The sequence below is a fragment of the Candidatus Clostridium eludens genome, assembly GCF_045310515.1.
Lineage (GTDB): Bacteria > Bacillota > Clostridia > Clostridiales > Clostridiaceae > Clostridium_B > Clostridium_B eludens.
Genome location: NZ_JBJHZX010000024.1, coordinates 1 through 57,671 on the forward strand (window position 1 = coordinate 1; position 57,671 = coordinate 57,671).

The window sequence follows — 57,671 nt, forward strand, 5'->3', positions numbered from 1 at the left end:
TTATATTGGAGTTTTTCTTTTTCCTACTCATAGCTATAAGCTTTCCGGAACCACAGGTAAAACCTGTGGTATTCTAAGATAAATAATAAAGAAAATATAAAAATTTTTTTTTATATTTGATTATATGTAATATTTATATTAAAATAATGTTATATGTTTTTAATCCCACAGTTCAGCTAATTTATAAATGCAATAAATATAATCATAAGCCTTTTTAAAGTAAATAATATAAAATTTAAAATTATTTTTTACATGCTGGAATAGCTCAGTTGGTAGAGCGACGCACTCGTAATGCGTAGGCCATGGGTTCGATCCCCTTTTTCAGCACCACTGAAAGCCTGTAATATCAACGTGTTACAGGCTTTTGATTTTTCTCGTGATATTACTTAATTTAAAAATGGGGACATATTGGGGACAAAAAAGACTAAAACTATCCCTTTGATACATTATTTAGCTTTATTATTTTCGGTATTAGGTTCATTTTTAAAAATTATATTTTCTAATTTAACTGCAGCAATTTCATCTGCAGACTTCAATGCATGAGTATATATATTAAGTGTAGTTGATGCATTACTGTGTCCTAATCTTTTAGATATTGCTCTTATATTCATATTTTCATTTATTAAGAGTGATGCTGAGGTGTGTCTTAGTTGATGAAATGTAATAACTCTTAGGTTATGTTTTTCTAAAAATTTTTTAAACCATTTGGAAGGTGTACTTGGATACATTGGATTCCCATTCCATTGAGTAAATACAAATCCTGTATCATTCCATAAAGTTCCACATTCCAATCTTTTTTCATCTTCATGGATCTTATGCTTTTTTAATAAATTCATAGCTGGCTCAGGTAAAGTTATAGTACGTATAGAAGTATTATTTTTAGGTTCTTTTATGAAAGTACCCTTATCAGGAAGATATTGGCTAGATTGAACTATATATACAGTATTTTTATCAAAGTCTATGTTGCCCCATTTTAAGCCTGTAAGCTCTCCTAAACGCATCCCAGATGTTAATGTAAGTATTATGGCTACCTTATATTTAAATTCATTTTCTGAGGTCTTATCAAGTTCATAAATTAATTGTTGAACTTCATCTTCATTATAGAAATCAGCTTCATTTTTTTTGACTTTCGGAGGGTCTACTTTATCAGCCGGATTGTTATTTAGTAGTTGCCATTTAACAGCAGTACCGAAGATTACATGCAAAATTCTATGATGATATTTTATTGTTTCAGCTGACAACCCACCGGGCTTTCCATCCTTTCGTATACCATCCTCCTGTAGATTGTTATAAAACTCTAATAAATGCAGAGGTTTTATTTTATCCAATTTCAAGTGTCCAAGTGCTGGAATAATCCTGCTATTTATTATTTCCTTGTATCTAAATAAGGTTTTTGGTGCAAGGTTCTTTTCGGCATAGTCTTTAAGCCACTTTTCCGCAAAACCTTTTAGTGTTAATTTAGAAGGCTCAATAAAAGAATTGTTTTCTACCTCTGCTATAAATTTGGCAAGTTCTTTTTCGGCTTTACGCTTCTTTTCAGCCTCTGTTTTGCCATCTATTTTAATTGTTTTAGTATATTTTTTGCGTTTACCGTCCCCACTCCTGCCACCAGATACTATAAGTCTGTAAGAGTTTTCCCCACGTTTTTCAATTGATCCTGCCATAGCTTATATAATCCTCCTTTCGATATTATATAAATTATATCACTTTTAAATAAAATTGGACAAACTATTAGTATCACATTTTCCCTCGTATGTACCATGCTTGTACACTTATTCTTAATACCCTATCTTACTTTTAAAATAGAAAATTCACAATTCTATCTTAAATGATTGCCAATTTATTTAAATTTATACAAGTAGTGATTTATAAGTTTATTTTAAATTGTATCAAAAATGAAAGCTTAGGATAACTTTTTGCTACTCTAAACTCAGAATTGATATTATTTTTGTTTAATATTGGTAAAATAAAAAGTACCTTTAAAAGATACTTTTATGACTATAGTATTAGTCTAATATTTATTAAGGTGACAAAGTAGTTAGCTCATTATTGTTTGAATTTATGTTATAATTAATCAGTACATTTTTCAGTAATTCTTTTCTTTTGAAGATATTAAGAATAAAGTCGTATACCCATTTATCTCCATTTACAAATGGAGAGATCATTTAACAACTTCTAACTTTGGTTTTATGCTCAACTTTTCTTCCTTAAAAAAACTAGGATCCAAACAGCATATATTTATAAGCTCATCATCACTAAATAAAATTGAATTTTGAATCTCTGATTTTGTCATAATGCCATTATCAACAAGTAATTTAAAAGCTTCGCTAAATAACTGTGGTTCTTCACATTTAATTATATCATCTAAAGGCTCAAAGGTTCTCCATTTTCTTTTACTAATCTGCTTTTGTAATGTTGTATATCTTTCCTCGGTAATTAACTCTAAATCAAGGCATCTACGTATTATTGCCCCAATTGATATACCCCATTTGTTTTTTATTGGTACTAACGCATCTAATGATACAAATGAAATTTCATTAACAACGGCCTCACTTGGAAACAAAAATTCACCAGCAAAATAGTTAGCTTCTTTCTCTCTTCTTCTTATATCCTCGCCATCCCTGAGGTTATGATGTAATATTATATGACCCAACTCATGGGCTAAAGTAAATCTTGTCCTTACTGCTGCATTTTTCTCTGTATTAAGAAATGTATACGGTCTCTCAGATAACCACTTCGAATATCCATCTGTCTTTTTTGAATTTAAATTTAATCTAGCTATTATGCATCCGTTTTCTTGCATTACATACATTAGATTCTTTACTGATTTATCATTTAGTCCCCAATATTCTCTTAATCTTTTAGCAATATTAATAATGTCATTTATAGTATATTCCTCTTTATACTCAACTTCAATTAAATTCAATTTTGGTAGATTTATGTATTTTTCAATAAAATATACTATTTCTGTTGAAAGATATTTGAGTTTTAGTTCTAACATATCCTTTGCTTTACATGGAATAGCTCTACTTCTGAAATAAACTTCCCCCTGATTTTCACAAACTACTCTCTCTTTATAGAAAAAATTAATAGGAAAATCTAATATTTTAGATATTTCTAACAATACATTTAATGGTGGTACATTAGTACCTGCTTCATAACTATTTATAGCTTGCCTTGTAAGTCCGATTTTTTCACCTAACTCCCTTTGTGTTAATCCTCTATAAATTCTTGTTTCTTTTATTCTTTCAGGGATTACTGCTTTGGATTTATCTTTTACTTTATAATTTAATATTTTGTTATTCCCTGAATTCATATTATTAACCCTCCGATTGCTTTTTGAAATCCTTTATTAGATTATTAGCATTTAATAATTTCTTTTGTTTTTCTTCATTACTCATACTTGACTGATAAACATGTAATCTACCAATCAAATTTATAGAATAATTAATATTTTTTAATTCATCATCAAAAAATATTATATCAGCAAATTCAATACCTTCCCAGTCTTTTTTTGAACCATATAATAATACTCCATGATAATTATCTTTTATGTCTATTAAATTCAAAAATGTTTCTTGACAGGGAATGTCATTGTTTTTTCTGCATTTCTTTTTAAGGTATTTTTTATCTGTTCCATTTAATTCCTTTCTATTTGCACCTCGCATCACAGAAATGGTAATATCTGATTTTCTTAAAATTGGTATACTGTATTTATTCCTATGATTTATTTCCTCTTTATATATTAGAAATGGGCAAGATGAAAGTTTCCCTTGAATTGCCAATTGCTTGTTGATGCTATAACTCAATAAGTGACCAGGAACCATATTTAAATATTCCTCGCATCCGAAGAAATCGTTATTTGTATTCATAAATGCTTTACAGGCAGATTGCCCAGTTTCTAAAACAGGTAGTAACCATCCCAAACACTTATTATCTAATATAGAATTAATGTATCCTTCCTTTTCCGTTGTCAAATTCATATATTTTTCACCTTTCCGTTGCTTTGATATTTTAATTGTAATTGTTGCCAATTGCTTTGTCAATACTCATTTATAATTAGTTTGTAATATTTTTCTATCATATAATAGAAGAAAATATATGCATAAATATTATAAAATATATTAGGAGATAAAAAAATTCCAGCTTTATTCCAGCTGAAATTTTTTATTCATCTTCTTCAATTCTAATATTTCCTGGTAAGTATTTTAGTTATATTTTATATCTAAAATCTTACTTTAATATCTGAAAAAGTTATATCTACTTTTTCCAGCTCATTGTAATCTAAAAAAGTTCTAAGACCTACTTTTGCAAAATTTGTTGAATTCTTAGGAGAAATTTTTATTTCTTCGATTAGTTTTTCCCATTTATTTAATGCGATTTTGAGTTTTGGAGCAAAACATCCGTTAATAACAGGAAATTCAATTTGTATATTTTTAAATGATGAAATGCTTTTAGGTAATGCGATAATTGTGCGATATTCATCTTCAACACTAAAATCTTGTGATTTTTGATAGTAAGCATATAACCTAATTAAATGATTTAAAAATTGAAGAGCATCCTGATTAAAAGTGCTTTCAGGAATTTTTGTGCTTATTTTATAAAAGCTATCTAAGATTTTAAGTGCAGTATTTCTTTGTGTGCTAATATCATAGTTTACTTTACCATAATTAATTATTTCCATACCAGTAACACTTGCATTAGATTTCGTAATTTTTGATATGTAGCTATTAATAAGATCTTTAGTACTAAATTTAATCTGGTCTAGTAAATTAGATAAATCGAATTTTAAGTTATAACCCTCGTTACTTGGTACTTTGGAATAATAATTCCACATAGATAAAGAATCTGGTTTAAGTGATGTAGAAAATATATAGTAGCTACATTTGTCTATGTTATGTACTCTTGTTTTTTTTAAGTCATTATTATAATATATAATGGGCATTTTAAATTGATCAATAAAATTATTATTAAGATGTGATTTTATTATCGTATAAAAGTAAGTATTTTTATATGTAGGACTTTTTTCTAATTCATCCAAAACTATATTTATAAAATATTGAATTTCTGTTATGTCATTTAAAAAACGATAGTCTGATATGAAAATAGATTTACTTTCTATAATAGATTTAAGCCCATTTGGTGAAGTATAATGGTAAACATGTTCAGGAATTGAGCTTTTTAGTTTAGTAAAATCACTTAAATGGTTAGTATATATGGTATATATTTCATTAAAAATACTCATAGGCTACCCTCTCCTAATATTTTTATTTATTAAATTTATATTCAATCAACTGCTTAGGAACTCCACAGTAGCAAGCTAGTTGATCTGTACTCATGTTTTCTAAGTAGCATTTGTCAATGCCGGTTTCATCAATCAAAAGTTCTGCTGCAAATTTATTGGCATCATTTTCAAATCTCCCTCTTTGATAAAAGGTGTGGTCATGTAAGAAAAATGTATTATTTGAAGAATGGAATATAGCATGTCCTAATTCGTGTGCTATAGTGAATTTTTTTTCATACTCATTTTCAATTCTTGTTAGATTGATTACTATGAATTTCTTTCCTAGAATTTTTTTAAATAATCCTTTGGGAGCATCTACTGATAAGTACTCTTCTATAATGTGAAAACCTAATTCTTTTGCTAAGTTGTATGGATTGCGTGTATCATATTTTCTTACAAGATTCCTCACCCTAACTCTAAAATTAATCATAGCAACACCTACTTTTTAGGTTTTCTTTTATTAAGAGCTTTAGCTTTCCAGAATAACTCAGACATTAAATCTAGCATTTCTTTTTTAGCATCTTCATTTAATTCATCATTTAAAAAAAATGCTTCATTAGCTTTTTTCATTTCTTCTTGGTATTGTTTCTTGTCACGAGAAGTTACTTTATATTTATCTGTATATTCCTTTGGAATATTAATCTCAATATCGACCTCCTTTTTATTTGAGTTGTCCAGAAGATAATCTATTGAAACATTAAATATAGATGATAATAATTTCAATGTTTCTGCATCAGGCTCACGGCTACCATTTTCATATTTACTTACAGTTTGCTGAGTTACTCCAAGCTTTTCAGCTAAATCAGATTGACTCATGCCATGACTTTTTCTTAGTGATGATAAACGTTTCATTTTCGTACCTCCCATAATTTATATATTACTACTGTATGGCGTGGAAATAAATATACAAAATGGCGTAAAAGTGTATTGACTTACACCTTAAAGGTGTATATAATAATAGTTAATGAAACACCATAAAGGCGTATGACATGAAAGGGGGCTTAACTTTATGAAAAGACAAAATTTAATAAAGGCAAGAGGAAACAAAAGTCAATCAGATGTTTCAAAGGTATTAGGTATTTCACAAAAGTATTTAAGTAAGATAGAGCTGGGGCAAAGAACTCCAAGTGCAGCTTTACTGGCGAAAATTTCCCATTATTATCAGCAATCACTAGAACTATTATTCCCAGATATTTTTTTAAATAAAAATACGCCAAAATGTTGTGAAATCAATCAAAAAGAAGTAGTGTAACCAACTCATGCAACAACTTAAATATATCAAAATTTAAAGTAGATATAAATATGTCAAAATCTACATTTATGAAAATATCTATCCCAAAATTCTACAGCGAAGGGGGGTGACGGAATGATAGGAACTGTAATGAAAGAAGCTAGAGAGGAAAAGGGGATAACCCAGCAGGAGTTAGGGCAATTAAGCTTTCTCTCTCATAAAACAATAAGTGCAATAGAAACAGGCAAAAGGAGGCTAACAAAAGAAAATTTAAAAAATATTTGCAAGGAACTTGATGACCCAAAGCTTTATTTTGAAGCAGCTAGTGAAATAATGGGGGATGTTTTTAGTCTTGACTGGTTGGATGGAGATGCAGCAGATTTACATAGGGCTGCAGTAAGAGAAAAAGTTATAGAGGAACTCCATGAAGCAGTACAGGCTATAACTTTAACTAAGACTTCAAAAAATCCCAAAGCATGTGATGAGAAAGATATTGAAAATATAGTAAAAAGCATTCAGGAAACGATAGATGTATATAAAGCAAGTGCAATTTATATAGTAGTTATGTGTAAGGAATATTCACAAGACATTAAGAAAATGTTTAGGATACAAAAAGAAAAAATGATAGAAAGAAGATATTTGAGGGGGAAAGTAAAGTGTTCAATGAAAAAGTAAATGAACTTCAAATAACAATGAAAGCTAAAGATGCTGCTAAATATATAGGTATAAGTTATTGGCTGATTTTAGAGATGGCTAAAAGACATGAAATACCTTATATATCTTGCGGTAGAAAGAAGTTATTCAGAAAAGAATCTTTAGATAAATGGATGGAAGAAAAAGAAAAGGCAAGTACTGCAGTTGAGGATAGAGACAATTCATATGGCACTCTAAGAAAGATTTATTAATAAGCATTTCAAAACCAATACAGTCATTTCAATATACTGATATTCATTTCATTAGTACCGCAATGGTGAGTAAATTAAGAAAGAATATGTTAAGGGAGTGATACAAGATGATTGAAGTTATATCCAAAGAAAAGTCAAGCAAAATAATTGATACCAGAAAACCATATGGATCATTCTTATTACTGAATAAAGACGGTAGCTTTACCGGGATAGACAATACAGCTGGTGAAGCTTTCACAGAAGATTTTAAGAACTTGAAAAATTGTCTTGAATACCTAAATGGGGCAGATTTAGAAGAGTGTCTGGAATTTGAGAAATGAAAATAGGGAGAAGTGATTATAAATGAAAGTGGCTGAAATGCAGGTCCCAAAAGATGGATTAATTAAACTCAGTGAAATGGCGAGAGGAAAAACATATTTTATTAGTTTTGAAAAACCAGTTGTAATTAGTATTAGAGGTGTGAAAATTTTGGATGTAGGCAAGATTAGATTGATAAATTCAGGCAATTTTATAGACTTAACTCTATTCTTAAAAGGTGTTGCATTTTGTACAACTACATTTGAGTTTGGCCATAATCTGAGGCTTAAACGTGATGATTATTATGAACATGTAGATGTATTTGTATTGGAGGAGATAGAGAAAGTGAAAATACAATCTAAAACTGTAGGTAGTTTAAAAAACTTGAATCAAGGGCTTGAGAATTTCACCAATAAATGCAAGGATTTAAGCTGCTGCACATTAGAACAATTATTAACACTTTATGCAAATATAGCAATATTAATAGACAAGTCTATGGATGATTATTCGAAAGAAATTGCTTATCCTGCCCAGGATTTACAGAGTTTCATACATGCGGAATTAGAGAATCGTATTAATTCATAAAAAGAAAGTCCTTAAAAAAGGACATATTTAAAAACTTTAGATATTCCTATTCTACACCGGAATGGGAGAAAAAGCAAGGATTTATAAATAGAGAAGTCATTAAATTGGCTTCTCTGAAAGATGTAATATTCGTGGCATACAAATTAGGTTAATAACAGGAGGTGACTAAATGTACTATAGTTTCAATTCTGACATAGCACAAAAATATGGAGTAGAAGGAGCTGTGATAATAGAAAATTTATATTTCTGGATTTTAAAAAATAAAGCTAATGAAAAGCATTTTTATGATGGGTGTTACTGGACATATAATAGCATAAAAGCTTTTACAGTATTATTTCCATTTTGGACACGAAGACAAATTGAAAGAATATTAAATCGTTTAGAGAAAGATGGAGCTATAAAAACAGGAAATTATAACAGACTCCCTTATGATCGTACAAAGTGGTATGCACTTTCTCAAACGGTGATATCCATTTACGCAAATGGGGAAATGGATATCACCGATTACGTAAATGACATTTCCCCAAATGGTGAGATGACATTTCCCCATTTGGGGAAACCTATACCAGATAATAAACCAGATAATAAACCAGATAATGATAATGTAAATTTGCCTTGGATAGAAATTTTAGCAGTGTGGAATGATCTTCCTGAGCCTATTAAAAAAATTAATGCAATTACAAAACTAAGAAAAGAAAAAATTCAAGCAAGAGTTAATAATTTAAGCTTAACTTCAAAGGATATTCTTCAAACCATTAATAATATTAAGTATTCTGAATTTCTACAAGGTAAAAACAACAAAGATTGGGTAATTGATTTTGATTGGCTCTTTAAAGATGATACCCGATTTACTAGGGTATTAGAGAATAAATATCAAACTAAAACAGGGAAAGTGGAATTTTCTTTAAATGCACTAGAAAATTTGGATTTGGGAGATGAATAGCTATGCTTAGTCAGGATACTTTTAAAAAAGGCATGAAAGAGTTAATGCTTGCTTTCAATATGGATTTGAAGGAAGAACAAATAAAAGTGTGGTACAAGTACTGTAAAAAAATTAGTAATAAGGATTTTGAAAAGAAAATTAGTAACTGTATAAAGTTCTGCAGACATAAACCTTATATTGCAGATTTACTGGATATAAAGGAGAGGGATACTTTTGAGCCTGCTAATGCAGGAGCTTATGAATATGTATAGTGAGGTGATAAGATATGGATTCTATACAACAAATACTGCCGTGTAATATACAAGCTGAGCAGGAGCTTCTAGGAGCAATACTAAATAATTCTGAAAGTATATTGGATGCAATAGGGATTGTGGATGCTAGTGATTTTCATAAAGAATCTCATAAATTTATATTTAGTGCTATGGAGAAGATGTTTAAAAGCAATATAAGAATAGACATAGTTACTTTGGCTGAAGAGCTTAGGGATGTTCTTCCTAAGGTTGGGGGAATAACTTATATATCTGAGCTGTCTGGGAGCATAGTAAATTCTAATGTCAAAGAATACTCCAAAATTATTAAAGAAAAATCCAATAAACGTAAAATAATCAAGACTTGCGAATTGCTCAGAAAAAAATCATTTCAGGATACTGAAACTTCACAGAGCTTAGTTGATGAAATGGAAGAACAATTATTCAAAATTAGTCTTAATAAAGAAAATAAGCTTGAGCCTTTCAATAAAGTTTTGGAATCTACTATAACAAATATAGAGGATGTATGTAAGAACAAAGATCTTAATAACGGTGTTACTGGAATAGATACGGGGTTTAAAGATTTGAATAGAAGAACTGGAGGATTGCAAAAGCAGGACTTAATTATATTGGCGGCAAGACCTTCAATGGGTAAGACTACGTTAGCAGTTAATATTGCCACGAGTGTATCTAAAAATAATACTGTAGCAATATTTAGCTTGGAGATGTCAAAGGAGCAGATAACTAGAAAAATATTGGCGGGTATAGCACATATAGACCTTTCAAAAATAAATACTGGTAACCTGGATTTTAAGGATTGGGGAAACATTGGAAAAACTACAGGACCGTTATCTAATAATAAGTTGTTTATAGATGATTCAAGTAGTTTGAGTGTTACAGAAATAAAGGCCAAATGTAAAAGAATAAAGATGCAGCATGGGTTGAGCTTAGTTATAGTAGATTACTTGCAGCTTATAACGTCTAAGGGAGAAAATAGGACACAAGAAATAAGCAATATAAGTAGAGCTTTAAAACGGCTTGCTAAGGAATTAGATGTACCCTTAATAGCATTATCACAGTTAAGCAGAGCTGTGGAAGCTAGGGAAGACCATAGACCCAGACTCTCAGATTTGAGGGAATCTGGAAGCCTAGAGCAGGATGCAGATATAGTTATGTTCTTGTATCGGGATGAATATTACCATAAGGAAACGGAAGAGAAGAATATAGCCGAAGTTATATTTGCTAAAAATAGGAATGGCAAAGTAGGCACCATTAAACTTGCATGGTTAGGGCAGTATCAAAAATTTGGGCAACTAGAGTATGTGCCGGATGGTGGTTTCAATCCAGATATATTTGAAGAAAAGAAAGAGCCTGATGCAAAGCAGGAGGTAATGAAAATTGGATAATAAGAGTTGGATTGAGAATATAATAAGTCTTTACTTTCAAGATGGCAATATGGAGCAGATTGCAAAAATTACTAAGCAGGAACATAAAGAAGATGTGCTTGAAAAGATAGCCCAGGCATGGGAGGAAAAAGCTAAAAAGGCTCCTGTAATGGAAAGTAGAGGATGGAGATTTCAGCAGGCAAAATTGATGTAATGGAGTGATTAATTTGAATAAAGTAGTTTTAATAGGACGCTTAACTAGAGATCCTGATTTGAGATTTACTCCAGGCAAAGGAACTCCGGTTGCTAGAATAACGGTTGCAGTAGATAGAAGGTTCTCAAAGGATGGACAAAAAGAAGCCGATTTTATACCAGTTATTATTTGGGGGAAACAAGCAGAGTCTGCAGCGAATTATATGGCTAAAGGTAGATTGATAGGTATTTCAGGGAGAATCCAAACCAGGAGCTATGAATCTAAAGATGGTGTCAGAAAATATGTTACAGAAGTAATAGCAGATGAAGTGCAATTTCTTGAGTGGGGTAAAAAACAAGAGACACAAGAGGGAAATGATGATTATGGGGAAGACTTAACGCCAGTAGATGGGGATATTCCATTTTAGAAGGGGGATTTAATGTGAGCAGATGTAAAGTGAGACAACTAAAGGAATTATTGAATGAAGGTATTTTCTTGTTAGATTTTATTGCCAAAGAAAATAGGCATTTGAAGAAGGAAAACAAAAACTTGAATAAAAGGGTAGATGAACTCATAGAGAGCTGTGAGAACTTTGCAGAGGTAGAGGAAAATCTTCTGAAAAAGATAGAGAAATTGAGCAGAAAACCCACAGGTATAAAGCAAAGAGTTTTAAAGCTCTTTAGTTAGAAGGTGAACATATTGAAAATGAAACTAATGGTACTTAGAAAGCTGATAGATAAGAAAGGTAATAAAATAGACAATCGTACAATGAGTTGGGATGATTGGAAGGAAAAAGTTTTGGAAGAAGCAGGAGAGCTATGTAAGGCTCTTTCTTCTAGAAATAAAAAAGACATTATGGAAGATGTTTTGGATGTTATCCAAGTTTGCATTGGAATTTTGGTCAAGCTTTTTAGAGAAGGAATGGTAATAGAGCAGGGTATACATGAACATAATAAAAAGCTTGTTGATAGGGGATGCGAAGCTTGTGCAGAAGTTAATTTTAATGCGAGTAGGAAGTGACGGGTATGAAGGTAATAAAATATTATATTTGTCCGATATGCGAAAGATCATGGACTACTTCAGGTGAAGCCATAAAATGTAGAAATTCTCATGAGATAAGAACAAAGGAATTTGCTTATTGTGAAGCTTGTGGGGCTGGATGGAATGTTGATCATTGGGGTGAAACAGCAATAATAAATGCTAAAGAATGTGAGAAAAAGCATAGAGAAGATGGAAATTATGAGGAAATTCAATTTGCTTATAAGGCATTTATGAAAAGTTTAAATAGGAGGTATGGCAAGTGAATTTATTGTGAAGCAAATTTGAGGAGGTGTTAATTTGAAATATATTTTATTACAAGCTGACATTGGAGATCAGATAAAGATAATTGATAATAGCACTTGCACTGGAAAGAAAAAGGTTGAAAATCTGTGCATGGAAGGATTTAAGCCCATTGGATATTTAGAAAGTGAACAACCAGCACAAAGGCTTCTTAGGGGATTCAATAAAAATTTAAATGATAAATTAGAAGAAAAGTATAAGATGCTTTGGGATATTCAGCAGATTTTAAAACAATAACATATGCCGCAATTCAAGGGCTTACAAGAATTGAATAAATCATGCCAGATGAAGAAATTGAAAAAGCGGCAGAAAAGCATGTATTCGAATACGATTGGGTTAAATGTATGGTTTTCAGTGATACTATTACCCTGTTGTATAGGCGCCATCCTACCGAAGATAGTATTCCAATTATCAGCCACATTAAGTATAGGTGCATTTTATAGATTCGAAATTGTTCAAGTTTATTGCACCATATAGGTAGATACTAGAGGGTGAATAGTAATAAAACCAGAAGTTTCGATTCCCTCCTTTTAAATTAAGCCATAGCCAAGATCTTTCACAACTGGTTGGGATGTTTGTCGTAGGAAGCAAAGTATAATTTGTTGTGTTCGGCATTTTACAAAATATATGGGCTATATCGCTTTTTTGAATAAACCCCCATGCATATTTAAAGTCACTAGATACAGAAGAAGGATAAAAATAAAAATCTTTACTGTTATTTAAAAATACGTGTGACCAGTGCTTCACACAAGCTAGAGATTGATCAATTATACCTCTTTCCAGATGTGGATAAAAGTATGAATTATTTAGCAATATTACCACCGCACTTTCTAAAATTAAAATTATTAATTAGAACCTTCATTAATAATATATTCATAAATTAAAATAACCGTGCTTGTCTTTAATAATCATATTGATAAATATTACGTTTCTTACAAAACTATACTATGACAATAATCACGAGCAGAAAACCTGTGAATTTATGGCGAATGTAAGGATGGAACAATTAATGGCATTAGAATGGCATTAGAAGGAGAAAAAATTAAAGGATTAACACAATCACAAATAGGTAAAAAATTTATAAAGAGAAGTCAGGAATGTGAAGATGCTATCTTAACAGAAGAAGAGATTAAAGAATTAAGAGAAATATATAAAAATTCAGATACTTGGCAAGTAGTTAATGGATTATGGACTAAAAGATAGTTCGTAATCCAAATTCCATACGTCTAAAGAAAGTAGGTGAAGAATGAAAACTTTAACTTTGATTCAGCCATGGGCAAGCCTCATAGCTCTTGGTGAAAAGAAGATTGAGACAAGGTCATGGAGAACTAATTATCATGGAGAGTTGTTTATACATGCAGGAAAGAGTATTTATAAAGAAGCATGGCTATACAACAAGCAATCTTCCTACTGGAGTAATAATTGCAAAAGTAGATTTAGTTGATTGTATAGAAATAGATTTAGGGACAGATCCAGGATTAAGAAAAGCTAGACTTAAAAATGACAATGTAATTCAAGGTAATGAATATAGTTTTGGAGATTATACTCCAGGTAGATATGCATGGATTTTAGATAACATAGAGCCTTTAAAAGAGCCAATACCGGCTAAGGGGCAATTAAGTTTATGGGAATATAAGGAGGGATAGCATTGAAAGATAAAATAGTATGTTTAGTTGCAGAAAGTGGAAGTGGTAAGTCTACTATAGCAGAACTGTTAGAAAGAGAAGGATACAATTACATACAATCTTATACAACTAGAAATCCACGTTTTAAAGGTGAAAAAGGGCATATATTTGTTGGGGATGCTAATATGGCACATATCAATGAACCTATACCGGAAAATGAATTGACAAGTGATGTAATAGCTTATACATTTTTTAATGGAAATCATTATTGGGCCACTAAATCACAATATCAAGGAAAAGGAATAAACGTTTATATAATAGACCCTGCAGGAGTTAGGCATTTAAAGGAAAAGGTAACGGATGCTGAAACTGTAGTTATATACCTAAAATGTGATAGGGAAGTAAGGTTATTAAGAATGTTAAAAGAAAGAGAGTCTAAAACTGTAATGGATAGGTTGAAAAATGACAAAGAAGCTTTTAAAATAATTCAATGTGATTATGTGGTAGATGCAGATAGAGGAGTTGAAGAAGTCCTAGAAAACGTAAGAAATATCATTGAAGGAGTGGAGTAATCTTGATAGTAAATAAAAAGAAATTAAAAGATAAGATAAATGTTGTGGTAGATAAACTTGTGGATTCGGCAGAACGGGAAGGGGATTTAAATTTCTTTGAAATAAATATAAAACATACAAATGGAGATTTAAGTATAAATCTTATGAATAAATACAAAGAAAAATTATAGGACTGACCTATTAAGGAGGTACTATTCCATGAATGGAGTAGCGCCTCTTTCATTGTTTAAGGTGGTAATATAAATGTAGTTGAACCAATAAAAAATATAAATGAGGTGTAGAATACTAGGATATGCAAAAATTATTTATGAAAGCTACAGGATAGAGAGAATTAATGATATCTTGGGAGTGTGATTTTATGGAGCTAAAATGTAATTTGAATAGAGAACTTGAAAATAAAATACCGCGAATAATAGAAGAGCTTATACAAGGAAAAGACGTTATTATAAAAATAACGCCTAAGGGCATAAAAATCCAATCAATGAAAATTAGTACTATTAAATAAAAGTAGCTGTACTGTTAGAAAACAATACAGCTACTTTTTTAGCATCTATATTTACAACATATTTAATTTAATGAAACATTTGTATATTTGGGTACAGTACATTTATTAAAAATAACTCTAAAAAACAGTATACTCGTAGGGGGTATAAAATACAGGTGAAAAACGGAAAATCCAATTTAGATATATATGTAAGCTTTTAGAATAAACAGCTGAGTGGCTTTTTATGGACACCAAATAAATACAATGAATTGTACTTATTTGGTAAATTATATTTTAACTGTAACTTTTATTTATAAATTGAAAAAATAATAAAATATATGTAAAAACCTCATTACAAATGGAGGAATTTAGGTTAACATGTAGAATTATTTTAAAAAGAGTTGAATTTTTATTATAATTCAGGGTGAGTTTTATGTGAATAGAAGTAGGCTGAACTTATATCGTGATATGTATAAGCTTGAGTTTGATAGAAGAAATAAAATGACTACAGAACTAAATTTACATAAGGGGAGAGATAAAAAATGAGATTAAGGGACATATTAAATTTACTTGAAAAAAATGTGAAAAAATTCCAAATTACAGCGGCTGAACAAGGTGGTTTAATGAAAATAGAAAATTATGTATCTACACTTGAAGCAGTAACTAGTTTAGAAAGATTAGATTTCATTAAAGACGAAATTAATACTATTAAACAAAATAAAACAATATTTAATTCCAGACTTGAATATATTTTAGTTCATAGGGAAGTATATAATAATTTTATGCCAGCTTACAGTTTAATTGTAACAAAATGTAATACTGCAATTGAGGCAATTAGACAATCACTTCCTGAACAAGATCCCAATTCTATAAGTGTAAAACTTCCCAAAATCAATAATTTAAGCGAACTCGTAAAATTTTTTAGTGACTTAGATAAGGCATTAAATTAAGTGTTAAATGAACCTCAACTAGAATCAAATATTCAGATACAGAGCTTTGATTCTGGTTCATATTGGATTGAAATAGCGATGGGGAGTGTTACTGCATTATCCTTTGTAGCTGGATTGATTTGGTCGGGAACAGTAATATACAAAAAAATTATTGAAATCGAAGCAGCAAAGGAAACTTTGAAAATTTTACCTATCTATACTGATAGTATTAAGGATTTGGAAGGTGGAATAGCGAAGCTTATAAACACTCTTTGTGAAAGCGAAGCTAAGCAGCTGTGTGACCAGAATAAACTTGTAGAATGTTCACCAGAGTATGAAAAAAGATTAATGTTTTCAATAAAGACGATGGCAGAACTTATACATAAAGGTGCAGAATTTCATCATGCTTTAAATGCTCCAGAAGATGTAAAAAATTTATTCCCTAATTATGGTAATTTGCTCCAAGTAAATTCTAAAATAAAACAACTAAATGATAAAACTGGTAAAGAATAAATACTAGATGGACATAACCTCTATAAAGTATGGATATCCAGTATTTATATTTACGATAATAAATTTGGGTTTACGATAGGCTAATTGTAAGATATTAGTGTACATAAATAATTTGATTTATCATGCAAGAAAAAGCCTTGAATAATAAATGATAAATGCCTATAAATAGGCACAATTTTATTTAATAATTGTCTATGATATTTGAGTATGTTTTCATAGACTTGATATCATTGAAAAAGTGTCATAACTTAATAGTTTTGATACTTGTCTTAGTGTGTAATAAAATCAATGCCTAGAATGGTGTCAATACCTGGCATCAAAAATAAATATTAAATTTTACAAAAATATAGTGTCTATAAAATAATGTTAAGCAAGACACAGTTTTTTTGAAGTGCGACACAAAAACACCATAAAATTCAGTTTTATAAATTGTTCGTTTTGGTGCGTATAATCCTACTGAAAAACAGGGGTACGATGGCTTGTACCGGCTGCTGCGCCCCTGTTCTTTTTTATTGCGTTATGGTCACAAAGACCTACTAATTGCTGCTCGTCAGCATAACAGCAAGTGAATCCATATAGTCTCGCCAATAAACAATTTTTCGATCTTTAATAGTAATTATTGAGCAAAATCTATTATCGTAAGGACTACCAGTGTGTAATACGATTCCGTGAACCTGATATTCCATAACAATAATATTTTCTCCCTTCACTTTATAGACCTTAAGATTATCGGCACTATTCAGCTTCATACCATAATTACTAAACCATCTCATATATGCCGGGCGGCCTTTCACTCTGTTTGGAAATCCAGGAATGTTGTATAAAAAATCAAATACTGCTTCATCCGCAACAGCATCCCAAAAGTGTTCCCCGTCAACTTCATCTCTAAGTCCTTCCATAACGATATTAAAAAATGGTTCGGCGTTTTTAAACCCGAGGGGCTGTCTTTCCATGCTTGTTCTCCTTTCAATTTTACAATCATTTTTCTCTAATATATCATATATAATATGACAGCTGTATGTCATATTATTTTCATTTTGTTTATTAACTGGAGTAAAAATGTAGTGTCTATAAAACAATGTTAAACAAGGCACAGTTAACTTGAAATGCGAACTAAAAACACCGTAAAATTCAAGTTTGAATAATATAATATTTTAATTAATCATTCAGTTCTGGGTGGTAATATCATCAAAACTACAACTTTACTGAAGTTCTAACGGTTAATAAAATAATTATTCATCTCCTACTAGATTTTCTATTCAATTGCTTAATAAATAAGAATTTAAATACTGGTAGTTTTCTTAACCAAGATAAATTAATCAGTAAAAATATGGCACTCCCAACTGAAACCTGCCATGGATACATACATAAATTTTTAAGTGGTATAATCATTGGCAACAAAGTAATAGCTGCTGCAGGCGGTAATGTAAATTGTAGAAAATGGAAAATAAGAAAAATACAGCCCATAGACAAACCAGCTGAAATCCAAACAGGCCAATGTAATAAGTAATAGACAAGGTATAGCCATAAAACTCCCGAAAAGGCCGCAAGCACCAGTGATATAAAAACTAGCCCTGTCTTAGAATATAGTTTGCCCTTTGGTTTAGCAAGTTCTACAAAAGCAACTATCAAAGGTGGAGCAATAATGTAGTCCCAGTGGAAATATAAAGCAACTCCTGAAACGAACATGATACTCGTTAATAACTTAACCCAGTTTATCAATTCCTCCCGGATGTGGTTAACTTTTCGTTTTTCTTTAAGACTTTCCAGTAACTCAGTACTTGTACCCTTTTCTTTGTAAGAATTATGTATTAATTTTTTACCACAGACAATTATTCCTGTAAGTATGCATACAGACAAAGGGTAATACCAGCTTTGAGTATGAGTGAGAATTGGAAGAATTGCCGCTGAAAAGGATGGAGTCACTTCTGAGCCTATAACCTTTAATTGTAGAACAACAAGGATAAAGGCTCCGATAATCATGAAAAAGGGGTAGTATGGCAAAAATCTAGTTATGACCAATCCGGTCAGAGCTGCAATAGTTGGAGATAGCCACAAATGAAAATTTTTGTTTCCCCAAGTTGATTTTTCCATAACCCAAGCACCAATAGCAAGAGCCGAAATTTCCGGGAAAATAATTTCTTTTTCTCCGATATATCCTGAAATCATACACATAGCAATCACTAGTACTATAGCTAAAGGTATAAATTGTTTCTTCATCTCAAACTCTCCTATATTTTCTCTCATAATTTTAGGCTTTCTACAATCGTGATTTAACCTTTATATAAATAATAGCATATCTTTCATATTTTGAACTACGCCGCAAATATCTTGTTTTTTTAAACACTATATTATCCAGTTATAGAAGGACATTGTTCGTACATTCAATTTCAACAGTTATGTCGCCATTTATTCATTTTGTTCAGCAACTAGAGTGAAAAACGCTCTAGTTTTATTTTTTAACGGGTAGCTTAATTAAACATTAAATATGTAGTGGCTAGATTTAATAAGATATCTAATACAAATTTCTAAATTGTGTAACTTACTTTGCAGTACATAACAACGATGCTCCTACTAGGTCTTGTAACGTAAGTTAAGAATAATGTCTTATAGATTCTTCCCATTAATTTTATTGTCCTTTACGATTAATTGAGTAGGTGGCATTGTTTTTATGTAAAAGAGCGGCAAAATACCGCTCACAACTTTTTATAATTGTAAATAAAATAGTATCTGTGTTTTTGTAAGTGACATGCTACCTATTTCTTAAATGACCTAACCTCATATAATTAAAAAGTACCAGCACTTGATTTTTCCCTATACGTTCCATTACTCTGTAACCATCACGAGAAGCCGTTGCAATGCCTTGGTTATTTGGTTTACAATATCCATTTACTTGACATGTTCCATCATCCCGAACAAGAATTTGACCCAATAGGCCAACGGCAACCCATTCTGGCCTTTTACATCGTGGAATGAATTCTCTGGTATTGTCCCATGCGGAGTTCAATATAGGTTGAGATTCAGTTCGTTCAGGGAGGATTACCTTTTCATCTTTTGATGTTACTGCCGGAACAAGGACATCATGGTATTGTATCCTGCCCCATTCATCCGTAACATATTTGTCTTTCCAGTTCAGATTACCGCTGTTCGCGATTATCGCAGGGGTGGCACTGGTGATCCCTAGAACGTAATCATCATTTTCGTTTGCCTTGCGTATTTTTTTACCGTCCAAAGTGACAAAGTAACCGCAGTCGATGGGCTCCCCATCTATGGTTTCAAACATCTCGGCGTAGTCTGCGCAACTGCCTGGACCGCCACCTATTGTTACCTTACCCGTGAAACAAGCATCGCCATTATTTAGTATTTTAGCTGCTATACTTCTATCAGATGGACTTGTACCGTTCGCCAAAAACCAGGAAAAATCATCACTAGCGTCTCCATGCTTACCCATTATATGGGCACCGGTGTACAAGTCTATATTTGTATCTAGGCCTTCAGCATGGACAGCCTCACCACTTGCTATTGTGCCTACGCCTTCTGCATGGGCAGCCTCTCCATTTGCTGTTGTTTGATAACCTTGTGCATGGGCACCGACTCCGCTTACTGTTGTTTCAAAACCTTCCGCATGGGCACCGACTCCGCTTGCAGTAGTAAAATCACCTTCGGCATGGGCAGCAAAGCTATCTGCTGTTGAGTTGAAACCTTCTGCATGAGCAAATTGACCACTAACTATTGTGCTTTCACCTTCGGCATGGGCAGCAAGTCCGCTTGCTGTTGTCAAAGCACCTTCGGCATGTGAATTGCTTCCACTTGCCGTTGACCCAAAACCTTCTGCATGGGCATTTATCCCGCTTGCCGTTGTCTCGAAACCTTCTGCATGGGAGGCATGTTCACTTGCTTTTGTGTTATCACCTTCTGCGTGGGAAGCCTCTCCGCTTGCTGTTGTCTCTAAGCCCTCTGCATGGGAATTAATTCTACTTGCTGTTGTGCTCTCACCTTCAGCATGGGCTGCCCTCCCACTGGCTATTGTTCCAAAACCTTCGGCATGGGAAGCCTCTTCACTTGCTTTTGTGGCAAGACCTTCAGCATGGGAAAGCTCTCCGCTGGCAGTTGTACTATTACCTTCGGCATGAGAACCTGTTCCACTTGCTGTTGTTCTATCGCCTTCGGCATGGGCAAGGGCACCATTTGCTGTTGTTTGTGAACCTTCGGCATGGGATTCACTACCACTTGCTGTGGAGCCTGAGCCTTCAGCATGGGAGGCGAATCCACTTGCTGTTGTCTTAAAGCCTTCTGTATGAGAATCATTTGCACTTGCTGTTGTACTGTTACCTTCAGCATGGGATGACTGTCCACTTGATGTTGTCTGAAGACCTTCAGCATGAGCCTCGTTTCCGCTTGCTGTTGTTCCAAAACCTTCAGCATGGGATACATCTCCACTTGATGTTGTATTTTCACCTTCGGCGTGAGAACAGTTCCCAGTAGCTTGCGTATTACAACCCTCCGCATGGGAAGCGTCTCCTCTTGCTATTGTCTCGCTACCTTCAGCATGAGAGCAATTACTTAAAGCCTCAGTGTTACAACCCTCAGCATGGGCGCCTTTACCCCCGGTGTCTGTACCTGCTATTGTTGAATCACCTTCAGCATGTGAACATTTATTAACAGCTATTGAAAAACAGCCTTCAGCATGTGAACACCTTCCAATTGCTCGTGTTTTGCAACCTTCGGCATGTGAGCATTTTCCAATAGCTTTTGCATCGCAATCTTCAGTGTTGGAACAAGCTTCTGATATATTAATATCCCCGTCTTCTGTGTTAACTTGTTCAGAAAGCGTGGAAGAAAAGTTTGCATTTTTAACTTTATCTTTATCATATTTATCGGGTAATTTTTCCATTTTTCTCACTCCAATTTTACTACTTAATTATTCACTTTATATAATTATTATAATTTTATGGGTGTCTAATCTCGGATGGAATGCTCTGCGGGAGTTTGAAAACATTTTTAGGGTCATATTTAGATTTAACCTGTTTCAACCTATAGAAGTTAACACCGGTGTATTAAATATTCACACTATATGGTATGTTGATAAGGATAAAAACGTACTATAAACAGAGAACTTTTGTACGAGTTGCAAGGTTTTTTTATTCGTAAAAGTATACCTTTGCGTATGGGGGCAAAAGTATATAAAACCGCATTCGTAAAATACAACAAAATATTTATGAATATCTACGTAAACAACACTTTTTTAATAGCAAATACGTTATTATATTGATTCGCTTTTTTCATATTTTGGTTATTAACTGGGGTAAAAATGTCCTAGGTGATTTTCTAGTACCTATCCAAAACGTTCAAATAGAGTATACACTAAAAAAACACGAACTAAACCTCTAACAAAAGGCTTAAACGCGTACTAAATATACAACAAAAACGTTCATTTATATAATTGATTTCAAACGAACATTGAAGCATAATTAATATATAAGATGAATTTATGAGGTGTAAAGAAAACTACATTTTATAAATTGATAAAACAATACGAAGTTAAATAGTAATGATGTAATATTATAAAATACAATACTACGCTTGTAAATGAATAAGAAACAATGTAATATATTGATATGAGAATAACACGCATATAGTTAATTGGAACTATAGAAGAGCTAATAGGGGCTGTGAATCTAATTTTAGAGATTAGGTTTGCAGCCTTTTTACTTTTTAATGGAGGGATAGGGACATGAATGAAAAAGAATTTGATAGGAAATTAGAAGCTGAAAAATGGTTATATAACTATAAGAGTATAAAGGCAGGTATTGAAAGTTTAAAAGAAGAATATACGGTGTTGAATGATGATGGCTGTGGAATAGAACATATAGACAGTAAATTAGATTTATTGAATAATAGAATAAAAATTATGAGGAGAAAAATAGATCAGATTGATAGAGCTTTAAATTCACTTAGTAAGGTTGAAAGAGAAGTTATAACATATGCATGTATAGATGGCATGTACTATTATGAGTTTACTTATAAGGTTTATAAATCTGAAAGACAATGCAAGAGAATTAAAAAAAGGGCCTTAGATAAAATTGCCATAGCTTTAGGGTTATAGAATGTCCCTTTTTTGTCCCTTTAATGGCACTCTGATTTAAAATATATGAGGTATAATGGTAATATAAACTATATTTTTAGCTTTTTAGGGAAATGAAGTATGTCTCCTTTTATGGTTTGGGTGAACTATACACTTTTTTAGGAGTTGATGATTTGAGGGCTGTTATAGATAAAAAACAGGTTGAAAATTTATATATAGAAGGATTTACAGATTCTGAAATTGCAAGGAAGCTGGATTGTAAAAAGGATACTGTAAAGAAATGTATTCAAAGAAATTTTGGATGGTTGAAAGCCTCTCATAGAATTGCTAAAACTTGCAGAAGGGAAGCTGTGAGGTCAGTTAATTATGAAGCAAATAAATATATAGGTGCTAGTGCATTTATAAAAAAGAATAGATCTGTATATAAAACGAACCCTGATGGGGATATAGTAATAAATAAAGAGGTTGCTCCGGTGGTAACATGGGATACACCTGAGCGACTATCAAATGAAAAGGAAGTTAATAAAATAGAACACCACCTTTTAGAGCACTGGTTTTAAGTTACTGGTGCTTTTTATTATGCAATTTTATTTTAATAGTTATCCACAATATATTGTGTATAATGTGGATAACTATACTATATATTGAATATTAAAGGAAGTGAGTAAATTGAACCAGATTTATAAGAAAGAAAACTTTATAGTAATTCCAGTATGTAAAGATTTTTTAGTTGTAAATATAAATAAGGTATTTAAAGAAGGTCATGCACATGTTAAAAGTATAGAAATAGCAAGGTTGCTTATAGATTTGGCTTTAGAGAAAAGGCTTCCTAAGAATCCTTACTTTGTTGAAAGTTTAGTCAGGATATCCATAAATAAGGATTACATAAATGATTTAAAGAAGTTTAAAGAAGATGGTCTTGTAGATTATAAAGAACTTATGGAAGCTTCCTCATATAAGAGACATAAAGGAGCTATAAAGCAGGTTAGATAATTGGATAAAAGGAGGAATAAACCTATTTTATATAGAAATTATTATATACGATTAGTTTATTGAGGTGATAAAAATGAGTAATGACCAGGCGACAGTTTGGGCAACAATAGTGCAAGCCATTATGGCAGTGATAATGTTATTCGTTACTATGTATTTAGGAATACGACAGAATAAAAGTATAAAGAGGCAAATTAATCTTAGTTTATATGAAAAACGTTTTAAAATTTATAATGCTATAAAAGTCTTAATATGTTCGGTACAACATGTTGATTTACCTAAAAGTAGAGATGAACAATTCGGAGAATTTGCTAATAAAATAGGTGAATGTCTGCAAGTTTTTTGGAAAGATTCATCAGAGAGGACTTTCTTAATTGGGGATAAGCTAAACAAATATGTTAATTCCATAGAGAAAAAAATATCAGATTATTCTAAGTTAATAGCTAATAATCCACCTCCAGAAGGTGGACCAGAGTATATGCTTTGGTTTGAAAAGATAAATAAGGAAAGAAGTAGTTTAATCTTTTTAATTGACGAAGTTACCGAAAATTTTAAAATATGTTTAGATTTTAAAAAAATATAAAGTGTAAGAATAAACTGATGTGACTGGATAGTTTTAAACAAATGATTCGACAAATAAAGGAATATTACATCTGAATATAGAAAGCTTTGTAAGAGGAGGCGATATTTATGAGCAATGATGTTAGAGTGGAACCAACTCCAATACAAAGGAATATGTTAGATGTAGCAACCGAACTTACTCAATTGTATTTTAGGAATAAGTCAGTTGACTCTGTTGATGAGATTGGAGAAACTTTTGTTAGATTTCATACTTTGGTACGTACCTTAAGGCAAGGAGATGTATCTTCTTTTAAGGAATACTTGCCAGAAAATATAAAAAATATTATAGAATAAAGTTAATCCCAAAAGGGTCTGATTATGTTCAGGCTCTTTTGTTTTTTAATAAACAAAAGTAGCAGTGAGGTGGTGATATGAATGATTTAGAATTAGTAAGTTGGATTAATTCTTTAATAATAAATAACAACATGCATGGATTCTATATATCAACTGAATGGAAGCATTTAAGAATAGATATTCTTAAAGAACAGAACGATGAGTGCCAGATATGTAAATCTAAAGGATTAGTTAATGAGGCAGTTACAGTACATCATATTAAGCACTTAAAAAAATATCCTCAATTAGCATTAACTAAAAGTAACTTAATTGCGGTATGTAAGCAATGTCATAATGATTTACATCCTGAAAAACGCAAAGGTAATAAAAAAGAAAAATTCATAAATGAAGAGAAATGGTGATCTTATGAAGTTAGATGAATTTAAGGAGTATCTTTATGATAGTGAAAAAAGTAAATGTACTGTAGAGAGTTATGTAAGTGATATGATTCAATTCTTTAATTATTATAAGAAAGATATTGCAAGTATAAATAAAGTTGATATAAGAGAATATACTGAGTACTTATTGCAAAATCAATTCTCTATAAAGACCATAAATAGAAAGTTAGTATCACTGAATCAATATATATTATTCTTAGATGATGTGTTCAATTATAAGATAATTGTAAAAGTTAAACAACTGAAGATTGAACAACAGAATTTTATAAATGACATGCTTGATATATGTAGTGTAAGAAGAATAATGAGAGCAGCACAAAAGGACAACGATGTTAGAGCAGTTACAATATTCTTTACCTTATTTTATACAGGTGCACGAGTGAGTGAAATGCTCCAAATAAAGGCCAAAGATATAACCAAAGATAGCATAATAATAAGTGGCAAAGGTAATAAGTTTAGAGAATTGTTAATACCTAAGAAACTAAAGGAGCAGTGGCAGGCATATAACACTGTCAGGATTAATAAATCTGATTACTTGTTTACTGGCATAAGGGGTGCAATAAGTAGGCAGACAGTGCATAACACCATAAAGTATTATACTGGTCAAGCAAGAGGAATTGATAAAGGGATAGCACATGCACATAGTTTCAGACATTTATATGCTCAAAGCTTGGGTAAGTTAGGTGTTAACCAAATTATAATAGCTCAACTATTAGGTCATAGTCTTAATGTTACAGGAACTTATATGCAAGTTAGTAAGAGAGAGCTGCTAGATATAATTAATAAGCTTGACTTTAGGGAAGATGAAGTTTAGGCAATAAATGGACATTGTTATTTTTTTAACTATCAGGGTAATAATATTTTATTGTAAATAATATACAAAATCTATATTATTAAAAAACGTTCGAAATCCTTATAAACAGGGGCATAGTGGCTTTATTTGTATAAAAAATAAAAACTATTAATTGAGAATGAGTTAATATTGTTAGTAAGTAAAGAAAAATATAGAAAATATAAGCGTTAGAGACGTGTAAATTAGATATAACATAATTAGTGTTATGTATTAAGTAAGAGATCTAATTGAAAAAATGTACTTGGTTTTAAAAAAAGTCTAAGTGAAATAAGAGACAAACCAAGTAATATCAATGTGCACAGACTCCCCCGGGTCAAAAAAATGAAAAATCCTACCATATTGGGAGAACGGGTAGCAGGGAAGACAAAACAGAAAAGTTACGCACACGAGAAAAAAATTGAAGGAGGGATCAAAAATGGCAACTGCTAAATCAATAAAAGAAAGTTTAATAAGGCAGCTTATTGATAACGACGCTGATGTTGAACATTATAGAAGTTTGGTTGATGATTATGTTTGGTACTGGAAGCAAGAAAAAGCTATGCAAAAAGATGTCAAGGAAAAGGGATGCACTTATGAAGCTACATCAGCAGCAGGAAAAAAGTTCGAGAAAGAGAATCCCTCCGTGAAAAATGCCGTGCTGTATAATAAACAAAAACTTACAATATTAAAGGAGCTTGGATTATCCATTGAAAATGTAGTAAGTGATGAAGATGATGAACTCTAAATTAATACCTGAGATACAAAATTATATTGATTTAGTGCATAGTGGAACTATCGCAGTATGCAAAGAGCAATTTCAGTTATGCGATTATGTCGAGAAATGCTTTAGAGAAGAAAATCTATTTGTAGATGAGGAATTGCTCCATAAATATTTAAGTCTCCAAAAATATTTCCCCTTTAATTTATATGAATGGGAGATTTTTTGTTTTACCCTCCATAATTGTACTTATTCCAAACCTGGCATTTTAAGATGGCCGGACTTATTTATTTATGTGGGAAGGGGTTCCGGTAAAAATGGTTATTTAAGCTTTGAAGATTTTTGTCTTATATCTGAGTACAATAAAATAAAACATTATGATATAGATATATGTGCCAATGCAGAAGACCAGGCAAAGACTTCTTTTGAAGATGTGTATAATGTATTGGAGGAAAATGAACAAAAGCTTAAAAAGCACTTCAGTTGGAATAAAGAGCTTATTGAAAATGTTAAAACTAAATCTAAGTTAAGGTTTAGAACTAGCAATGCAAAGTCTAAAGATGGTGGCAGGCCAGGTAAAATAGATTTTGATGAATACCACCAATATGAGGATTATAAGCTTATAAATGTATTTAAAACTGGTTTGGGTAAAAAGAAAAATCCTAGGACAACAATTACTACTACTGATGGAGATGTAAGAGGTGGACCACTTGATAGCATTAAAGCCAGGGCAATTAGAATACTGAATGAACAGGGTGGCGACAATGGATTAATACCTTTTATTTGTAAACTTGATAATGAAAAAGAAGTAGATAATAAAAAAATGTGGCATAAGGCTAATCCCTTGCTACAGTACAATGAGGAACTTTTTAGGGAGATAGAAAAAGAGTATATTGACTATAAAGAAGACCCTGTAAGTAACTCTGCTTTTATGACTAAGAGAATGAATATTCCTAAAGGAAATAAAGATGTAGAAGTTACAAGTTGGGAAAATATACTTGCAACTAATCAGCCTATACCAGATTTAACAGGGTGTACTTGTATAGCAGGAATTGACTATGCAAAAACCACAGACTTTGTGGTAGCTGGATTACTCTTTAAATATAAAGAGAAATATTATTGGATAAGCCATACGTGGGTTTGTAGGAACTGTAATGATTTACCTAGAATTAAGACGCCATTAGAAGAATGGGCAAGTGAAAAAGGTGGGAAATTATTAACTTTTGTAGATAATGTTGAAGTATCTCCTGATATTCCTGCGGCGTGGCTTGCTGAACAGGGGCAAAAGTACAATATAACTACTCTTGGAATGGATAATTATAGATACACTTTATTATCAAAAGCATTAAGAGCTGTGGGATTTGATACAGATAAAAAAGGTATTAATAATATAAAACTTACAAGACCATCTAATCAAATGTTAGTTGCCCCTACAATTAATAGCTTATTTGTAAATCATAACATCATTTGGGGAAATAACCCCTTAATGCGTTGGTATACGAATAATACATGTAAAAAGTCTGAGGCGCACGACAATATGAGTTACGGAAAGATAGAACCTAAAAGTAGGAAAACAGATGGCTTTATGGCTTTTGTTGCAGCTATGTGTGCTGGTGGTATAGAACTTGAAGATAGTGGGGAGGAAATGGATTTTGATTTTGGAGTACACACATATTAAATTGAATTAAAACACTTGGTTGCCTTTGAGATTTTAGTCTAAAAGCAACCGAGTGTACAGATGTGGTAATTAACTGGTTACTTTTTAATCCAAATGAGACGTTCTTTTAAGCCGTCAGAGCCACATATAATATTACGCCATGCGGCTTCACCTGTTAATTCGCCTACAAATATTCTGTCGTTAGAATCTAAATATTTATTTAGATTATCTCTAATAGATACACAAGAATCATCAGTGTCAATTAGCCATGATGATTCAGTAATTTTTGACCAGCGAGAATACTTTTTGATTTCAGCTATTAAATCAGTGTAGTCTTGACCTGGAGCACAAAGATCGTAAGTAATTATTTTGGAAGTCACAATTTACACCTCCTTTCAACAAAATTTTACCATGTTTGAGGAGGTTGTACAAATTTTTAGTATTGTAGGCAAGGGTTCTTATTTTGCTTGAAAGAAGGTGAGAGTTTTTGGGATTTTGGGATTGGACAAAGCATTTCTTTGGAGCTGACAGAGACACAATCTATGTAACTCAAAAAGCCATAGAACAAACCAATAAATTAAATATAGAAAAGTTTGGAATTATAATGGCTGTTAATTTAATTGCTAACGTTGTAAGTAAATGCGAATTTAAAACTTTTCTTAATGGTAAAGAAGTAAAGGGTGATGAATATTATCTTTGGAATATAGAACCTAATTTAAATGAAAGCTCAACACAATTTTTACAAAAATTTATATCACGTTTAGTTTTTTATGAAGAAGCCTTAATTATAGAAGTAAATGGACAATTATTAGTTGCAGATAGTTTTAATCAAGTTGAATATGCAGTTGTGGAAAATTATTTTACAGATGTAGTTGTTAATACTATGAGTTTTGATAAAGTTTTCAGAATGTCTGATGTCATGTATTTTAAGCTAAATGATACTAATATACGTAATCTTTTAGTTAATTTGATAAATGGTTATGAAGAATTAAATAATATGGCTACAGGAAAATACAAGCGCAGTGGTGGCAGAAAAGGAATAGTTAGATTAGATAAGATATCGTCAGGTGATAAAGAGTTTAATGCTAAACTTGATGATCTATTTAATAATCAGTTCAAAACATATTTTGAGGCAGAAAATGCGATAGTTCATTTGCCAAAAGGTGTGGAATATAATGAACCTGGAGAAGTATCTACCAGAAAAAGCACCAGTGAGATAATAGATATACAGAGCATAACTAAAGAAGCTTTTGATAGGATAGCCCAAGCTTTTAGAATACCACCTTCTTTATTAAGAGGTGATATAGCTGATATAGGAAAGATTACTGATAATTTTTTAAGCTTCTGTATAGATCCTATAACGACAATTACTGGAGAGGAAATTACTCGTAAAAGATATGGTAAAAAAGCTTTTATCAAAGGTTCATATTTAAAAGTAGATACAACGTGTATAAGGCATATAGATATATTTAGTATAAGTGAAGCTTTCGATAAACTCATTGCATGTGGAGGATATAGTATTGATGAATTAAGGATAAAGGCAGGTGATATACCATTAAATGAAGAGTGGAGTAAAAGACATTGGATAACTAAAAACTATCAGGATGTAAATACGATTGAAGGAGGCGGTCAGTAATGCCAAAACCAATATTTTTGATAAAGCAGGCAGCAGAACCAAACACTTTGGAATTATATATCTATGATTATGTCCAGAGTGATGGCGTTGATTGGTGGACTGGTGAAACAATCCCAAGTGAAACATCTGCCAATTATATAAAAGAACAGCTTGAACAGGCACAAAATATTACTCAAATAAATATTTATATTAACTCCTATGGTGGTGAAGTTAAAGAAGGACTTGCTATCTATAATCAGCTTAAAAGGCACCCCGCACAAAAGACGGTATATGTTGACGGATTTGCTTGTTCTATAGCTTCTGTAATTGCTATGGCAGCAGATAAGGTTGTAATGGGTCCTAATACTTTGATGATGATACATCATGCTTCTATGGGCGCTTTTGGTAATGCAGAGCAGCTTAGAAAGGCTGCTAATGATGTTGAGGTAATTGATAAAGCCAGCTGCTCAAGTTATTTGGAAAAAGCGGGGGATAAGCTAGATGAAGTAACATTGAATCAGCTTTTAGATGCCCAATCATGGCTTACTGCTGAGCAGTGTCTGCAATATGGATTAGCTGATGAAATAGCAGGCAGGGAAGATAAAAATATCGCTGCAGCGCAACAGAGGTTTGAACAATCTATAAAAGAGCAGATTATGCAGATGCAAAGTAGGATTAAGGTACCAGAACAATTTGAAAAGCAGAAAACCAATGCTGAAAAGATGATGGCAATATTTAAAAAGAAAATGGAGGGAAATGAATAATGTCAATGAAAAGTAAAGATTTAATACAACAGGAATTAAAAGAAAGCTTGGTACAAGCCTTTAAAAGTGAAGATGAAGATTCAATTGCTAGAGCATTTGCTGAATTTGCTGAATCCGTAAGACAAAATGTAATGGAAGACTATAACACATATCAGAGAACACAAGATAGTACAATTCTTGCAAAGAGAGGAATGCACCCATTAACTTCACAGGAAACTAAATTCTATGAAGGCATAATTCAAGCGATGAAATCAGCTAATCCAAGGCAAGAATTTACAGGATTAGATAATGCATTTCCTCAAACAATAATTGATAATGTCATTGCAGATATAAAAGCAGAGCATCCATTACTTGCAGCAATTGATTTTAAAAATACGTCAACTCTTACAAAAATAGTTGTTAATAAACAAGGTGTTCAGTTCGCTGTGTGGGGGCCACTTAATTCTAAAATAACAGAAGAACTGAGTGGAGCTATTGGGTTATTAAATCTTACACTTTGTAAATTAACAGCATTTATGCCAATTGCAAAAGATATGTTAGATGTAGGACCAGACTGGATAGATGCATATGTAAGAGGAACATTAGCAGAGGCTACTGCTCTTGCACTTGAGCTTGCAATCGTGGATGGTACAGGAAACAATGAACCAATAGGAATGGATAGAGACGTATCTGATGGGGTAACTATACAAGGTGGAGAGTATCCTTTAAAAAAGGCAATTGTAATAACTGATCTTAAACCAATAACTTATGGTTCAATTGTAGCACAATTAGTACAGACTCCAACGGGAAAGACAAGAACAGTAGATAATGTTTTGCTTGTAGTAAATCCCATTGACTATTTTACAAAAGTAATGCCAGCTACGACAAAACAATTATTAGATGGAACATATGCAAATAACTTATTCCCATATCCAACTACCGTAATTCAATCGCCAGGGACACCACAAGGTAGGGCTATATTTGGAATTGCAAATAAATATTTTATGGGAATAGGTGCAGGAACATCAGGTGGTAAGATTGAATTTTCTGATGAAGTCAAGTTCTTAGATGATGAGAGAGTTTATATTACTAAACTTTATGGTAATGGCAGAGCTCTGGATAATAATGCATTTGTAGTTGCAGATATTAGCGGATTACAGCCAATGAAAAATGAGGTTGTAATTGATAATGAGGCGCCATTAAAAGAGTTAACAGTTAATTCATCAGCTTCAACTACAACTACAGGAAATACAGTAATCACAGTTTCACCAGCTTTAAATGATGGAAATACTTACAAATATAAGACAGGCTCTTCATTATCATTGCCAGTACTTAATCAGATACTAACAAGTGGATGGACTGCATGGAATGGGACTGATGAAATAGTTGCAACAACAGGTAATAAGATAATTATAGCTGAAGTTAATGCTACTAATCAATGTAAAGGCGTTGGCGAAGCAACTGTTACATCCAAAGCTTAATTGAGGTGATTTAAGTGACCGATACAACTGTAACAGAAGAATTACTACCTATAGTAAAATCATATCTCCGTATAACTTGGCAAGATGAAAACACAGATAATAATTTGAAAGGATTTATAAATAGGGGAATAGCACGTCTTACAGACATAGCAGGTGTGCCTTCTTTGGATTTTACAACGGAGGGTCAGCCTAAAACATTACTTTTGGATTATTGCAGGTATGCAAACAGCCAAGCTCTTGAAATGTTTGAAAAGAACTTTGTAAGTGAATTATTAGATTTAAGTTTGCAGCACCAATTTGAAGTACCTCGAAGATTAACAGTTATATCTACAGTGGGTACTTCTACAGGATATACTAGAATCTCAGTGTCTCCACAGCTAGATGAAGATAATAGTTATGCATATAAACTTGGTACAGAGCTTTCTTTACCAGGTTATTTTGATGTATGCGATTCTACTAATGGCTATACTAAATGGAATGGAATTGCTGAAATCGCTGCTATGGCGGGTAATGACATTATTGTTGTTGAAATAGATAAGAATAATAAAGCAATTCGAGCCGGGAAAATAACTGTAACAGTGGGGTGATGATGTGAAAATAAAGACACCTACTGAGTTTATTCCTTTTAGTGATGGTGTATGTAATATTTATACTATTGATGACAATGAAAGCAAGACTTATAAGTATGAAAATTTAGGCTTTACTAATCGTGTCTTGGGATTCAAAAGATTTTTTGAGGCACAGGGAAATAAAATGGCAATAAGTAAAGTTATAAGGATACCTCAGCTAAATAATATAGATACTTATGACCATGTAGAAATTGGTAGCGAAGTTTACGATATTAAAATAGTACAAAAAATGCATGATACCAATCCTGTAAGTCTTGATTTGACACTACAGTTACAGTGAGGTGAATAAAATGGGCGTAGATATTCAATTTGAAGGAATGAACGAATTAATTGATAAAGTACAAGAGCTTGGTAGAAAAGGTTCAAGTATACAAAATGCCGCACTTAAAGCAGCAGCACAGCCGGTTGTAGAGGACATGAGAAATATAGTTGCAGTTAGTGATATTAATGAAAAACATATAAAGGATGATATACAGGTTTCAAATGTTAAAATTGAAAATGGAAGAAAATATGTAAGGGTTGGCCCTGGGAAAGACACCAACTGGAGGGCAAAATTTCTTGAATTTGGAACGTCGAAAATGAGCGCAAAGCCTTTTATGGCACCTGCTTATGAAAACAATAAAGAAAAGTCCAAGCAGATTATAAAAGAAGAATTAAAAGAAGGTTTAGGTTTATGATTAAACTATCTGATATATTAGCACCTACAGAAGTTCAAGTTAAAAAGCTTCATTATGAGGGAAAGGCAGACCCATATATTGTTTGGTTTATTTATAATGAAAATGGAGAAGCTTTTGCAGAAAATGAAGAAATAGAAACTGGATATTATATTCAGGTAGATATTTATACTAAAGGAGATTTTACAATCCTCTATAATCAAGTTTTAGAATTAATGACAGCAGCAGGATATTATCGAACATATACGACAGAAATGTACGAAGCAGATACAAAGCTAAACCATAAAATAATTAGATTTAAATATGTTGAGAGTTCTCAAAGCTGAGAGCTTTTTTATTTTATTAAAAGGGAGTGATTATATATGCCTTTAATGGGTATAGAAAAACTTTATGTTGCTAAACAGCTTGCAGATACATCTGCAGGTATGACATTTACTACACCACAATATTATAAAAATGTTCAGGAACTATCTATCAAACCAAAAACAAATAATACAAAGGCTTATGCGGAGAATAGGTTAGTTGATCAAGCTACACAATTTGATAGTGCGGATATATCTATGAGTAGATTTAGTATGTCTAGTGCTGAAAGAGCTTTCCTTTTAGGACAGAGTCTTGCAAGTACAGGAGGCTCTATTAGTGCTGATTCAGATAACCCTCCATTTATTACTCTTTTATATAAAGCACCAATAAAAGTTGATGGAGTGTTAGGACACAGATATGGAGTAATATATAAAGTTATGTTTGAACCACCTGACGAAGATTTGAAATCCTTACAAGGTAAACCTGACTTATCAGAAGTTCCAAAGTTAGCTGGTACGGCTCAACCAACCGAATGGAGTTTTGCTGATGGGAATAATACAAAACATCCATGGGAATACCACATTGATACTACAGACCCAAACTGTCCCGAGAATATAGATTCTACTTGGTTTAATAGTGTTCCAATACCTTCTCTTACAGCAATAAATGCATTACTACTATCCTCTAGTACACCAGCAAATAATGCTACAGCAATTGCATTAGGTGCAAAACCTACATTAACATTTAATAATGGTGTATCAGATTACAGCAATATATTGCTTATGAATATTACGGACGGTGTTTTAGTAGCAAATACAATGTCATTGGATACTGCCGGAAAGGTATTAACTATTACACCAACTACTAATTTAACAGCAGCAAAGACATATGAAATCATTGTACAGGGCGTAAAAGATATTTATGGACAATCCTTAGCAACTACATTAGTTAAATTTACTACTGCCAGCTCTTAATATAGAGAGACTATTCCCTCTATATATCAAATTCAAAAATAAATAGAAAAGGAGAAAGATAATATGGGTGCAGGAAATGATATGAAGCAATTAGGTGTTGAAATAGAGCTAGATAGAAAGAGAAGAATAATATTTGATTTAAACAGTCTTTGCGATATGGAAGAAAAGTATGGGAGCATAAATGATGCAATTAAAGCTGTTGGTAATTTGGGTAAGGGTGGCATGAAAGATTTCAAATATGTTCTATGGAAAGGCTTATCTAATGAAGATGAAAAATTAACTGAAGAAGATGCGGGACGTTTAATAGATGCTCCTATGTTGGGAATGTTGTCTGATAAATTATTATTGGCATTGGGTCTTTCACTTCCTAAAGATGATAGAAAACTAAAAAACGAGGGAACCAAGGGAACGGAGATAAAGAAGAAGGATTCCCTTGGGCAAGACTGATAATTATAGCTACGACATGTTTAAATATGACGGAAGAAAAGTTTTGGAAAACAACTCCTAGAAAATTCTTTGCATTATGGCACGAATATAAAATATTGAACGGGCTTGAAAAAGAAGAGAAGGTTTTGTATGCTAATGAGATTTTTTGATGTAGTGGAAAATGGTTCCTCATTTTGATATTATAGAGATATATTACAAAAGGGGGATTTACTGTGGTATATTTTATTTTAGCTCTTATTTTATTTGTTATTATCGGAACTAGGTGGTCTATGTCTAAAACTAAAAATAAAATGATGATATCTGGAGATGAATTATTTAATAAATTTATGACAGAAAATAATATTTCAGTAACAAACGCTATCAACATATCTTCATATAATGGAACCGGAAAATTTATCATTGATGATGTAAATAAATATGTTCATTATTTTGTATACAAGCAAGGAAATAGTAATTTATTTCATAAACAATTTTCTTATAAGGATGTACTTAAATGCGAAATAATAAAAGATGGGAAAATGGCACTTGTAAAAAATGTTTTTTCAATTATAGATAAAGCAAATAAAAAAGAGTATATAAAAAAACTTGGTATAGGAATAACCTTTAATGATTTAAGTTTTCCGTATTTGGATATACTTTTTATAAGTTCATCCATAGGTGTGACACTTACAGGATTAGGCAGTAAAGTAGCACTTACAAATGAATGGCTTGCAAAAATGGATATAATCATAGAAAGAGGCAAAGTTGTAAATTGATAATATAATAATATTTAAAAAGTCTTAGAAATAGGGCTTTTTTATTTTTCCTGAAATCGGGAGGGAGGTGAGATAAGTGGCGGAAAATGAAGATGTCGGTAGTCTGGCGGTCAAAATAGCCATGGAAGATAGCTCTTTCCAACAGGGATTACAAAACTTAAAAAAGAACATGGCTGTAATAGACAGCAGCTTTAAAGAAAGCGTTGCAGGGCTTAAGGATTGGGGTAAGAATTTAGATTCATTGCAAGGTAATGCATCTGCACTTGGGGAAAAAATCGAAGTGCAAAGTCAAATAGTCCAGAAATATCAGGAACAGTTAGAAAAGTCCAAAAGTGCTTTAGAGAATAACTCTAAGGCTATGATGGATTTAAAGTCTAAAGTTGATGAAGCAAAGGCAGCATGGCAGGAAGCAGCAACAGCAGAGGGTAAAAATGCTGAAACTACCAAACAATTAAAACAGGCTTATGATGATTTAAACAAGCAGTATATAGATGCAGAAAGTAAAGTACGTAATAATGCCAAAACTTTAGATGGCTATACAATACAAGTAAATAATGCACAGGCAAAATTAAAAGAACTTGAAAGCCAGTTAGAGTCAACCAATTTAAAAATAGACACTCAAAGCAGTTCTTGGACACAAGCTGGAGAAAAGCTTAATCAAATGTCAGAGGGTTTTAAAAATGCTGGAGAAAATTTAAGCAGTATGGGTAAAGGACTTACTACTTACGTATCTGCTCCACTTGCTGCTGCAGGAGTGGCATCTGTAAAATTTAGTAATGATTTCTCTGATGGTTTAGCTAAAATAAGTACCATTGCAGATACCACTCAAATGAGTATAGATAGTATGGGTAATGGAGTAATAAAATTATCTAACGATACTGGTAAATCTGTAGAAGATTTAAATGATGGATTGTATGAAGCTATTTCAAGTGGTGTCCAGACTGGAGATAGCTTAAATTTTATGTCTACAGCAGCGGAAACAGCTGTAGGGGGATTTGCAGATACGGAAACCAGTGTAGATGGACTTACAACTGTACTTAATGCTTATAATTTAAAATCAACTGATGCACTAAAAATAGCAAATCAGATGATGGTTGCACAAAATTTAGGAAAAACAACCTTTGGAGAAATGGCTAAAAGCATAGGGTTAGTTGCAGATACTACAGCCAATATGAATATAAAAACACAGGATTTGTTTAGCTCCCTAGCGGTAGAAACTGCACATGGTATTGATACGTCAGAAGCTATTTCAGGATTAAGAGAAGCATTAAGCAATATCATAAAGCCCACTGATGATGCTGCTAAGATGGCACAACAGTTAGGCTTGCAATTTAATGCCAGCCACCTCCAGAGTGTTGGATGGGCACAATTTTTGCAAGAAATACAGGAAAAAGCACATGGTAATACCACAGAAATGGGAGCCTTGTTTGGTTCTGTACAAGGATTAAATACAATGATAACTCTTACTTCTGAAAGCGGTATGCAGTTATTTAACCAGTCATTGCAGCAGATGAATAGTAATACTAACTATGTTGATGATGCTTTCAATAAGGTAAACAACACTAGTGGACAAAATTTCAAGAAGTCTTTAAATGAATTGAAAAACTCTAGTATTGAATTAGGTCAAGCTCTAACACCAGCATTAAATACGTTATCCGGGCTATTTAAAGGACTTGCAGAAGGATTAAACAACCTAAGTCCAGGACAACGACAATTTGTAGTAGATGCAGGACTTATGGTTGTTGCAACTGGACCGTTATTGAGTGGTATAGGGAAAATATCCACTGGTATAGGAGCACTTGAAAGTCTATTAGGTAAGTTCAGTGTAGCTGCAGGTACAGCAACTACAACCGCAGAGGCAAGTACAGCCGCAGCAGGAGCAGCTGCAACAGCAGTAGAAGGAGCTACGGTTGCAGAAGTCGGGGCAGGAGCAGCAGCCGCAACGGCAGCAGGAGCTGGAGGACTAGGAGCACTTGCAACTGGTTTAGGAGCTTTAGTTATAGCAGCTGCACCATGGATTGCTGCAGCTGCAGGAATTGGATTGGCTGGATATGGAATTTACCATGCTATGTCAGAGCAAGCAGTTCCAGCGGTAGATCTTTTTAATAGTAAAGTTCAATCTCATGTGCAAACAATTAATAATTACGGGACTAAAATAGACTCTACTATTACTAAAACTGTAAACTTTAGTGAATCAACTAAAAAAGCAGTTAGTTCGTATATGCAGATGGATGATACTGTAAAAAAGACCATGACTGATATATATGTAAATAGTGATAAGTTTACCAACCAAACTAAAACAGCGATTGTATCTCAATTTACAGATATGGCAAACAAAGTTACTAGCTTGAATGGAAATGCTAAAAATAAAGTTTTAACAGATTTTACAAACATGGTAAGCAATACGAACACCTTAACCACTAAAAACAAAACAGATATTATTGCACAATATACACAGATGGTAAATAAAGTAAGTGAATTAACCGAACAGCAGAAACAAGATACTATTAAAAAATTTACAGATACATTAATACAGTCGACAGGAATAACTAAAAATCAAGTTGATAGTGTGATTAGCCAATTTACAGCTATGGGTACTAAGATTAAACAGGGTGAGGATACTCAATATAATGCTAGATACAAAGCTATGCAGGATTATTTTTCTAAAAGTGATGTGTTAAGTACACAAGAGGAACAAAAAATATTAGCTAACATGACTAGTAATAATACTGCACAAAAGGCTAAAATAGATGATTACTTGCAACAAATAACGACTATTGAGACAACTGCATTAAATAATCATAGACAATTAAGTACTCAAGAACAGCAAGAGATTAATTCTATCCAAGACAAAATGAGGACTAATGCAGTCCAAAGCCTTTCAGATAATGAAATTCAAAGTAAAGTAATCTTAGAAAGGATGAAAAGCTATGGCACGAGCATAACTGAACAACAAGCACAATCCATTATTCAAAGTGCCAATAAACAAAGAGATGGTGCTATAGCCGCAGCTAATGACCAATATAATAAGACAGTTGCAAATTTCATATATCAAAGAGATGTTACTCATTCCATAACGGCTGATCAGGCCACTAAATTAATTGCAGATGCAGGGCAGCAAAGAGATCAAAGTATACAAGCAGCAAAAGACCAAAGGACAGCTGTTGTTGACCATTTAAGTAAAATGGATAGTGAAGTAATAAAAAACATGGACACTGATACAGGAAATATGCTGTCTCCATGGCACAAATTAACAGTAAACATAGAAAAAGAATGGACAGCATTAAAAACTTGGTTTAGTAATACCCCTATAGTAGCTACTATAAAAGCAGCACTTAAAAATGATGTTGGCACAGCTAGTATCGGTTCTGGGAATGGACTCGGTGGTATACCAGGCCTTGCTACTGGAACTGATTATGCTCCAGCAGGATGGCACTGGGTAGGTGAAGAAGGGCCCGAACTTATGAATTTTGCAGGTGGAGAACAGGTTATAACTGCAAAAAATTCTAAAGATATAGTTGAACAAATGCAAAATGGTGGTCAGCCTAAAACTACTAATACTACTGCTAGTACCTCCCAGCAGATGAAATCAACTGAACAATATGCTGAAAATTTAAATAGCAGTCTAGGAACTGGAATAAGTAATAGTATAAGTGCTGTAACTACACCTTTAAATGATTTAATTTCCAAATTGAATACTCTTATGACTAATTTCTCTACTCAATATATGGAGTACAGGCAACAAAATGTTAAAAATCTTGGTTCGGGAATTGCTCAAGGGCAGGATACGGCTACAACACCACTTAACACGCTTATAACTTCCTTGAATAATAACATGGATACATTTGCCTCCAATGCCCTTAATTATGGTACTAAAACAACTACAAGCATGGGAAATGGCATAAGTAATGGTTCTGATGCAGTGACAAGTGCAGGGAATGCTGTAACCACTGCTTTAGACAATAATTTCAATGCTTTTGCTGCTAATGCTGTGAATTATGGTTCAAATGCAGCTGCTAACATAGGCAGTGGTATAACTGGCAGCTCAGATGCAGTTGTAAATGCAGGAAGTGGCGTTACAGATACTTTGGATAATAACCTAAATGACTTTGCTTCCAATGCTTTAAACTATGGTTTAAATACAGATACCAATATTGGAAATGGTATAACTAGCAATTCTGATGCAGTTATAGGTGCACAAAGTGCTGTAACCAATACTTTAAGTAAAAACTTGAGTGCTTTCACCACTAATTCTATTAATTATGGCTTAAATACGGACACTAATATCGGAAGTGGCATAAATAATAATGCTAATGCAGTAATAAGCGCACAGAATAATGTAACTACTACACTTGGAAATAACTTAAATGCTTTTGCTACTGCAGCTACACAGTATGGACAAGGGACAGATACAAGTATTGCAAATGGTATAACAAGTACTTCAGGAAGCGTGACAGGTGCAGGAAATGCTGTAACTGCTACTTTAGGTAGTAATTTTAATACCTTTGCGCAAGGTTGTACCCAATACGGCACAGGTGTTACAAATTCAATAGCAGATGGTATGAGATCTACCGAAGACAACGCAGTTAGTATAGCACATGAGCTTACACAGAAAATTCTTGATGCCTTCACAGGCTCAGAAGGCTTTGACATCCATTCTCCATCTCGAAAAACCACGGAGTATGGCGAAAATGTTATACAGGGTTTCATAAATGGAATGAGTTCTCAGGACGCTGTTGCCATTTTTAAGAATAAGATTGGTTCTATGCTAAGCGCGGCAGGTGCAATGAGTGGAAATGTTTCAGAGTGGATTATGGAAGGTATTATGGCAGAAGGTGCTCCTATGAGTTGGTTCCTTCCATTAGAAATGATAGCTAGTCGTGAAAGTGGAAGTCCAGGTACATTAGGTACAGGAGATCCTTCTCTTGTAAACAATGTAGGTGTAAATGGTGAATATGCTACAGGTTTAATGCAAGTATTGCCAAGCACATTTGAAGGTTATTTTGGAAGTGATGATGGAATATTTAATCCTGTCATGAGTGTAAGGGCAGCTATAAAGGAAATTGAAGAAAGTTGGGGTGGTAATCCTTATAACATACCAGGACTTATGGATGGCAATGGATATTTAGGCTATGAAACTGGAACTGATAATGCAGATGCAGGTGCTCATCCGGTTGCAGAGAATGGCTTTGAAATAATAATGAATAAAACAATGGGACTATTTAAGGGCGGTGAAACTGTTCTAAACAACTCTGATTCCATGAAACTATTGAGCAGTATCAGCCAGCTTGGTTCTAATGCTACAGCGTGGGGATCTGATATAGTACAAAATATTGCAAGTGGAATGAATAGTAAATTAAGTACAATAAAAGATGCTGCAACCAACGTAGCTAATGGTGTATACAGAATTTTGCATTTTAGTGTTCCTGATGAGGGACCTCTAGCAGATGCAGATACTTATGGTAGTGATTTTATGCAGTTACTTGCGGACACTATGGATCAAAATAGTGATAAACCAACTGAGGCAGCTGAAAAGGTTGCTAATTTAGTATCTGAAAAAATCAAAAGCATAAAAGATTCACTTGCAAGTGATACAAAAGACTTGAATAATCAGTTGGAGGAATTAAGTTCACAAGAAACAGTTGCCATTAGAGGCGTTAAAGGTGCCGATAAATATGCAATACAAGATGAATATAATGCTAAGAAAAAAGCCATTAAAGATGAAATAGACTTAAGAAAAGACCAAGCTAATAAAGAAATAGATGAGATACAGAAAATAGGGAAAATGTCTAAAGAGCAGATACAGGATGAACTTGATGCCAAAAAACAAGCTGCAAGTGATATAGACAAGTTAAATGATGTACTTGAAAAAGCTATTGAAAGACAATTAAATGCTGAAAAAGATGCAGCAACAGAAAGTGCTAAGACCAAAGCTAAAGAAACCAATTTAACGAAAGACCAATTAGATAGCTTATTAAGTTATATTGACCAGTATTATGAAAAGAAGTTAGATAAGGATGCTATAGCAGCACAGGCAGAACAGTTAATTACATCTAAAAATCAAGATGCAATAATTGCACTTTTAAATAAGTATGGCAATTTATATGAAGATAGTGGACTTACTCTTGGGCAAAGGCTAACCACTGGGGTTAAAACATGGACTGATCTAGTGCCAACTATAGTTGGCAATGCCATGCAGAATGTACAGACGGAGGTACAAACTGCAGCTGTAAATGTACAAAATACGCTTAGTGGTATAATGCAGAATATATCTAGTGTAGGAACCGCAGAAGCGCAATTGGCAGGTGGTGGTACTAACAACTTTGATGCTATATTCACCCAGTGGCAAAATTCTAGTATAGGGAGTACCCAAGATGAAGATCCTGTTCAAACTATAGAAGATAAATACAAGAGTGCTTTTGATAATATAGATCTTGCCATGACTAAATTAGACAAGGATACTTATAGCACTACTGAAGAATTACAAAAGCAACAAGATACAATTGATGAGCAAACTAAAAAACTTAGCCTGATGCAAAAAGAATACAATGAAGTTGTAGCCGCAGTGGGTGAGACTTCTGATGGGGCAGTTCAATTACAAAAAGATATGGCAAGTCTTAGCGTAGAAATAGAAAATGATACCAAAAAATTACAGCAGGATACTATAACAAATAAATATGAAAATGCTATAAATAATATTGATGATGCAATTTCGAAGTTAGATGTTGATACTACAAGCCTAAGTGATGAAATGGATAAACAAAATAATATTTATAGTGAGAATATGCAGAAGCTTACACTTATGAAAGAGGAATATGATGAGCTTGCGGATATATTTGGGAAAAATTCTGATGCGGCATTGAATTTAGAAAAAGATATATCGGATCTGAGTTCAACTATAACTTCTGATGTTACAAAAGCAACGCAGGATATTAGTGGTGGCATAGACGATTTTACAAATAAGGTAAAAGATGCTCTTAAAGAAATGTATACAGAGGAAGAACAAGCAGCAGAGGATTCAATTAGCTCTCAATTAGATGATTTAGATAAATGGAAAGATGCCAGTGAACAAAATATAAATGATGTCTATGATGCTAAAATAAATGCACTGGAAGCACAGACAGAGGCAGAAGACAGGGCTGCAACAGATGCATCTGAATTAGCTAATATTAGTAGTTTACAAGAATCTATAGATTATGAGCACAACGAATATAACAAGGAACAACTACAGAAACAGCTTAATACAGCTGTAGATGATAGAAATAAAAGGCTGCATGAGCAGGATATAGCAGACCAGAAAGCCGCATTAGAGCAGGAAAAACAGAATCAGTTAGATAATCTAAGCCAGCTTTATGATGCTAAAAAACAGGATTTACAGAATCAGCTTCAAGATGTTAAGGATTTTTATGCTAAAAAGCTAGATGCTACGAACTTGGAAGCAGACGCAGAGAAGACGGTTATGGAGAGTAATCAGAATGAAATAGTAAAGCTTTTAGAAAGTTATTCTTCTGACTATGAAAATGCCGGAAAGACATTGGGAGAAAAACTTTTTGAGGGCTTTAAAAGTAAAATAGAGGGTATAACAGATATGATAAGTAGTATAACAGAACAACTTAATACTGCAAAGGATGCGGCAGTACAAGCTGCAGAGGATTCTATAGTTAGTAATTCTGCGAGTGTAACATCACCCACATATGCTTCTGGACAGACTATTGTAAATAATATTATTTATAATAGTCCTACAGTATTGTCTCCAAGTGAGCAAAATAGACAGGTGAATAATATGCTAACAAAGGCAGCATTCTCTATAGGCTAGAGAGGTGGTATTATGCAACAGATTGTATATACAAATAGTCGAGGGCAGAGTATTACTTTAAATTCTCGCCCTTTTGTTTTAGAAAAAATAGACGGTACAGGTGGAACTAAGACTACCCTTTTAACGACAAAAGCTCCTGGTCAAGATGGCAAAAGTTATCATGGTACTCTTTTAGAAGAGAGAAGTTTAAATATAACCGGAACGATATGCGCAAATTCTTTAGAGGATTTATATATAAAAAAGCAGCAAATATGTAGTGTATTCAATCCCAAGTTACTTGGTTCATTGATTTATACTAATGACGTTAGTTCACATACAATAGATTGTGTTGTTGAGGATAGTCCCACTTTTAAAGATAGGTTTTCAACCATACAAGAGTTTTTAATTCAATTATTTTGCCCTAACCCGTTTTGGGAAGATATTCAGGAATCTAAAGAAGAGATAGCTGATTGGATAGGGGATTTTGAATTTGATTTAGAAATTCCAGAAGAGGGTATCATTATGGAGCATAGGGAAAGCAGTTTAATAGTAAACATTAATAACGTAGGTGATGTGGAATGTGGAATGAGAGTGGAATTTACAGCACTTGCTACTGTAGTAAATCCAAGTATTTTAAATGTTTATACACAGGAATTTATAAAGGTCAAAAGGACTTTACAGGCAGGAGATAAGATTATTATTAATACATCTTTTTCAAATAAAAGAGTAGAGCTGATACAAAGTAATGGGGTAACATCTAATGTATTTAATTGGATAGATTTACAAAGTACTTTTTTACAATTAGATGTAGGAGACAATTTACTTAGATATGATGCAGAGCAGGGAATAGATAATTTAGATGTAAGCATATACTATAAACCGTTGTATTTGGGGGTGTAAGATTTGGATAAAGTGCCTATAAGGATAATAGATAAAGATTTTAATTTGCTTGGAGAAATAGATGATTATGAGAGCTTGCAGTTTATAAGACGTTTCTATAAAGTAGGAGAATTTGAATTACACATAAATGTAAATAAGAATAACACAGATATGCTGCAGGAGGACAATTTAATATTACTTGGAAGCAGCTTTAATAAAGTTGGAATTATAATGCATAGGGAAAACTCTTATGACCAGAATGGAGAGCCTACAGATGCACTTATTATAAAAGGAGCTACACTAAAAGGAATAATGGCTAGAAGGCTTATAGTACCTCCTGTAAATGGTAATGGATATGACAGTCAAACTGGAAGTATTGAAACCATTTTAAAAGCATTTGTGAATAACCATGTAGTGAACCCTACAGATATAGCAAGAAAAATTCCACAAGTTACTATAGCGCAAGACCAACAAAGAGGCAATCAAGACAAATGGCGTTCCAGATTTGAAGTACTTTCTGATAAGCTAGATGAAATAGGGGAATATGCAACTATAGGATGGGATGTTACCCTTGATATTACTAACAATACGTGGGTATTTGATGTTATAGTAGGCAGAAATTTAACTGTAAACCAAGATACTTTACCCCCTGTAATATTTTCAGTAGACTTTAATAGTATAAATAGCCGTCACTATATTAGTAGTAGCCTAAATGCTAAAAATGTAGGCTATGCAGGTGGAAAAGGTGATGATGTAGATAGGCTTATACAACAAATAGGAGAAGTTGAGGGACTGGCAAGAATTGAGACATTTTTAGATTGTTCTCAGGCAGAGGATGTTACAGAACTTACAACACAGGGGCAGCAAAAACTAGATGAACTGCAAAAAGTAGAGAGCCTTGAGGTAGGAATAATACCGGAAGGTTCTTTTGTGTATGGACAGGATTATGATTTAGGGGACTTTATAACTGCACAAGATAGAAAGTTAGGTATAACCATGAATGCACAAATAATAGAATTGAAAGAAATCTATGAAACAACAGGCTTTAGCTTAGAGGGTACTTTTGGAACTAATATTCCTACTCTTTTAACTATATTGAAAAAGAATACAAAGCAGATTGTGAGGTGATATAGTTGGAAAAAAGTAGTTTCTTTAAAAGTATAAATGGGGATAGGAAATATAAAGTAGAAGATTTTGCAGAGTTCTTTAATAGCTTTGTAACAAATGGAGTATTCCCTAATCCAAGTACAAACCTGCAAGTTATAGCTAATAACGATATGACAGTTACTTTAAAGTTAGGTAAGTGTTGGATAAATGGATATATCTATTATAATGATGGTGATTTAATTTTAAATGTAGATGTTGCTGATGGAGTTTTAAATCGTATTGACAGAATAGTATTAAGAATGGATACAGCAGGCAGGGCAATAAATGCGGTAGTAAAAAAGGGTTCCTTTGCAAGTTCTCCAGTAGCTCCAATATTGCAGAGAGATGCTGATGGTTATGAATTAGGTATTGCAGATATTTATGTTGGGAAAGGTGTAGTAAGTATAGTACAGGCTAATATAACAGATTTGAGGATGAATACTAATTTATGTGGTTGGGTAAACAGCCTTATACAAGCAGATACCACTGCAATATTTAACCAGTATTTGGATTGGTATAATACCAAACAAGCTCAATACAATACGGATATATCAGTATGGACACAACAAAAACAAACAGATTTCACTAACTGGTATAACAACACTACTTCTAATTCTCAATCCAATATAGACTCCATGGAAGCACAGTTTCAGCAGGATTGGAATAATTGGTTTGCAACAATACGAAGTGTACTTAGTGGAGATACTGCAGGTAATCTGTTAAACCTTATAAATGCTAATACTTCAAATATAAATTCTCTTGCAGGAGCAGGGAGAACAACCGAAACTGTTAAGGAAAATGCTGATGCCATAGCCAATTTAGGAGAAAAAGTTACATCACATTTGGCAGATAATACGGCACATGGAGCTAATTTGAAAGCCAATCAAAGTGATTTAATTAGCTTAATAAAAAGAAGACAGTTAGGGGTGAGAATATAAATGGCAGCTGATTTAAGTATAGTTTTAGAAGGGACTTTAGGAACAGGCTCATCAGCTTTAAATAGCGGAGGAAGTGCTTATACAGTACCAACTGGAAGAAAACTTATAATTACAGAATTAAGTTTAGTGAATAAGACTGCTACAGCACAAACAGCAACTATAACATCTAGCAGTGGAACTACGCTATGGCCAGGAAAAAGTGTTACCGCAAATGACGGATATTTGCAGCAAAGGCAAACTCAAATACTTTCAGGCAAACAAATAATGGGTTTTGCAGGAGCTGCAACAAGTATTGATTATTATTTGTCATGCTTGGAGGTTGATAGTTAATGAATGGTTTATTATCACAAAATGCTTTGGGAAGTTTTGCATTAGATGGTGTCAGTAGCTCTCAACTTCCTCCAACATTAAAATTTCCTACATCAGACTTAGCTGATTATCGACCTATTATTAATAAGACAAATATAAAAGTTAATGGAAATTACTTATATTGTTATGATACTGCTACATTTTATGTTTATTCAATGGTAAACAATGCTCGAAAATATGCTCTCATAGGCAGCGTAAGTTTAGCAGGAATATATGATTATATAATTTCTCCCAATAATGCTAAAGTATATTTATTAACCGGTTCAGCATCAACTAGCCCATATTATTTATACGAGTTAAATGTTGCTACTTTAACACTCACACAGAGAGATACTGGAACAAATTGTAATGCTACTATGTTTAGTCTAATTCATGTAGATAATTCTTATCTTTATTATTCAAAGGTATCTACTATGTATAAAGTTAGAATATCCGATTTCGGTCTAGTAGCTAGTAATAGTGGATTGAGTGTATATCCTGCATTTTCTATGTATTATGCTGGTAGTGGGAGTGGCGGGCCTTATGGTATATATAGGTTCTATTGTCCACAAAATAATAAAGTATTTTGTAGCGGAGACGGTTATCAATTAATTCCCAATTTTCAAGTATGGGACTTAACAGCGTTAACATCTACATCAGTCTACTTCAGTGGCACTAATGGTAATTGGAGAAATTCAGGGAGGGAAACTATAGTAAGTGATGGCACTTACTATTATGCAATAAGTATAAATGTTGGTGGAAGCCCTTATAATTATTATCTAGTTAAAGGTAATATATCTACAGGAAGTTTTATAACCTCATATTCATACCCATATAATCTAGGAAATTTTAGTTCTTCACAGGAGGACAATACTTATTGGTTCTACGGGATTTACTTTATAGATATGGTGAACAATGAACTTTGGGTACGTGTTGAGAATTATACGGAAACTACTTATTACAATCCTAAATATGGAGCATTTTTGATTTTAGACTTGGCCACTTTAAATGTAAAATCCGATGTTTATATTGGAGGTTACAGCACTAGTTTAGAATACTGTACACAAGATGGAAGTCAAGAAGAATCCTGTATGAAAAACTTTCAAAACAATGGGAAAATGTATATTATGGATATGACACAGGGTAGAACCCGTCAAATTACTCGTTAGGAGGTTAAGTATATGAATAAAATTTATATAGAATTAAACAATAATGGAGAAATAGGTATGATACAATATATGCCCTTTGATCCAATAGATGGACTTCATAAAACTGAAGAGGAATTATTACAAACAGGATATTTAGTTGATGAAATACCTGCACCTGATCCTGTTGCAGGGAAAGCTGCTAATTTAAAATACAATAAAGGCACAAATTCTTTATATTATGAGTATGTAGATATACCACCTCAGCCACCAACAACAGATCAAAGGGTAACACAATTGGAATCCGATAGTGCAAAACTTGCTTACGCAGTAATGATGTTAGGCGGTGATATTTAATGTTGACTTTTGATAAAATACAAGGATACTATAATGCTGGATTATGGACTGGAGAGATGGTAGCAAATGCAGTAGTAAAAGGAAAAATTACAGCAGATCAATATCTGCAAATAACAGGACAAACTTATACTGCTCCAACGTCATAATAGACAGGTACAGTGATTATTTTTGCTGAACTGAATAAATATATTTGTAAGGATAAGACTATTAGCTAGTCTTTTTTATTTTATAGAAATGAGGTAGACGTATGAAAAAGGTGGATTCTTTAAACGTGGTAACTATAAATTTTATTGCAAGTCCAATAATATATTTAGTAATACTACTACCAATGGTGTGCTTTTATAACTTTAACTTTAAAATAATACCTATAATTATAGTAATTCATACAATATTATTTTGGAGTATGCTATTATATACCGAAAAGAAAGGATAAGAAGGATTTTCATAGCCTTTTGTTGAAATATTAAAATAAAAGGATGTGAAAATATGCCAGAACAAATGAATGAATTACTACAAAAAGTTGATTCATTAGAAAAACAAATTAGTTTAGTGCAGAATAATGTGAATTTTTCAATAGGCCTTATATGGACCATATTGGGTGTAGTTGTTGCAATAATAGGCCTCGCACTGTATTTCCTTATAAAGATGTGGTTTAATAAAAGATTTGATGAAGAAGTATTAAAGATTGATAATAAAATCAAGAAATTTGTTTCAGAAAATCCTCAAATACTATATGCAAAAGGAAATTGTCTGTCGCTATCACAAAATCTTATAGAAGGAAAATGTGAGTATTTTATAGGTGGGCTTATAAACTTTAAAAAAGATAATGTTATGTACTATGATATTTATTATGTAGAAAATAATAAAAAAGTGTCGATAATTGAAAATCAAATAGAAATTGAAGATCGTGGAATCAAAATAATATTGATTGATAAAGAAAAGTTGAGTCACTCTAATAACTTGCAATTAAACTTTGTTATACTATGGAAAAATTCACTTTATACTAAGAATTTTGAGTAAAAATAATAATTGCGAAAAGGGGGTAGGAGCAATGTTATTTGCAAATACAAAACAGTGTTCAAACTGCATTTGCTTAAATTGTAGTACATTTAAGCATGACAAATGTGGATATATATGTATTAGGAATTGCTCGGAAGAAAATAGAAATCCAAGTGAAAAATGTAAGACTGAAAGTAGGCATAATGATATTAGAATAAAATTAACTCCACTACAATTAAAAAAAAGATTTACAATTTCCAGTAATTTAGCTCTTGAAGATATGTATGATAAAAAAGAGCTAAGTGATATTTATAAAGAACTTTCAGGGAAAGAATCTAAAAGCAGTTGGACTAAGAAGAATATTATAAGAGAAATAAAAATTAATATGACAAAAATAAAATAGAAATTATCTTATAAAAAGTATCTATTAATAGATACTTTTTATTTTAAAGAAATTCACAATAGAAAAATATGATGAATTATCAACAAACTTATTAACAAATTATGAACAGTTAATTAAATTATGTTAAAATAATAGGTAGCGCAAAAAAAGTAGTCCTAGACACATATAAAACAGCAGTTGTAAAATGTTTGGCTACACAAGATATAACAACAACTACAACAGCACAATAATTTTTAAAAGGCAATATAGGGATACTAGAGGCAGTTTTTTTATTTTGATTTTTAATTAAAATAAATTTAAATTAGTCAAAAATTCTAATATTTTAAAGATATAAATTATTATAAAATTGTTTGTTGAACGATTTATATTGTATTTTATGTGTAATTATGACAAAATACACTTGTTGTTACAACAGTAATTTTTTTGTTTTTAATGGAGGTAATTTAATGAAAAAGGTACTAAAAGCTTTTATAGTCTCAGCAATAATGGGAATTATGGTTCTATCAAGGTCAGTGGTATTTGCAGAAAGTACATCAGATACATGGACAACTATGGCTAGCATGAAAAATGCTAGATATTGTGGTACTTCAGTAGTAGTAAGCGGCGAAATATATGCAATTGGGGGACAGGGAGATAACTTATCATCATTAGAAGAATACGATCCGGTTGCTAATACATGGACAACTGAGGCAAGTATGAAAGATGGTAGACGATATGGTACTTCAGTGGTGTTAAATGATAAAATATATGCAGTTGCGGGAGATAATGACACTGGGGTTTTATCATCATTAGAAGAATATGACCCTGCAAGCAATACATGGACAACTATGGCTAGCATGAAAAATGCTAGATGTTATAATAATTCAGTAGTGCTAAATGGTAAAATATATGCAATTGGGGGATGGGATCTTACACATGATTTAGCAACAGTAGAAGAGTATGATCCAGTAACCAATACATGGACAACTATGGCTAGCATGGGTAATGCTAGGGAAGATAGTACTTCAGTAGTATTAGATGGTAAGATATATGTAATTGGAGGATACAATCATGTTACAAGATTAGCAACGATAGAAGAATATGATCCAGCAACCAATACATGGACAGCTAAGGCAAGCATGGGTAGTGCTAGAGAAGGCAGTACTTCAGTGGTATTAGATGGTAAGATATACGTAATTGGAGGATACGGTAATAATGGGCTATTAGCAACAGTAGAAGAATATGATCCAACAACCAATACATGGACAACTAAGGCAAGCATGGGTAGTGCTAAGGATGATAGTACTTCAGTGGTATTAAACGGCAAAATATATTCAATTGGAGGATCTAGTGATAATGGGGCGTTAGCAACAGTAGAAGAATATGATCCGGCAACCAATACATGGACGACTATGGCAAGCATGGGTAGTGCTAGAGAATGCAGTACCTCGGAAGTATTAAATGGCAAAATATATGCAATTGGAGGTTGTATAAATAATGCAACAATTTTATCAACAGTAGAAGAGTATACGCCTTCAGCGCAAAGCAACAACGTATTAGGAATATCATTAAATAAAACTTCTGATAGCTTAAGCATTGGGCAAACGGATATTTTAACAGCTACAGTTACGCCAGATACTGCAACAAATAAAACAGTTAAATGGACTTCTAGCGATACCAATATAGCAACTGTAGATCCTGATACAGGAGCAGTAAAAGCAACAAAAGCAGGGACAGCAACTATAACAGCAACCACAACAGATGGAACTAATTTATCAGCTTCATGTGTTGTAACTGTTACAGATGGGACTACGTCAGTTACTCCAACTGGAAACAGAGCAACATTAATCATAGATATGAATAATGGGATGGTAAAGCAGTATGATTTATCAGCCAGTGAATTAAGTGATTTTTTAACATGGTATGATAATAGGTCCAAAGGAACAACCACCTCGTATTATGTATTTAATGTTCCAGTAACAGGACCATATTTAACGAAGAAAGATTATATATCATTTGATAAGATAGATGATTATGAGGTACAACAATATAATTCAACTAATTAAGATTAATTGGCACTCTAACAATAGGGTGCTTTTTAATATTTATATTTGTGTCGTATTGGAAACATATTGTCTAAATGCAATAGGATATCCAGTACACATTTCCAAAATAAGTAATTCGGTTGGTCACAGATACCCTAGTATTGCTCCAATAAGGCAATTAGTTTTTTGGAATATATTGAAATTGAATTAAATTGAAATACTTTAAAGAACAATAAAGTAAAAAAATGTGACAAAATGGAATATGATGTACAAGCCTGCAATAATATAGTAAAATTTAGGATATAAAAAAATTATAGTAGGTACTGTTTTCTACAAAATAATCAAATATAAAGATTTATAATATATTTTGAAGATGCAAATAATAATGTGTCTATAAAACAGTAAGTGTATACACTAATTATTTTAAAAGGGTGGTTATAAATATGAAAATGTCAAAAACTAAGAAAAGGCCAATAGCATTAACATTAGTAATATCTCTTATTCTTTCTTTAATGATGTCAACACTTGTTTTTGCAGATGTAACTCCAGGTCCTAATGGTGAATATTGTACAATTACATATATAAGCGGTGTAGGTAATGCTTGGAATTCTACTCCAAGCAACCCAATGTATGGAGGAAAGGCTGTAACTGGTACCGATATATTAGGTAATACAGGTGGGTTACCCGTTACTATTGAATTTTCAGCAAACTGTACAGACTATCTATTTGCCGTTCTTCAAGTTGACAGTCAAGGTCATACAATAAATGGCGGCACTGAGTATGTATCACCAACATTTAGGACAAACACTGTATCACCAGGTTCATTGACGGTTCAATTGCCATCAAGCTGGTTTATTAAAGGAGATTATTATAAAGTATTTTCATACGGAGCTTTCCCTGGGATAAGCCAATGTCCAATGAGCTCGGCATTTGTTGAAATAGTAAATTAATAATTCAAATTAATTTAATAAAAGGGACTTAGATTAATTTCCGAGTCCCTTTTATTGTCTTCAATTATAAAAATAGCAAAATACGTAGAAGAAAAATATTGCGATAGAGTTTTGGATGAACCTGGAATGCTTTTTATTTTGACTTGAAACAATTTTTTAACTAATTACTATACCACTAAGTTGTAACAAATATTATATATCATGATTATTATTATTATAAATAATAATTTAGGTATAAAGTTGAGGTGGATGAAAATGTCAATAATTTTGCCTATAGTCCTTATACCTATAGTATTTATTTATGTAGTAATATTTGTACTTTGTAGAATTGCTAGTAAAGAAGAAGATTCAGAATAAAGAATTATAAGCGAAAAGAGTTTTGGAGAGATTCAGAGCTCTTTTTTATATTTAAATTTACTTCAGGAGGTACTATATGAGTGAATGTTATGATGCAGAACTATGTGGAGAAAAACATAAAACACTAGATAATAAAGTAGATGACCATGAAACGTGGTTAAAAAAACATGATGATGAAATAAGTGCTATAAAACAAGACAATAGAGAAAATCATACAGAGATAAAGAACTTAATAAAAAAAATGGATACATTCATCACAGTAATAATGTGGGGACTTGGCATATTTGTCACAGTCTCTCTTTTTTTTATAGGTATTTTATTAAAAAGGTAGGAGGAATGATTTATGATAATGACTTATGATTTTGGGCATGGAACAGGCCAAGACAGAGGAGCTTCTGGATATCTAAACGAGGAAACGGTAATTAGACAATATGGTCCAATTGTGGTGGCTAAACTAACAAAATTAGGACATACCCTATATGATTGTACACCACCAGCAAGCCCAGCTTTAACTTTGCCACAATCACTAGCCTATAGAGTGAACAAAGCTAATTCTATAGGTTCACAGCTTCATATTTGTATGCATGTAAATGCTTATGAAACTGATAAAGCCACAGGGTGTGAGGTAGAATATGCAAGCGATTCAGGAAAGGCTTATGCAGATAGGATATATCCAGAAATAATTAATGCATTGGGAGTACCGAAACATGGAGAAGGCTCTGTGCATAGACCTGATCTATACGTACTTAAGTATACAAAAATGACTGCTATTCTTGTAGAGCCTTTCTTCTGTGATACCAAAGCAGACTGTGACAAATATAATGCTGAAAAATTAGCTACTGCCATAGTTAAAGGAATAACTGGGATTGATACATCTATCCAAACTACACAGACTATTGTAGCCACTACGCCTATACAAACAGCTCCAACATATGAGGAAAGTATACCTGTGGGACCAAACATTTGGCAAATACCAGGTATGCCTTTTTTTATTGAACAAAGGTCGGATGGAAATATGGGCATACACTTAGATAGAGGAAATTATCTAGTGATGAAAAAAGGTGAAGCACCAGAAGTTTACTACAACAATAACAAAGGCCAGGGTGGATCTAAGAGATTGTTTTAAAATAAATTCTCATTTTATCAAAGAAAAGATAGAATGAGAATTTCCTTGTGTAAGGCTAGTAAAATAGCCATTTATTAAATTATCAAAAATTAAATTTTAGGAGGAATAGATAATATGTTAGGAAAAGAATTAGCAAATATAATAGCAAGTGGAGTTTTAAGTATTTTAGGGGCTGTAGCTTCTTATGGGGTTACCGTAGGTGTTGCTTATCTTAAAAAGAAAAAAGAGGCTCTTATCAAGCAAATAGGAGTTGACCAATATAATGAAGATTATACAATTGCAAAAGATATTTACTATATAGTAGAGCAGCAGTTTAAGTTCATACCACAGGCAGGGGAACAGAAAAGAAAGGAATTTGACAAACTTTTGCTTGAGAAGATTCCAGGAATATCTCAAGAGGAACTTGACCATTTCAGGGAAGCTATCTGCGGAAAAATCAATACAGAGGTTAAGGATGCACAGCTTTTGGCTCCTCCATTTAATCCTAATACGGATATAGCAGATGTGGTAAGTACTATTAAAACACAAGAAGATACTCAGGCAATTCAAACGCAATAATGATTCATTAGTGGTCTTAACAGGCCACTATATTTTTTTACTTATTATAAGAACATAAGTTCGTAAAATACAAATATACAAAGGAGGAATTGTTAATGAATAGTTTTATAGGATGGATAGGTGGAAAAAGGTTATTAAGAAAGGAAATTGTAAAGAGGTTTCCTGAAAGTTTTAATAGATATATAGAAGTCTTCGGAGGAGCTGCGTGGGTTTTGTTTTCAAAAGAGAAACTGGCCAACATGGAAGTATACAATGATATAAACGGAGATTTGGTGAATTTATTCAGGTGTGTAAAATATCACTGTGGAGAGCTTCAGAAGGAATTATCATTCATGCTAAATTCAAGAGAGCTATTTTATGATTTTGCCAGTCAGTATAACACTAGGGGAATGACAGATATTCAAAGAGCAGCACGATTTTTTATGATGATAAAAACAAGTTACGGTTCAGATTGCAGAAGTTATGGTTGCGTGAAGAAAGATGTTAATGTAATGATTCAATATCTTACTGATATTCAGGAAAGGCTTTCAGGTGTAGTAATTGAAAATAAAGATTTTCAGGATTTGCTTAAAGTATATGACAAAGACGATTCACTTATATATTTAGACCCGCCATATTATGGAACTGAAAGATATTATCAGGTGCAGTTTTCAGATGAGGACCATGAGAGGCTTTCCAAGGTACTTAGAAGTGTAAAGGGCAAGTTTATTCTTTCATATAATGATTGTGAATTTGTAAGGGATCTATATAAGGACTTCAATATAGATGAGGTTGAGAGAAATCACAATTTGGTGGGGAAGTATAAAGATAAGGAACATAGGTATAGTGAGTTGATTATTATGAATTATTAGGAAAAGGATGAACCCTAGAATGGTGTAAAGACTATTCTAGGCCTTACTTTTTAGTAAAGCTAATAGAATTATGTAATTTTCTCGTTTATTCTTCAAAATAATATTAATTGCATGATTAAGAAATAGGGGAATTATCTATAATTAATAGTTCCTCTATTCCAATGAAAATTTAAATATTTGTGTACTTAAATTATATATTCGATTAATTTATATAGATATTTATGTCTGAAATCATTTACATGCCTTATAAAATCATATATTAGTTTCTTGTTGATTAAGGTTGAGAAAAAGTTTTTAAAAAATGCCGTATACCGCCTTCACCTATATTGATTTTCCCATATTCTTCTTTCTTAAGTCTTCTAGCTATCTCATTGTTAGATATTCCTAAAATTTTCCAATAAAGTATGTTGTTTTTCTGAGCTAAAAGCTTAGGATTAAATTTTTCGCCTTTCCCTTTATGTATATCCCACTTATCCAGCTCTTTTTTTAAGTCTTCATTTTCAACTTGTAATTTCATATTTTCACGTCTAAGATGTTGCATTTGTTCATCTAAAGTATTATACATACTCGTAAGCTCAATTATAGCATTTTTATACTGATTAATTACATCATTAACGGCTCTGCGTATACCCACAATTTTTGAATCTCTTAGAAGCTTTTTTAATACTCTTAGTTTATTTTCTATTCCATTTATTTTAAGATCAAGTTTGTCTTTCCTCTCCTTGTCTTTCCAATATATAAACACTCAAAAATCACCTTTTTTCTCGTATTTTAAGCTTATATCACGAGTTCTTTATTATATTATAATACCTTACATAAGATAAGTAAAGTATAGAAAACATCAAAAAAATAAGCACCAGTTTTATCTAATACTTAAATCCTTTTATAATTTTACAATCACCTTATTTTGACCATATATAGTAAAAGCCCTAGCAGTACCAGAGCTTTTACTGAGGTAATACATAATGAGTGACTTTAAAGTATTCTTATGCCATTAACCATTATACCCAACCCACAACGTTTTATATTTATTTTCCGAAATTTCTTCCAGATGAGAGCGCAACAGGTGGAAATGATAGTCAAACCAAGAATGGTTTTCAGCTCTGCAATAAGAAGTGATTTTTATTATATGCCTAGATTTTAGATTCCCTATAGGAAAAATATGAAACCCCCCAACTTAATTTTAAGCTGAAGGGTTTGCTTTACATAAGTAGCTGCCCCATGGACAGCCAGAACAATAAAAGGAGTTTAGTTATATATTAATATGATAATTAATCGAAATCTTCATCTGAATCCCAATCATCTGATCTTCCACCCTGAGGCGGTCTTCCCTGAGGCGGCCTTGGAGGTACATGGATTGGGGTAATACGTAATATTTCTTGATGATAGACACGAATAGGTCGGTTGCCGGAATGTGTATATATGGTTAGAGACACTATGCCTGTGTGCCTGTTGTAACCATTTATATGAGCTGTGACTGTGCCATATCCTCTAACGTCAACAAGCACAGTTTGACCAACGTGTGATTGTATCATTTCAGGAGTAACACGTTGCCTGAAATAGTTGCAGTACCCAAAAGAACAATAATAATTTTCCAAAGTTTAGTTCTCCTTGTATTTATCGTTTCAATATTTATATTATGCTAGTAAGATACTTTTTGGAATCAATTTAATGAGGTTTATGTAGTTTTAAGCTAAAGTTTTAATTTGGCAACAAAAAAGCTGCCCTATGGACAGCTAAAGAGAATTTATAAGAGACGATTGTATTTATATTGTATCCAAAATTTACAAATCACATACAATATAAATGAAAATAAATAATCGGGTGTAGAATGTGTAGTGATAAATTTTTATATCAAAAGCCCTGGAATTAACCAGGGCTTTTATGAATTAAGGTAAAACATAATCGAGTGACATATTAAGTATTCTTATGAGCATTAACCATTATATCTAATTTATCTTATTTTATATTCATTTTCTATTGTTTCGAATACCATCTTGACGAG

General features: G+C 32.6%; 70 protein-coding genes, 1 tRNA gene and 1 pseudogene (1 of these 72 running past the window's edge). 58 read left to right on the forward strand and 14 right to left on the reverse strand.

Annotated features, from left to right (window positions below; translation table 11 throughout):
• Nucleotides 1–254: 254 nt before the first annotated feature.
• A tRNA-Thr gene (locus tag ACJDU8_RS15505) sits at nt 255–330 on the forward strand.
• A 116-nt stretch (nt 331–446) separates the two neighbouring features.
• Here ACJDU8_RS15505 and ACJDU8_RS15510 read toward each other — a convergent pair.
• From ACJDU8_RS15510 to ACJDU8_RS15535, 6 genes are all read right to left on the reverse strand, one after another.
• Complete coding sequence (locus tag ACJDU8_RS15510; RefSeq protein WP_406793062.1) at nt 447–1,664, reverse strand: site-specific integrase; 1,218 nt, start codon at nt 1,662–1,664, stop codon at nt 447–449.
• 497 nt (nt 1,665–2,161) lie between these two features.
• A complete protein-coding gene (locus ACJDU8_RS15515) occupies nt 2,162–3,316 on the reverse strand; it encodes an ImmA/IrrE family metallo-endopeptidase (protein WP_406793063.1) in 1,155 nt (384 codons plus the stop codon).
• 4 nt (nt 3,317–3,320) lie between these two features.
• Nucleotides 3,321–3,983, reverse strand: a complete 663-nt coding sequence (locus tag ACJDU8_RS15520; protein WP_406793064.1) for a hypothetical protein — start codon at nt 3,981–3,983, stop codon at nt 3,321–3,323.
• A gap of 242 nt (nt 3,984–4,225) precedes the next feature.
• On the reverse strand, nt 4,226–5,245 hold the full coding sequence (locus ACJDU8_RS15525) for a DUF2971 domain-containing protein (RefSeq protein ID WP_406793065.1): 1,020 nt from the start codon (nt 5,243–5,245) through the stop codon (nt 4,226–4,228).
• 22 nt (nt 5,246–5,267) lie between these two features.
• A complete protein-coding gene (locus ACJDU8_RS15530; protein ID WP_406793066.1) occupies nt 5,268–5,714 on the reverse strand; it encodes an ImmA/IrrE family metallo-endopeptidase in 447 nt (148 codons plus the stop codon).
• A gap of 8 nt (nt 5,715–5,722) precedes the next feature.
• Entirely contained in the window at nt 5,723–6,136 is a 414-nt protein-coding gene (locus tag ACJDU8_RS15535; RefSeq protein WP_406793067.1) for a helix-turn-helix domain-containing protein, read from the reverse strand.
• A 157-nt stretch (nt 6,137–6,293) separates the two neighbouring features.
• Here ACJDU8_RS15535 and ACJDU8_RS15540 point away from each other — a divergent pair, with 157 nt between their 5' ends.
• The 22 genes from ACJDU8_RS15540 (at nt 6,294) to ACJDU8_RS15645 (ending at nt 16,535) form a co-directional block, all read left to right on the forward strand.
• A complete protein-coding gene (locus tag ACJDU8_RS15540) occupies nt 6,294–6,536 on the forward strand; it encodes a helix-turn-helix domain-containing protein (RefSeq protein ID WP_406793068.1) in 243 nt (80 codons plus the stop codon).
• 114 nt (nt 6,537–6,650) lie between these two features.
• The gene (locus ACJDU8_RS15545; protein WP_406793069.1) at nt 6,651–7,190 is read left to right on the forward strand and encodes a helix-turn-helix domain-containing protein; all 540 of its coding nucleotides are present in this window, start codon (nt 6,651–6,653) and stop codon (nt 7,188–7,190) included.
• Nucleotides 7,172–7,420, forward strand: a complete 249-nt coding sequence (locus ACJDU8_RS15550) for an excisionase family DNA-binding protein (RefSeq protein WP_406793070.1) — start codon at nt 7,172–7,174, stop codon at nt 7,418–7,420. Before ACJDU8_RS15545 ends, ACJDU8_RS15550 begins: the two co-directional genes overlap by 19 nt.
• A 107-nt stretch (nt 7,421–7,527) precedes the next feature.
• Entirely contained in the window at nt 7,528–7,740 is a 213-nt protein-coding gene (locus tag ACJDU8_RS15555) for a hypothetical protein (protein WP_406793071.1), read from the forward strand.
• Between the two features lie 22 nt (nt 7,741–7,762).
• A complete protein-coding gene (locus ACJDU8_RS15560; RefSeq protein ID WP_406793072.1) occupies nt 7,763–8,302 on the forward strand; it encodes a hypothetical protein in 540 nt (179 codons plus the stop codon).
• A gap of 169 nt (nt 8,303–8,471) precedes the next feature.
• Complete coding sequence (locus ACJDU8_RS15565; protein WP_406793073.1) at nt 8,472–9,245, forward strand: hypothetical protein; 774 nt, start codon at nt 8,472–8,474, stop codon at nt 9,243–9,245.
• Nucleotides 9,246–9,247: 2 nt separating this feature from the next.
• Nucleotides 9,248–9,496, forward strand: a complete 249-nt coding sequence (locus ACJDU8_RS15570) for a hypothetical protein (protein ID WP_406793074.1) — start codon at nt 9,248–9,250, stop codon at nt 9,494–9,496.
• Nucleotides 9,497–9,510: 14 nt separating this feature from the next.
• Complete coding sequence (gene dnaB, locus ACJDU8_RS15575) at nt 9,511–10,899, forward strand: replicative DNA helicase (RefSeq protein ID WP_406793075.1); 1,389 nt, start codon at nt 9,511–9,513, stop codon at nt 10,897–10,899.
• Nucleotides 10,892–11,092 (forward strand): hypothetical protein, encoded by a 201-nt coding sequence (locus tag ACJDU8_RS15580; RefSeq protein WP_406793076.1) that lies wholly within the window; start codon nt 10,892–10,894, stop codon nt 11,090–11,092. Before dnaB ends, ACJDU8_RS15580 begins: the two co-directional genes overlap by 8 nt.
• Nucleotides 11,093–11,105: 13 nt before the next feature.
• On the forward strand, nt 11,106–11,498 hold the full coding sequence (locus ACJDU8_RS15585; RefSeq protein ID WP_406793077.1) for a single-stranded DNA-binding protein: 393 nt from the start codon (nt 11,106–11,108) through the stop codon (nt 11,496–11,498).
• A 14-nt stretch (nt 11,499–11,512) separates the two neighbouring features.
• On the forward strand, nt 11,513–11,758 hold the full coding sequence (locus ACJDU8_RS15590) for a hypothetical protein (RefSeq protein WP_406793078.1): 246 nt from the start codon (nt 11,513–11,515) through the stop codon (nt 11,756–11,758).
• Between the two features lie 18 nt (nt 11,759–11,776).
• On the forward strand, nt 11,777–12,091 hold the full coding sequence (locus tag ACJDU8_RS15595) for a MazG-like family protein (protein WP_406793153.1): 315 nt from the start codon (nt 11,777–11,779) through the stop codon (nt 12,089–12,091).
• A 5-nt stretch (nt 12,092–12,096) separates the two neighbouring features.
• A complete protein-coding gene (locus ACJDU8_RS15600) occupies nt 12,097–12,375 on the forward strand; it encodes a hypothetical protein (RefSeq protein WP_406793079.1) in 279 nt (92 codons plus the stop codon).
• Nucleotides 12,376–12,409: 34 nt separating this feature from the next.
• Nucleotides 12,410–12,649 carry a hypothetical protein gene (locus tag ACJDU8_RS15605; protein ID WP_406793080.1) on the forward strand — a complete coding sequence of 80 codons (240 nt, stop codon included), beginning with the start codon at nt 12,410–12,412 and terminating at the stop codon, nt 12,647–12,649.
• A gap of 783 nt (nt 12,650–13,432) precedes the next feature.
• Nucleotides 13,433–13,615, forward strand: coding sequence for a hypothetical protein (locus ACJDU8_RS15610; protein WP_406793081.1), 183 nt, complete (start codon nt 13,433–13,435; stop codon nt 13,613–13,615).
• Between the two features lie 43 nt (nt 13,616–13,658).
• On the forward strand, nt 13,659–13,856 hold the full coding sequence (locus ACJDU8_RS15615; RefSeq protein WP_406793082.1) for an ASCH domain-containing protein: 198 nt from the start codon (nt 13,659–13,661) through the stop codon (nt 13,854–13,856).
• Nucleotides 13,768–14,058, forward strand: a complete 291-nt coding sequence (locus tag ACJDU8_RS15620) for an ASCH domain-containing protein (RefSeq protein ID WP_406793083.1) — start codon at nt 13,768–13,770, stop codon at nt 14,056–14,058. The genes ACJDU8_RS15615 and ACJDU8_RS15620 overlap by 89 nt, the downstream gene beginning before the upstream one ends.
• 2 nt (nt 14,059–14,060) lie before the next feature.
• Nucleotides 14,061–14,609 carry an AAA family ATPase gene (locus tag ACJDU8_RS15625; RefSeq protein ID WP_406793084.1) on the forward strand — a complete coding sequence of 183 codons (549 nt, stop codon included), beginning with the start codon at nt 14,061–14,063 and terminating at the stop codon, nt 14,607–14,609.
• Between the two features lie 2 nt (nt 14,610–14,611).
• Nucleotides 14,612–14,779, forward strand: coding sequence for a hypothetical protein (locus ACJDU8_RS15630; RefSeq protein WP_406793085.1), 168 nt, complete (start codon nt 14,612–14,614; stop codon nt 14,777–14,779).
• A gap of 188 nt (nt 14,780–14,967) precedes the next feature.
• Nucleotides 14,968–15,114 carry a hypothetical protein gene (locus ACJDU8_RS15635; RefSeq protein ID WP_406793086.1) on the forward strand — a complete coding sequence of 49 codons (147 nt, stop codon included), beginning with the start codon at nt 14,968–14,970 and terminating at the stop codon, nt 15,112–15,114.
• Between the two features lie 521 nt (nt 15,115–15,635).
• Nucleotides 15,636–16,043 carry a GNAT family protein gene (locus tag ACJDU8_RS15640; RefSeq protein WP_406793087.1) on the forward strand — a complete coding sequence of 136 codons (408 nt, stop codon included), beginning with the start codon at nt 15,636–15,638 and terminating at the stop codon, nt 16,041–16,043.
• The gene (locus ACJDU8_RS15645; protein WP_406793088.1) at nt 16,044–16,535 is read left to right on the forward strand and encodes a hypothetical protein; all 492 of its coding nucleotides are present in this window, start codon (nt 16,044–16,046) and stop codon (nt 16,533–16,535) included. It begins immediately after the preceding gene.
• Nucleotides 16,536–17,071: 536 nt separating this feature from the next.
• On the opposite strand, the gene ACJDU8_RS15650 is transcribed toward ACJDU8_RS15645, so the two are convergent.
• The 4 genes and pseudogenes from ACJDU8_RS15650 to ACJDU8_RS15665 form a co-directional block, all read right to left on the reverse strand.
• Nucleotides 17,072–17,488, reverse strand: a complete 417-nt coding sequence (locus ACJDU8_RS15650) for a nuclear transport factor 2 family protein (protein WP_406793089.1) — start codon at nt 17,486–17,488, stop codon at nt 17,072–17,074.
• Between the two features lie 283 nt (nt 17,489–17,771).
• Nucleotides 17,772–18,755 carry a hypothetical protein gene (locus tag ACJDU8_RS15655; RefSeq protein WP_406793090.1) on the reverse strand — a complete coding sequence of 328 codons (984 nt, stop codon included), beginning with the start codon at nt 18,753–18,755 and terminating at the stop codon, nt 17,772–17,774.
• A 532-nt stretch (nt 18,756–19,287) separates the two neighbouring features.
• Complete coding sequence (locus tag ACJDU8_RS15660) at nt 19,288–21,429, reverse strand: peptidase G2 autoproteolytic cleavage domain-containing protein (protein WP_406793091.1); 2,142 nt, start codon at nt 21,427–21,429, stop codon at nt 19,288–19,290.
• A 55-nt stretch (nt 21,430–21,484) separates the two neighbouring features.
• Nucleotides 21,485–21,574, reverse strand: a pseudogene (locus ACJDU8_RS15665) (BBE domain-containing protein); the annotation flags it as partial.
• A 695-nt stretch (nt 21,575–22,269) separates the two neighbouring features.
• Between ACJDU8_RS15665 and ACJDU8_RS15670 the strand changes: the two are divergent.
• From ACJDU8_RS15670 to ACJDU8_RS15710, 9 genes are all read left to right on the forward strand, one after another.
• Entirely contained in the window at nt 22,270–22,641 is a 372-nt protein-coding gene (locus ACJDU8_RS15670; RefSeq protein WP_406793092.1) for a hypothetical protein, read from the forward strand.
• 152 nt (nt 22,642–22,793) lie between these two features.
• Nucleotides 22,794–23,180, forward strand: coding sequence for a DNA-binding response regulator (locus ACJDU8_RS15675; RefSeq protein ID WP_406793093.1), 387 nt, complete (start codon nt 22,794–22,796; stop codon nt 23,178–23,180).
• A gap of 109 nt (nt 23,181–23,289) precedes the next feature.
• Complete coding sequence (locus ACJDU8_RS15680) at nt 23,290–23,613, forward strand: hypothetical protein (protein WP_406793094.1); 324 nt, start codon at nt 23,290–23,292, stop codon at nt 23,611–23,613.
• Nucleotides 23,614–23,686: 73 nt separating this feature from the next.
• Nucleotides 23,687–24,193 (forward strand): hypothetical protein, encoded by a 507-nt coding sequence (locus ACJDU8_RS15685; RefSeq protein ID WP_406793095.1) that lies wholly within the window; start codon nt 23,687–23,689, stop codon nt 24,191–24,193.
• Nucleotides 24,194–24,300: 107 nt separating this feature from the next.
• On the forward strand, nt 24,301–24,525 hold the full coding sequence (locus tag ACJDU8_RS15690; protein ID WP_406793096.1) for a hypothetical protein: 225 nt from the start codon (nt 24,301–24,303) through the stop codon (nt 24,523–24,525).
• 77 nt (nt 24,526–24,602) lie between these two features.
• Nucleotides 24,603–24,926: an HNH endonuclease gene (locus ACJDU8_RS15695; protein ID WP_406793097.1), complete on the forward strand. Its 324-nt coding sequence runs from the start codon at nt 24,603–24,605 to the stop codon at nt 24,924–24,926.
• Complete coding sequence (locus ACJDU8_RS15700) at nt 24,910–25,776, forward strand: tyrosine-type recombinase/integrase (RefSeq protein WP_406793098.1); 867 nt, start codon at nt 24,910–24,912, stop codon at nt 25,774–25,776. Before ACJDU8_RS15695 ends, ACJDU8_RS15700 begins: the two co-directional genes overlap by 17 nt.
• A 454-nt stretch (nt 25,777–26,230) precedes the next feature.
• Nucleotides 26,231–26,539, forward strand: a complete 309-nt coding sequence (locus ACJDU8_RS15705; RefSeq protein ID WP_406793099.1) for a P27 family phage terminase small subunit — start codon at nt 26,231–26,233, stop codon at nt 26,537–26,539.
• Nucleotides 26,529–28,190, forward strand: a complete 1,662-nt coding sequence (locus tag ACJDU8_RS15710) for a terminase TerL endonuclease subunit (RefSeq protein WP_406793100.1) — start codon at nt 26,529–26,531, stop codon at nt 28,188–28,190. Before ACJDU8_RS15705 ends, ACJDU8_RS15710 begins: the two co-directional genes overlap by 11 nt.
• 77 nt (nt 28,191–28,267) lie before the next feature.
• Here the strand turns inward: ACJDU8_RS15710 and ACJDU8_RS15715 are convergent, their stop codons facing one another.
• The gene (locus ACJDU8_RS15715; RefSeq protein ID WP_406793101.1) at nt 28,268–28,549 is read right to left on the reverse strand and encodes a CRISPR-associated protein Cas2; all 282 of its coding nucleotides are present in this window, start codon (nt 28,547–28,549) and stop codon (nt 28,268–28,270) included.
• A gap of 107 nt (nt 28,550–28,656) precedes the next feature.
• Between ACJDU8_RS15715 and ACJDU8_RS15720 the strand changes: the two genes are divergently transcribed.
• From ACJDU8_RS15720 to ACJDU8_RS15845, 26 genes are all read left to right on the forward strand, one after another.
• Nucleotides 28,657–29,805 (forward strand): phage portal protein, encoded by a 1,149-nt coding sequence (locus ACJDU8_RS15720; RefSeq protein ID WP_406793102.1) that lies wholly within the window; start codon nt 28,657–28,659, stop codon nt 29,803–29,805.
• The gene (locus tag ACJDU8_RS15725) at nt 29,805–30,548 is read left to right on the forward strand and encodes a head maturation protease, ClpP-related (protein WP_406793103.1); all 744 of its coding nucleotides are present in this window, start codon (nt 29,805–29,807) and stop codon (nt 30,546–30,548) included. The genes ACJDU8_RS15720 and ACJDU8_RS15725 overlap by 1 nt, the downstream gene beginning before the upstream one ends.
• A complete protein-coding gene (locus tag ACJDU8_RS15730) occupies nt 30,548–32,008 on the forward strand; it encodes a phage major capsid protein (RefSeq protein ID WP_406793104.1) in 1,461 nt (486 codons plus the stop codon). The genes ACJDU8_RS15725 and ACJDU8_RS15730 overlap by 1 nt, the downstream gene beginning before the upstream one ends.
• A 14-nt stretch (nt 32,009–32,022) precedes the next feature.
• On the forward strand, nt 32,023–32,595 hold the full coding sequence (locus tag ACJDU8_RS15735) for a hypothetical protein (protein WP_406793105.1): 573 nt from the start codon (nt 32,023–32,025) through the stop codon (nt 32,593–32,595).
• A 4-nt stretch (nt 32,596–32,599) separates the two neighbouring features.
• Complete coding sequence (locus ACJDU8_RS15740; protein WP_406793106.1) at nt 32,600–32,917, forward strand: hypothetical protein; 318 nt, start codon at nt 32,600–32,602, stop codon at nt 32,915–32,917.
• 10 nt (nt 32,918–32,927) lie between these two features.
• Nucleotides 32,928–33,314 (forward strand): HK97-gp10 family putative phage morphogenesis protein, encoded by a 387-nt coding sequence (locus ACJDU8_RS15745; RefSeq protein ID WP_406793107.1) that lies wholly within the window; start codon nt 32,928–32,930, stop codon nt 33,312–33,314.
• A complete protein-coding gene (locus ACJDU8_RS15750; protein ID WP_406793108.1) occupies nt 33,311–33,637 on the forward strand; it encodes a hypothetical protein in 327 nt (108 codons plus the stop codon). Before ACJDU8_RS15745 ends, ACJDU8_RS15750 begins: the two co-directional genes overlap by 4 nt.
• A gap of 36 nt (nt 33,638–33,673) precedes the next feature.
• Nucleotides 33,674–34,588: a major tail protein gene (locus ACJDU8_RS15755; RefSeq protein ID WP_406793109.1), complete on the forward strand. Its 915-nt coding sequence runs from the start codon at nt 33,674–33,676 to the stop codon at nt 34,586–34,588.
• Nucleotides 34,589–34,651: 63 nt separating this feature from the next.
• Nucleotides 34,652–35,035, forward strand: a complete 384-nt coding sequence (locus ACJDU8_RS15760) for a hypothetical protein (RefSeq protein ID WP_406793110.1) — start codon at nt 34,652–34,654, stop codon at nt 35,033–35,035.
• Nucleotides 35,036–35,247: 212 nt separating this feature from the next.
• Nucleotides 35,248–35,790 carry a hypothetical protein gene (locus ACJDU8_RS15765; RefSeq protein ID WP_406793111.1) on the forward strand — a complete coding sequence of 181 codons (543 nt, stop codon included), beginning with the start codon at nt 35,248–35,250 and terminating at the stop codon, nt 35,788–35,790.
• Between the two features lie 76 nt (nt 35,791–35,866).
• A complete protein-coding gene (locus tag ACJDU8_RS15770; RefSeq protein WP_406793112.1) occupies nt 35,867–43,606 on the forward strand; it encodes a phage tail tape measure protein in 7,740 nt (2,579 codons plus the stop codon).
• 12 nt (nt 43,607–43,618) lie between these two features.
• On the forward strand, nt 43,619–44,485 hold the full coding sequence (locus ACJDU8_RS15775) for a phage tail family protein (RefSeq protein ID WP_406793113.1): 867 nt from the start codon (nt 43,619–43,621) through the stop codon (nt 44,483–44,485).
• A 12-nt stretch (nt 44,486–44,497) separates the two neighbouring features.
• Complete coding sequence (locus ACJDU8_RS15780) at nt 44,498–45,592, forward strand: siphovirus ReqiPepy6 Gp37-like family protein (protein ID WP_406793154.1); 1,095 nt, start codon at nt 44,498–44,500, stop codon at nt 45,590–45,592.
• 5 nt (nt 45,593–45,597) lie between these two features.
• The gene (locus ACJDU8_RS15785; RefSeq protein WP_406793114.1) at nt 45,598–46,548 is read left to right on the forward strand and encodes a hypothetical protein; all 951 of its coding nucleotides are present in this window, start codon (nt 45,598–45,600) and stop codon (nt 46,546–46,548) included.
• On the forward strand, nt 46,549–46,878 hold the full coding sequence (locus ACJDU8_RS15790; RefSeq protein ID WP_406793115.1) for a hypothetical protein: 330 nt from the start codon (nt 46,549–46,551) through the stop codon (nt 46,876–46,878).
• A complete protein-coding gene (locus ACJDU8_RS15795; protein ID WP_406793116.1) occupies nt 46,878–48,065 on the forward strand; it encodes a hypothetical protein in 1,188 nt (395 codons plus the stop codon). The genes ACJDU8_RS15790 and ACJDU8_RS15795 overlap by 1 nt, the downstream gene beginning before the upstream one ends.
• 12 nt (nt 48,066–48,077) lie before the next feature.
• On the forward strand, nt 48,078–48,398 hold the full coding sequence (locus ACJDU8_RS15800; RefSeq protein ID WP_406793117.1) for a hypothetical protein: 321 nt from the start codon (nt 48,078–48,080) through the stop codon (nt 48,396–48,398).
• A complete protein-coding gene (locus ACJDU8_RS15805; protein WP_406793118.1) occupies nt 48,398–48,544 on the forward strand; it encodes an XkdX family protein in 147 nt (48 codons plus the stop codon). Before ACJDU8_RS15800 ends, ACJDU8_RS15805 begins: the two co-directional genes overlap by 1 nt.
• 340 nt (nt 48,545–48,884) lie before the next feature.
• Nucleotides 48,885–49,418: a hypothetical protein gene (locus ACJDU8_RS15810; protein WP_406793119.1), complete on the forward strand. Its 534-nt coding sequence runs from the start codon at nt 48,885–48,887 to the stop codon at nt 49,416–49,418.
• A 31-nt stretch (nt 49,419–49,449) separates the two neighbouring features.
• Nucleotides 49,450–49,800 (forward strand): hypothetical protein, encoded by a 351-nt coding sequence (locus ACJDU8_RS15815; protein WP_406793120.1) that lies wholly within the window; start codon nt 49,450–49,452, stop codon nt 49,798–49,800.
• A 446-nt stretch (nt 49,801–50,246) separates the two neighbouring features.
• On the forward strand, nt 50,247–51,845 hold the full coding sequence (locus ACJDU8_RS15820; RefSeq protein WP_406793121.1) for a Kelch repeat-containing protein: 1,599 nt from the start codon (nt 50,247–50,249) through the stop codon (nt 51,843–51,845).
• A gap of 422 nt (nt 51,846–52,267) precedes the next feature.
• The gene (locus tag ACJDU8_RS15825) at nt 52,268–52,774 is read left to right on the forward strand and encodes a hypothetical protein (RefSeq protein ID WP_406793122.1); all 507 of its coding nucleotides are present in this window, start codon (nt 52,268–52,270) and stop codon (nt 52,772–52,774) included.
• 433 nt (nt 52,775–53,207) lie between these two features.
• Nucleotides 53,208–53,462, forward strand: coding sequence for a hemolysin XhlA family protein (locus tag ACJDU8_RS15830; protein ID WP_406793123.1), 255 nt, complete (start codon nt 53,208–53,210; stop codon nt 53,460–53,462).
• Nucleotides 53,463–53,474: 12 nt separating this feature from the next.
• Nucleotides 53,475–54,257: an N-acetylmuramoyl-L-alanine amidase gene (locus ACJDU8_RS15835; protein WP_406793124.1), complete on the forward strand. Its 783-nt coding sequence runs from the start codon at nt 53,475–53,477 to the stop codon at nt 54,255–54,257.
• A 114-nt stretch (nt 54,258–54,371) separates the two neighbouring features.
• Nucleotides 54,372–54,815, forward strand: coding sequence for a hypothetical protein (locus ACJDU8_RS15840; RefSeq protein ID WP_406793125.1), 444 nt, complete (start codon nt 54,372–54,374; stop codon nt 54,813–54,815).
• A gap of 95 nt (nt 54,816–54,910) precedes the next feature.
• On the forward strand, nt 54,911–55,666 hold the full coding sequence (locus ACJDU8_RS15845) for a DNA adenine methylase (protein ID WP_406793126.1): 756 nt from the start codon (nt 54,911–54,913) through the stop codon (nt 55,664–55,666).
• Nucleotides 55,667–55,940: 274 nt separating this feature from the next.
• On the opposite strand, the gene ACJDU8_RS15850 is transcribed toward ACJDU8_RS15845, so the two are convergent.
• The 3 genes from ACJDU8_RS15850 to ACJDU8_RS15860 all read right to left on the reverse strand — a co-directional run.
• Nucleotides 55,941–56,411 carry a hypothetical protein gene (locus ACJDU8_RS15850; RefSeq protein ID WP_406793127.1) on the reverse strand — a complete coding sequence of 157 codons (471 nt, stop codon included), beginning with the start codon at nt 56,409–56,411 and terminating at the stop codon, nt 55,941–55,943.
• A 526-nt stretch (nt 56,412–56,937) separates the two neighbouring features.
• On the reverse strand, nt 56,938–57,201 hold the full coding sequence (locus tag ACJDU8_RS15855; RefSeq protein WP_406793128.1) for a hypothetical protein: 264 nt from the start codon (nt 57,199–57,201) through the stop codon (nt 56,938–56,940).
• A gap of 442 nt (nt 57,202–57,643) precedes the next feature.
• Nucleotides 57,644–57,671, reverse strand: the final stretch of a protein-coding gene (locus ACJDU8_RS15860) for an uS8 family ribosomal protein (RefSeq protein ID WP_406793129.1). Its footprint extends 257 nt past the window's final position; only the last 28 of its 285 coding nucleotides appear in the window; its start codon lies off the right edge, out of view; its stop codon occupies nt 57,644–57,646.

Bases quoted from the DNA above. Each gene is read 5' to 3' on its own strand.
- ACJDU8_RS15555 (WP_406793071.1), top strand. From the start codon at position 7,528: ATGATTGAAGTTATATCCAAAGAAAAGTCAAGCAAAATAATTGATACC.
- ACJDU8_RS15600 (WP_406793079.1), top strand. From the start codon at position 12,097: ATGAAGGTAATAAAATATTATATTTGTCCGATATGCGAAAGATCATGG.
- ACJDU8_RS15515 (WP_406793063.1), bottom strand. From the start codon at position 3,316: ATGAATTCAGGGAATAACAAAATATTAAATTATAAAGTAAAAGATAAA.
- ACJDU8_RS15525 (WP_406793065.1), bottom strand. From the start codon at position 5,245: ATGAGTATTTTTAATGAAATATATACCATATATACTAACCATTTAAGT.
- ACJDU8_RS15595 (WP_406793153.1), top strand. From the start codon at position 11,777: ATGAAACTAATGGTACTTAGAAAGCTGATAGATAAGAAAGGTAATAAA.
- ACJDU8_RS15725 (WP_406793103.1), top strand. From the start codon at position 29,805: ATGCCAAAACCAATATTTTTGATAAAGCAGGCAGCAGAACCAAACACT.
- ACJDU8_RS15810 (WP_406793119.1), top strand. From the start codon at position 48,885: ATGCCAGAACAAATGAATGAATTACTACAAAAAGTTGATTCATTAGAA.
- ACJDU8_RS15710 (WP_406793100.1), top strand. From the start codon at position 26,529: ATGAACTCTAAATTAATACCTGAGATACAAAATTATATTGATTTAGTG.
- ACJDU8_RS15700 (WP_406793098.1), top strand. From the start codon at position 24,910: ATGAAGAGAAATGGTGATCTTATGAAGTTAGATGAATTTAAGGAGTAT.
- ACJDU8_RS15845 (WP_406793126.1), top strand. From the start codon at position 54,911: ATGAATAGTTTTATAGGATGGATAGGTGGAAAAAGGTTATTAAGAAAG.
- ACJDU8_RS15790 (WP_406793115.1), top strand. From the start codon at position 46,549: ATGGCAGCTGATTTAAGTATAGTTTTAGAAGGGACTTTAGGAACAGGC.
- ACJDU8_RS15695 (WP_406793097.1), top strand. From the start codon at position 24,603: ATGAATGATTTAGAATTAGTAAGTTGGATTAATTCTTTAATAATAAAT.
- ACJDU8_RS15535 (WP_406793067.1), bottom strand. From the start codon at position 6,136: ATGAAACGTTTATCATCACTAAGAAAAAGTCATGGCATGAGTCAATCT.
- ACJDU8_RS15730 (WP_406793104.1), top strand. From the start codon at position 30,548: ATGTCAATGAAAAGTAAAGATTTAATACAACAGGAATTAAAAGAAAGC.
- ACJDU8_RS15805 (WP_406793118.1), top strand. From the start codon at position 48,398: ATGTTGACTTTTGATAAAATACAAGGATACTATAATGCTGGATTATGG.
- ACJDU8_RS15775 (WP_406793113.1), top strand. From the start codon at position 43,619: ATGCAACAGATTGTATATACAAATAGTCGAGGGCAGAGTATTACTTTA.
- ACJDU8_RS15565 (WP_406793073.1), top strand. From the start codon at position 8,472: ATGTACTATAGTTTCAATTCTGACATAGCACAAAAATATGGAGTAGAA.
- ACJDU8_RS15530 (WP_406793066.1), bottom strand. From the start codon at position 5,714: ATGATTAATTTTAGAGTTAGGGTGAGGAATCTTGTAAGAAAATATGAT.
- ACJDU8_RS15520 (WP_406793064.1), bottom strand. From the start codon at position 3,983: ATGAATTTGACAACGGAAAAGGAAGGATACATTAATTCTATATTAGAT.
- ACJDU8_RS15560 (WP_406793072.1), top strand. From the start codon at position 7,763: ATGAAAGTGGCTGAAATGCAGGTCCCAAAAGATGGATTAATTAAACTC.
- ACJDU8_RS15690 (WP_406793096.1), top strand. From the start codon at position 24,301: ATGAGCAATGATGTTAGAGTGGAACCAACTCCAATACAAAGGAATATG.
- ACJDU8_RS15825 (WP_406793122.1), top strand. From the start codon at position 52,268: ATGAAAATGTCAAAAACTAAGAAAAGGCCAATAGCATTAACATTAGTA.
- ACJDU8_RS15830 (WP_406793123.1), top strand. From the start codon at position 53,208: ATGAGTGAATGTTATGATGCAGAACTATGTGGAGAAAAACATAAAACA.
- ACJDU8_RS15835 (WP_406793124.1), top strand. From the start codon at position 53,475: ATGATAATGACTTATGATTTTGGGCATGGAACAGGCCAAGACAGAGGA.
- dnaB (WP_406793075.1), top strand. From the start codon at position 9,511: ATGGATTCTATACAACAAATACTGCCGTGTAATATACAAGCTGAGCAG.
- ACJDU8_RS15635 (WP_406793086.1), top strand. From the start codon at position 14,968: ATGGAGCTAAAATGTAATTTGAATAGAGAACTTGAAAATAAAATACCG.
- ACJDU8_RS15540 (WP_406793068.1), top strand. From the start codon at position 6,294: ATGAAAAGACAAAATTTAATAAAGGCAAGAGGAAACAAAAGTCAATCA.
- ACJDU8_RS15760 (WP_406793110.1), top strand. From the start codon at position 34,652: ATGGGTGCAGGAAATGATATGAAGCAATTAGGTGTTGAAATAGAGCTA.
- ACJDU8_RS15755 (WP_406793109.1), top strand. From the start codon at position 33,674: ATGCCTTTAATGGGTATAGAAAAACTTTATGTTGCTAAACAGCTTGCA.
- ACJDU8_RS15660 (WP_406793091.1), bottom strand. From the start codon at position 21,429: ATGGAAAAATTACCCGATAAATATGATAAAGATAAAGTTAAAAATGCA.
- ACJDU8_RS15855 (WP_406793128.1), bottom strand. From the start codon at position 57,201: ATGATACAATCACACGTTGGTCAAACTGTGCTTGTTGACGTTAGAGGA.
- ACJDU8_RS15800 (WP_406793117.1), top strand. From the start codon at position 48,078: ATGAATAAAATTTATATAGAATTAAACAATAATGGAGAAATAGGTATG.
- ACJDU8_RS15545 (WP_406793069.1), top strand. From the start codon at position 6,651: ATGATAGGAACTGTAATGAAAGAAGCTAGAGAGGAAAAGGGGATAACC.
- ACJDU8_RS15610 (WP_406793081.1), top strand. From the start codon at position 13,433: ATGGCATTAGAAGGAGAAAAAATTAAAGGATTAACACAATCACAAATA.
- ACJDU8_RS15705 (WP_406793099.1), top strand. From the start codon at position 26,231: ATGGCAACTGCTAAATCAATAAAAGAAAGTTTAATAAGGCAGCTTATT.
- ACJDU8_RS15840 (WP_406793125.1), top strand. From the start codon at position 54,372: ATGTTAGGAAAAGAATTAGCAAATATAATAGCAAGTGGAGTTTTAAGT.
- ACJDU8_RS15820 (WP_406793121.1), top strand. From the start codon at position 50,247: ATGAAAAAGGTACTAAAAGCTTTTATAGTCTCAGCAATAATGGGAATT.
- ACJDU8_RS15745 (WP_406793107.1), top strand. From the start codon at position 32,928: ATGGGCGTAGATATTCAATTTGAAGGAATGAACGAATTAATTGATAAA.
- ACJDU8_RS15615 (WP_406793082.1), top strand. From the start codon at position 13,659: ATGAAAACTTTAACTTTGATTCAGCCATGGGCAAGCCTCATAGCTCTT.
- ACJDU8_RS15670 (WP_406793092.1), top strand. From the start codon at position 22,270: ATGAATGAAAAAGAATTTGATAGGAAATTAGAAGCTGAAAAATGGTTA.
- ACJDU8_RS15815 (WP_406793120.1), top strand. From the start codon at position 49,450: ATGTTATTTGCAAATACAAAACAGTGTTCAAACTGCATTTGCTTAAAT.
- ACJDU8_RS15620 (WP_406793083.1), top strand. From the start codon at position 13,768: ATGCAGGAAAGAGTATTTATAAAGAAGCATGGCTATACAACAAGCAAT.
- ACJDU8_RS15510 (WP_406793062.1), bottom strand. From the start codon at position 1,664: ATGGCAGGATCAATTGAAAAACGTGGGGAAAACTCTTACAGACTTATA.
- ACJDU8_RS15750 (WP_406793108.1), top strand. From the start codon at position 33,311: ATGATTAAACTATCTGATATATTAGCACCTACAGAAGTTCAAGTTAAA.
- ACJDU8_RS15795 (WP_406793116.1), top strand. From the start codon at position 46,878: ATGAATGGTTTATTATCACAAAATGCTTTGGGAAGTTTTGCATTAGAT.
- ACJDU8_RS15570 (WP_406793074.1), top strand. From the start codon at position 9,248: ATGCTTAGTCAGGATACTTTTAAAAAAGGCATGAAAGAGTTAATGCTT.
- ACJDU8_RS15685 (WP_406793095.1), top strand. From the start codon at position 23,687: ATGAGTAATGACCAGGCGACAGTTTGGGCAACAATAGTGCAAGCCATT.
- ACJDU8_RS15655 (WP_406793090.1), bottom strand. From the start codon at position 18,755: ATGAAGAAACAATTTATACCTTTAGCTATAGTACTAGTGATTGCTATG.
- ACJDU8_RS15640 (WP_406793087.1), top strand. From the start codon at position 15,636: ATGAGATTAAGGGACATATTAAATTTACTTGAAAAAAATGTGAAAAAA.
- ACJDU8_RS15650 (WP_406793089.1), bottom strand. From the start codon at position 17,488: ATGGAAAGACAGCCCCTCGGGTTTAAAAACGCCGAACCATTTTTTAAT.